Here is a 57,671-nt window from a genome sequence, read left to right as displayed (position 1 = left end):
ATGCGCCATTCATCGCGCTGAGCGTATGGGCTGAGCACGAAGGCTGGGTCGCCCTCGCCGGTCACCTGCCATCCGGTACTGAATCGTCAGGCCGACAATAGCGCACACCATGGCACTCGCGACTCAATGTCCTCACTGCCAAACGACGTTTCGCGTCGCGCATGATCAATTGAAGTTGCGCGCAGGGCTGGTGCGCTGCGGCTACTGCAAGGAAATTTTCAACGGCATCGAGAATCTGCTGCCATCAGAAGATGCCGCACCAGTCACTCCCGCCCCTGTTGCCAGTGACACTCCGGTAACCGAAGCGCCAGCACCTGCCGTCACAGAATCCGCAACAGCGCCCATACAAACATCGGATGAAACGGATGAAGTAGCTGCTGCGAGCGAAGAGGCGATCATTACCCCTCCTCCGGCCAGCAAAATAGATTTCGACATCCCCGCCGGCTTTGAGCGTGACGCCGATATCCATACGGCAATATCCACATACGAAGAAAACAAACCGGAAGATCCGTTGCAACGGATGACCTTGCTGGACTTCACGCGCGATCTACCGGATGAAATCACTGCCGAAACTGCTCAGTCTACATACGACCCGAATGCACCCGACGAGTTAGACGAAGCGATGAAGGATTTGCAGCGCAGACCATGGCGCGGCAGTAAAAAATCCGCCCGCGCAGAAGAACACGATGCACTGGATGAAGTCGATGCGGAAGATGAACCTAGCTTTCTCAAACATGGTCGCCAGCGACAACGTCTGAGCCGGAAATTACGCATTTTCCTGAGCGTAGGCTCCTTCGTTTTACTCATTGCAGCACTTGTGCAGAGTACTTACGTATTCCGCAATCAAATCGCCGGCTGGTTCCCGGAGGCAAAACCCATACTCACGCAAATGTGCAGCATGCTCAATTGCCGTATCGATCTGCCAGCCCAGATAGACCAAGTATCTATCGAGTCCAGCGAATTACAAACGCTAGCCACCAACAAAGATACGTTTGTACTCACTACGCTGCTACGCAACTACAGCAGCACGCCACAAGAGTGGCCGCATATTGAACTCACCCTTAACGATACAAATGAAAAACCGCTATTGCGCCGCGTTTTCAATCCGACCGATTACCTCAGCAGTGCCGAAGACATGCGACTCGGCTTTGCCTCCCGTAGCGAACGCAGCGTAAAACTGTCTTTTGAACTGGCGCAAATCAAGGCATCCGGTTACCGCGTGTATTTGTTCTATCCCTGATTAGCAGCGTTCATACATTCAGTAAGCACGGGACTAAATCAGACCGCTTTAGCCATCAGCAAGAAACTCCGTATCGTCAGACTCTGGCCGCAGGCGAAATACACAGTGTATGATTGCGACCAATTTCCTATTCTTTACCTAACATTTTCCATCCCTACCTATGAAATCCTTAATCTGTGGCTCCGTCGCTTTCGATACGATCATGTCCTTCGAAGGTCGCTTTTCTGAATCATTGCTGGCCGACCAACTGCACAAAATCAATGTGTCCTTCCTGGTACCGACCATGCGCCGTGAGTTTGGCGGTTGTGCCGGCAATATCGCCTACAACCTGAAATTGCTCGGTGGCGATCCGCTCATCATGGCAACCATAGGTCAGGATGACGCATCCTATCGCGAGCGTCTGGAACAATTGCAGATTTCACAGCAATGCCTCAAGACCATCGACGACGCCTACACCGGCCAGGCGCTCATCACGACAGATGCAGATGGCAACCAGATCAATGCATTCCATCCGGGTGCCATGAGCTTCTCGCATTACAACAAGGTAGCTGATGCCGGTGATGTAGCGATTGCCATCGTCGCACCAGACGGCCGTGACGGTATGTTGCAACATGCTCAGCATTGCGCTGACTTGAACATTCCCTTGATCTTCGATCCGGGCCAAGGCTTGCCTATGTTCAACGGTAACGAATTGAAGAACTTCATTGAATTGGCGACCTATGTTGCCGTCAATGATTACGAAGCGGAATTATTAACCGGGCGTACAGGTCTGTCGCTGCAGGAAATTTCCCAACGCGTTTCGGCATTGGTTGTTACTCGCGGCGAACAAGGCGCGGAAATCTTCAGCGGCAACGAACATCTGATGATTCCGTGCGTAAAGGCAGAGAAGGTTGTAGATCCAACCGGCTGTGGCGACGCATTCCGTGCCGGCATGCTGTTTGGTTTGACCAATGGTATGGATTGGGCGACAACTGGACGTCTGTCCAGCCTGATGGGTTCCATCAAGATCGCACATCAAGGTCCACAGAACCACGTATTGTCACGTACAGAGATCGACGACCGCTTCCATCAAGCGTTCGGCTATCGACTGTAAGCAAAGCGATGCAAGATGTGCTGGCGATAGACTCCTTCGCCAGCACAGTAGAAAATCTTATCTCAGAGCAATGACGCAACCAGCGTCGTCACCAACTGAATTGCTATCCTCAGCAAGATCAGCGCGACCAGCGGTGACAAATCGATCGTCCCTATCAAGGGCACAATGCGACGCAATGGCCGCATCAGCGGATCGTTCAAAGCACGCACAAATGGCGCCAGCGGCGCATGTGGATTGACCCAGCTAAAAATCACCTCGATCAGGATCAAACCGATCAAGCCATATAGTGCCCACTGAACAACGCGCAGCACTGCCAACAGCAATACCGTCTGCGGTGTAAAGCCACCACTCAACCACACATCAAAGGCCGTCGCCAGCAACGCGACCAGGAACGCGCCAATCACGCTAGCCCAATCGTAACCACCGGCACCCGGCAATACGCGACGCAAAGGACGTACCAGCCAATCAGTCAATTTATACGTAAATTGCGCAAGCTCTATCGGCGGGCGTACACGCACAGCTTGCATCCAAAATCTGAGCAATAAAGCACCGGCCAGCACTACAGCAACGGTGTCAATAATCAGCGTAAATACACTATCCAGCACGGAGGCTCCTTAAAAAAAAACCGCTGTGCGACAAAAGCCACACAGCGGGATTGTGCCTGAATTTAACCAGGCGCATCCAAGCGAACCTGGATTTACGGACGTGTGCCCGTTGGAAACGGCCATGCTGCTGCCGGATTCAACACCGTCTTGACTGCAGGCGCTGCTACTGCTGCTGGCTTGGCTGCAGGCTTTTTAGGCGCTGCTGCTTTTTTAGCGACAGGCTTTTTAGCTACTGCTTTCTTAGCCACTGCTTTTTTAGCGACAGGCTTCTTAGCTGCTGCTTTTTTAGCTACTGGCTTTTTGGCTACAGCCTTTTTAGCTGCTGGCTTTTTAGCTGCTGCTTTTTTAGCCGCTGGCTTTTTGGCTGCTGCTTTTTTAGCCGCTGGCTTTTTCTTAGCAACGACTTTTTTAGCTACAGCTTTCTTAGCTACTGGCTTTTTGGCTGCTGCTTTTTTAGCCACTGGCTTTTTCTTAGCAACGACTTTTTTAGCTACAGCTTTTTTAGCTACTGGCTTTTTGGCTGCTGCTTTTTTAGCCACTGGCTTTTTAGCTACAGCTTTCTTAGCGACAGGCTTTTTAGCTGCTGCTTTTTTAGCTACCGGTTTTTTGGCGGCTGGTTTTTTTGCTGCAACTGGTTTTTTAGCTGCTGCTTTCTTTGCAGCAGGTTTCTTAGCTGCTGGTTTTTTTGCTGCTGTTGCCATTTTGTTTCTCCTTCACGTGATGGAAAAAATCAAGCTTCTAGGTTTGAAACCCTCCCGCACCATCGCGATGGTTTGGGCGAATTATTCATCGGCACAAGCGTACTTGTTGCTTGCGCTAATGAATTCGGCTCCAGCTGAACTGCTGCATCCCCTCACTTATGCAGCACTTCAGCCTTACATGACTATGCGTACGTCGTAGCAGCGCTACCGCTATAGCCAAAAAAAACGCCAGCGTACACGCCAGCATTGGAATTCTGTTTCTGAAAGAACAAACTTTTTTTAAAGAAAAAAGCCGCCTCACCTGACTGAATCAGATGATGCGGCTTGAGCAGATGAGATCGTATCGGTCTTCTACTGTTCATTAAATTTGGTTGTTGCCTTTCCTGTTTTCTGCAGTCTTTGTAATTCCTGTTGATAGCGACTGCATGTTGGGAACTACTTTTTGGTGCTGTTCAATTCGCGTTTGCTACCACGCGATGTTCAAATTATTTATTCCCAGTTGAGCGCGCCACCTGTCTGGTATTCGATGACCCGCGTCTCAAAAAAGTTACGCTCTTTTTTCAGATCGATCATTTCGCTCATCCATGGGAATGGATTTTCTTCTTGTTCGAACATCGGTTCCAAACCGATTTGTTGTGCACGGCGATTTGCGATGAATCTCAAATAACCCTTGAACATCGGTGCGTTCAGTCCAAGCACTCCACGCGGCATTGTATCCTCTGCGTAGCGATATTCCAACTCTACTGCGCGTAAAAACAACGTTTTAATTTCTTCGCGAAATTGCGGGGTCCACAAATGCGGATTTTCGAGCTTGATCGTGTTGATCAAATCGATGCCGAAGTTGCAGTGCATCGACTCGTCACGCAGGATGTATTGATACTGCTCTGCAGCACCCATCATCTTGTTTTGACGACCGAGCGCGAGGATCTGTGCGAAGCCGACATAGAAGAACAAGCCTTCCATCAAGCACGCGAATACGATCAACGAACGCAGCAATGTCTGATCGGTTTCAACCGTACCGGTCTTGAACTCAGGATCAGTCAGCACATCAATGAATGGAATCAGGAATTGATCCTTGTCGCGGATCGATTCGACTTCATTGTAAGCATTGAAGATTTCGCCTTCGTCCAGACCGAGCGATTCAACGATGTATTGGTAAGCGTGAGTATGAATCGCCTCTTCAAATGCCTGACGCAACAGGTACTGACGGCACTCTGGCGCCGTGATGTGGCGATAGGTACCGAGCACGATGTTATTGGCAGCCAGCGAATCCGCCGTGACGAAAAAGCCGAGGTTACGCTTGACCAGACGACGCTCGTCATCGGTCAGACCGTTCGGATTTTTCCACAGTTCAATATCGCGCTGCATGTTGATTTCTTGCGGCATCCAGTGGTTTGCGCAACCAGCCAGATATTTGTCCCAGGCCCATTTGTATTTGAACGGGACCAATTGATTGACGTCAGTTTTACCGTTGATGATGCGCTTGTCGGCTGCATTCATGCGACGAGTCGGATCAACGCCATCGGCAGACTTCTCCACCACAACCGGATTCAGTGCGACATCTTGCTGCGTTTGCACACGTTGCGCAGCTGCGTCACGTACTTGCTGCAGAACCGGTTGCAATGCAGGCTGCGGTTGCGCTGGTGCTGCCGGAGTAACTTCTTCATCCCAACTTAGCATGACTTATTTCCTTATTCGTATTCTGCTGATGCTCTTGGCATCGCTACTGCAGCACAAAACCTTATAGTGCTTTGGCTACATTCTTTGACTCAAGTTCAATCTAGCATCGCGAAGCGTGTTTATTTTCACTTCGCGATGCTGCTTTTTGCTGCTTATTGGCAGGCTTCGCACTCTTCAAATCCGGCATCACCAGGACGCAACATGCAAGCTGGACCGTCCGTCTCTTGTGCTGATACACCGGAAGATGAGCCGCTACCGGAATCTACCGAGTTCAATGCGCCCGTTTTCGAGGTCGATTTCTCAGTATGCGTTGCACCCATGGTACGCAGGTAGTAAGTGGTTTTCAGGCCACGCAACCATGCCAATTTGTAGGTGTCGTCGAGTTTTTTGCCCGATGCGCCAGCCATGTAGATATTCAGCGATTGCGCTTGATCTATCCATTTTTGACGACGCGATGCGGCTTCCACCAACCACGATGGCTCAACTTCGAATGCTGTTGCGTAAATCGCACGCAGGTCTTGCGGAATGCGATCAATCTTCGCCAGGCTGCCGTCGAAGTATTTGAGATCGGAGATCATGACTTCATCCCACAAGCCACGTGCTTTCAGATCACGCACCAAGTATTCATTGATTTCGGTGAATTCGCCGGACAAGTTCGATTTGACGTACAGATTCTGGTAAGTCGGTTCGATACAAGCCGAAACACCAATAATGTTGGAAATCGTCGCTGTCGGTGCAATCGCTACGCAGTTGGAATTGCGCATGCCGAATTGCTGAATACGTGCACGCAATGGCGCCCAATCCAGCGATTCGCTCATATCTGTTTCCAGATAACCGCCGCGCTCTTCTGCCAGCAATTTAAGCGAATCCTGCGGCAGGATGCCACGATCCCACAAGGAACCTTTGTACGAACTGTAGCTACCGCGCTCTTCTGCCAGCTCGGTCGATGCGTAGTAAGCGTAATAGCAGACTGCTTCCATCGATTTATCAGCAAATTGCACTGCATCATTGGACGCATATGGAATACGCATCATATGCAAGCAATCCTGGAAACCCATAATACCGAGACCGACTGGACGATGACGCAGGTTGGAATCACGTGCTTTATCGACTGCGTAGTAATTGATATCAATCACGTTATCAAGCATGCGCATCGCGGTACGGATGGTTTTTTGCAGTTTGACGTGATCCAGCTGGCCGTCCTTCATATGCGCCGGCATGTTGACCGAACCCAAGTTACAGACTGCGATTTCCGATTCATTGGTATTGAGCGTGATCTCGGTGCACAGATTCGAGCTGTGAACGACACCGACGTGCTGCTGTGGCGAACGGATGTTGCATGGGTCTTTAAATGTGATCCATGGATGGCCGGTTTCGAACAGCATGGACAACATCTTGCGCCACAGATCCAGCGCCTGGATGGTCTTGAACAGTTTCAACTCGCCGCGCGCAGCTTTGGCTTCGTAGCCGGTGTAAGCCGCTTCAAATGCTTTGCCGACTTTGTCATGCAAGTCTGGTGTATCGGATGGCGAGAACAAGGTCCACTCGCCTTTTTCCATGACACGCTTCATGAACAGATCCGGGATCCAGTTCGCGGTATTCATATCATGCGTACGACGACGATCATCGCCAGTGTTTTTACGCAGGTCGAGGAATTCCTCGATATCCATGTGCCAGGTTTCCAGGTAGGCGCAGACCGCACCTTTGCGTTTACCGCCTTGGTTAACCGCAACAGCGGTGTCGTTGACCACTTTCAGGAATGGCACCACACCTTGCGAACGGCCATTGGTACCTTTGATATGCGCGCCGAGCGAACGAACTGGCGTCCAGTCGTTACCCAAGCCGCCAGCGTATTTCGCCAACAATGCGTTTTCCTTGATGGCATCGTAAATGCCAGCCAAGTCATCGCCCACTGTTGTCAAATAGCATGACGACAATTGCGAACGCTGTGTACCGGAATTGAACAGGGTTGGTGTCGAGCTCATGAAGTCAAAGCTCGACAACAGGTTGTAGAACTCGATTGCGCGTTCTTCGCGATTGCTTTCGCTCAGTGCCAAGCCCATTGCAACGCGCATGTAGAACGCTTGCGGCATTTCGATACGTTGATCGGCAATATGCAGGAAGTAACGGTCATACAAGGTTTGCAGACCGAGGTAGCCGAATTGCAGATCGCGCTCTGGCTTCAATGCTTCAGCCAGTCTTTTCAGATCAAATTCGCCCAATTTGGCATCGAGCAGTTCTGCTGCGATACCTTTTTGGATGAATTGCGAAAAATAGACCAGGTACTCTGCCGGCGCAGCGGCTTGCGCCACTTCTCTGCCGAATACTTCTTTACGAATTGTGTGCATCAGCAAACGTGCTGTCACGGTGCTGTATGCAGGATCTTTTTCCATCAGCGCGCGTGCTGCCAGGATTGCCGACTTGTGCAATTCTTCAACCGGTACGCCGTCATACAGATTCTTGACTGTTTCGCGCAGGATGGCTTCTGCATCAACGTGTTTTTCGAGTCCGATGCAAGCTGCATTGATCAGGTCACGGACTTGATTCATGTCCAGCGGACGACGCTGGCCATTTTCGGTGACGTGTAATTGGTTCTCGGATTCAACGGTAGGCTTAGCTGCATGCTGCTGCGCACGCTCTTCCATCCGTTTAAAACGATACAAGACATAAGCGCGCGCAACATCGTGCTCGCCCGAACGCATCAGCGCCAATTCAACTTGATCCTGGATATCTTCGATGTGGAAAGTACCGCCAGCTGGTTGGCGACGCACCAAAGCGTTCACCACACTGGAAGTCAATTGTTCAACCAATTCACGGACGCGCGCGGATGCCGCACCTTGTCCGCCATTGACAGCCAAAAAGGCCTTGGTCACAGCGATGGAAATTTTCGACGGTTCGAAACCGACGACGGCGCCATTACGGCGCAAGATGCGATAGTCGCCCAAAGCTGCACTATTAGTATCAGAGGTCGATGCTGCAACCGCGAGGGGCGCGATATTGCCAATGTCTGTCGGCGACTTGGCTAAAGTTTCTTGCGTAGAGTGCATTACGACTCCTTCGATAAGGGTTGTCGGCAATATTGCCGTACTTGTTTTAAGAGAGAAAACCGGTGCTACCGGTTTCGCGAAAATCATTCGTATGAGCCGTATATATAGTCAACGCATGCTTGCGTTGAACGCTAATACCGACACTATCTATATGACATCTGTTCAGAACTCCCTACTAATATGAATTAACAAATTACTTTGAGGCGCTAGAACTGAACAAACTGAAGGTGGGACCGATAAATTCACTACATCTAGTGCGAAAGCTACGATCTGCACTAATTCTAGTGCGCGAAACTCAAGGATGCAATCAATTTTTCAGTAGTTTTCGATATATTTTTTTATATGAATATATGGGATTGCCACGCGGTATTTTTTACATTATGCGGAACGCCAAATCTGCCGATTCAGTGCCCATATTGATCGCTGTGCGTTGCAAGGAACGATAGCGTGCTTCGTACTTCTCCCAGTCAAAAAACGGCCCTGGATCGGTCTTGCGACCTGGTGCGATATGCTCATGGCCAGTAACGTTCATTAAAGGATAACTAGCTTTTAATGCAACAGTTAATGATGCCAGCGCAGCGTATTGCGCATCTTCAAATGGTACAAAGTCCGTACCTTCCAACTCAATCCCAATCGAAAAATCGTTGCAACGCTCCTGCCCGCAAAAGGAAGAAGCGCCAGCATGCCATGCCCGATCATTCGCCGAAACGAATTGCAACACTGAACCATCCCGACGAATTAAAAAGTGTGCCGAAACACGTAAAGGTCGCAACTGATCGAAATAGGGGTCCGCATTGTAATCTAATTGATTCAAAAATAAATCAGAAATATACGAACCGCCAAACTGCCCCGGAGGCAAACTGATGTTATGCACAACGACTAATGCAATTTCTGTTCCTTCTGCCCGCACATCAAAATTAGGTGATGGCAGGCGCGTAACACCTGCGGCCCAACCGTCTGCATCGATCTGAAATGGTGATGGTCTGTTCTGCACGGTCTTATTCCGGTGCATTAATATCTAGTCGCTGCATGCGATAGCGCAATTGACGAAAGCTGATACCGAGCAGTTCGGCTGCTTGCGTACGATTGAATTGTGTTTTGCTTAAGGCACGTCGAATGATTTCGCGTTCGACATCGTCCAGATGATCCGGCAGTGATTCCGGCAAGTCACGCGCAGAAGAAGTGACGCTTGTCGCCATCTCCACTACTTTCACATCTGACGGAGCGGCGAGAAGTTCTGCTTGCGGAGCAACAGCCACGGCTTTCGCTGCATTTGGCGCCTTCAATACCAGATCAGCAACCTCTATCAATCCATCGTTGGAAAATGCCAATGCACGTTCCAGTATGTTTTCCAGCTCGCGCACGTTGCCGGGGAAGGAGTAATGCTGCAGCGCTTCCAGTACAGCTGGCGTCAATGTGGTTTGCTCAGCACCCAGTCGCGTCAAAATCGTTTTTGCCAGCAAGGCAATATCGTCCAGACGCTCACGCAGTGGTGGCAAATTCAGTTCGATCACGTTTAGGCGGTAATACAAATCCTGCCGAAACGTCCCTTTGCCGACGCAGTCGTGCAAGTTTTGATGCGTCGCACTAATAATACGGACATCAACCGGCTCTTCAACTGTAGCGCCGACCTTGCGCACGCGACGTTCCTGGATCGCGCGCAGCAATTTGACTTGCATCGCCAGCGGCAGATCAGCCACTTCATCCAGCAACAAAGTGCCGCCGTTGGCTGCCTGGAAGAAGCCATCTCTATCGTCCACCGCACCGGTAAACGCACCTTTGCGGTAGCCGAAGAATTCCGCCTCCATCAAATTTTCCGGGATCGCGCCGCAATTGACTGCGATAAAAGATTTGTCGCTACGTGCACTTTGCGCATGGATATCGCGTGCGGCCAATTCCTTGCCGCTGCCGGATTCCCCGCTGATCGCAACCGGCGCCATGCTGCGTGCCAGACGTGCGATTTGTGCACGCAAGGCTTGCATCGCATCCGATTGCCCCATCAAACGCAACGCAGTCGGTGCAACAGTTTTTTCGCTGGGCTGATCCGTGCCAGTCTGGCTGATGCGCAAAGCAGAACGCACCATCACGCGCAATTGCTCCAGTCCTACTGGCTTGGATAAATAATCGAAGGCACCTGCCTTCAATGCCACAACCGCATTGTCGGCGCTGCCAAACGCTGTAATGACGGCAACCGGTGTGTTCTTGTATTGCGCGGTAATTTCCTGCACCAACTCTATGCCCAAGCCGTCCGGCAAGCGCATATCGGTCAAGACTAGTGCGTATTCATTTTTGGCAAGATAGTCGCGCGCGACAGTCAGATTCTGGGCGCTATCGATATCCAAGCCCATTTTGACGAGTGTGATTTCCAGCAGTTCACGCAGATCTGCCTCATCATCAACAATCAGGATGCGAGGTGAAGTCATTGCGTGCAGCTTTTACGGTTGATCGACATTTAAACAGCTTCGTTAGTGGCAAAAGTAATCACAAATCGACCGGATGGCGAATTGTGCCCATCATCCGTTCTATATTCATAGTTCAGCATCGCGCCATTATTCAGGCACAGTTCGCGCGCCAGATAAAGGCCTAGGCCAGTTCCTTTATTAGAGGTCGTATAAAACGGCTCGAATAAGTGGGCCCGGACTGCCGAACTAATCTGCAATCCATTGTCTTGCACGTGCAGTTCAAGTCTATGTCCAATATTGGACACTATATAGATGCGGATACTGCCGGGCGCACCACTCGCGTAGCGTAACGCATTTGTCAGCAAGTTCAAGACGATTTCGCGCAAATGCAACGGATCGAAACGGACTTTATACGGCTTCATATCACCGACCTCTATGATGCCTTCCTGCAGTTCATGTGTTTCTCGCAACTCGGCCAAAACATCATCAAACAGCAGCCCAAGACTAAGCGGCTCGTGATACTGATGCGCCTTGCGCGACAGCTTCAAGATGTCTTCAATCATGCGATTCAAGCGCGCCACATTTTCACTGATGATGGTAAGCAGGCGGCGCTGACTTGCCTTCGGCTCGTCTTCTATCAACAGTGAGGTGGCGTGACCGATTGCAGACAAGGGATTACGTACCTCATGCGCGATACTTGCGGTCAGACGGCCCATCGATGCCAGCTTCAGTTGCTGCGCCTGATTTTCGATTTCAGTCACATCCTGCAAAAAGATCACGACGCGATCTTCCAGTACGCCGTCTGCATCCACTTTGGCAAAACGCAATTTCAAATGCGTCATCAACTCACGGCGACCACCCATGATTGTCGTACCACCTTGCAAGGTATTGTCTTCCGTATGCTTGATGAAAACAAAGGTCGGCGCCTGTGTATTCGCCTGAGTGGGCGCACGCAAACCTGAATTAGCACTCCAGGAAGAATAAGCCGCAGCTATCGGTGCCAGCCACACCATATCTGATAGTTTGCCGTATGCTTTTTCATGTGGAAATGTCAGCCCCAGCATGCGTGCAGCCGCTGGGTTACTTGTCAACACGCGCCCCTTGCGATCGACCACCAGAATGCCATCTTCCATGTCGGCGATAACCAGGCGATTGATCACCTGTTGCACATGCAAGGCTCTACCCCGTCCCAGCGCCAGCGATTCCTGCTTGATCAGACGTGCAGCCAGCCGGTTAATCGCAAAGATGACGATGAAAAATGCCGCGCCATACAAACCCACCTGCGAAGATGAGATGTCCGCATTTTCATTCAGCAACTGATAACCATTTTCTGCCAGCAGCACTAAAGTAACAGCCGAGACAAAAAACAATGCCAGCACCAGCGGCGCAAGAATTGCCCCACCCGCCAACGGGAATAAATACAGAATCGCCAAGCCGCTCTTGATACCGCCGGCCGACAAATACAGCATGGTGATTGCCGCAATATCAACCGCTATCTGTACTACTACCTGCAGCAGGAAGCGACGACGCCAGTACAAAGACAGCAACACAAAAACCAGTGCTAGCACCAGATAAACAATACAAGCGTCCCAGAAGCGCTCTTTGTGCAGCCATAACTTGCCTGCACTCATGCCGAAATAACCGAGCAAAACACCCACAATCAAAGTACGCGTCAGAGTAAACGCCTGCAAGGTACGCCAGAACGTCGCCCGCGTATCCTCTGGGACAGGTTTGATGCTGGTCATGAATCAGCGCGCAACATGTTGGCGACGATGTTCATCGCTGCAAAATGCCGTATTGGCAGAATTGAATACCGCTTCGGAGGCAGGAAAATGTATTCCGCAATGCGCACAAGTCAGCATGGCCTCGCCCTCAAGAGCGGCAGCTTGCTGTTTCCTTGGAGGAGTATCAACCTTGGCCGATGATTTCTTACTGCGGAGTATCCAGATGACCGCGAAAATGACGACGGCCCACAACAACAACTTCATGCAAGACTCCGATGCAATATGACTTCAAACACGAAGCGGCTGCCGACATAGGCCAAAAACAAGGTCGCAAAACCCGTCAGCGTAAAACTCAGTGCCGTCTTGCCGCGCCAGCCTCGCCATTTGCGACCAGCCAGCAGCACACCAAACAACACCCACGACAACATCGTGAATATCGTTTTGTGATCCCACTTGAAAGCCTTGCCGAATAACTCTTCAGAGAAGATAACGCCTGACAATACCGTTAAGGTCAGCAAGAAAAAACCAAAACCGATCAAACGAAACAGCAATTTTTCCATCGTCAGCAACGCCGGCAGACGGTCTATCGCCAACGAGAACCAGCCCGTTTTTTGCACACTCACACGTGTATGCAGCTTGGATTCTTGCAAAGCCATCAGAACGGCATGGAAAGCCGCTATCGTTAAGGTGCTGTAAGCCAGCATCGCAATCGCAATATGCCATGGAAAAAGTGCCGATTTACCCATGAGTGGAATCATGCTGCCAGGGAAAATTGTAGGCAGCAGCACACCGACTGCCGCACACGGCAGCACCAGAATACGCAAACCATCCAGACTGAAATTGCGATTTTCCAACCAGTAAGCAGCGACAGAAATCCACAAGGCACCGGACAACATGATCGCAAATCCCATACGCAGCGCATCATGTCCGATCACGTCCACCCACAACGCGCCGCCATGCAAAAGCCAACCAATCAAGGTGCCTATGGAAATCGCCATGCGATTTTTTGACGGCAAAAATGCGCAAACCGCATAGAACAAAGCCGCCAAGACAAAAAAGTATGTGTACATTATTTAAGTTTACACCATGTGATCCGAACATCCTGCGGGAGAAAAGCCCAAACACCGCCACCGCACCTTGTTTCATGTTCTAGCAATTTCCATACTCAGCCCTCTTTGACAAGGCGCCGCGCTTATCGCAAGAATTGCTCTCGCGACATTACCATCAGCCGAGAGAAAACGCTTATACAACATGAATACATTGCAAGAATCCTTGCCTATCGCCTCATCCAGCACGGCACCTTGTCATTCAGACTAGAAGCCCCATTTCTGCTGACGCACTATATATAGAAGGTCAACGGACAACTATCTCTCATGCCTAGGCGCATCCGGCACCGCATCGGTTAAAATGAGGCTTGCCGCCGCAGTGTGTATTCCCCCACAGCAGCCTGTTGCTTCACCCTCTTTGATATTCAGCCATTCATTCATGCTCGACAATCTCACCCAACGCCTAGCCAAAGCCGTCAAAACCATGCGCGGAGAAGCGCGCCTGACGGAAACCAACACTGCAGAAATGCTGCGCGAAGTTCGTCTGGCCTTACTCGAAGCCGACGTTGCCCTGCCTGCCGTCCGCGAATTCATTAGCCGCGTCAAAGAAAAGGCGATGGGCGAAGATGTCATCGGTTCGCTCTCGCCTGGTCAGGCACTGGTCGGTGTGGTTCAACGCGAACTGGCCGCCATCATGGGCGCCGATCTCGGCCCGGAAGCATCACAACTCAACTTCGCTACCCAGCCGCCCGCTGTCATTCTGATGGCCGGTTTGCAGGGTGCTGGTAAAACGACCACCGTCGGTAAGCTGGCGAAGTATCTGCGTGAGCAAAAGAAGAAAAAAGTCCTGACTGTTTCCGCCGACGTCTATCGCCCTGCCGCGATTGGTCAGTTGCAAACCGTCACGGCGCAAGTTGGCGCAGACTTCTTCCCGTCGGAACCTACTGACAAACCAGTCGATATCGCGCTGGCCGCATTGGACTACGCCAAACGTCATTACCACGACGTTCTGATCATCGATACCGCCGGTCGCCTTGGCATCGACGAAGCCATGATGCTGGAAATCAAGGCTTTGCACGCAGCAGTCAAACCTATCGAAACCTTGTTTGTGGTCGACGCCATGCTGGGGCAGGATGCGATCAATACCGCCAAAGCGTTCAGTGATGCACTGCCTTTGACCGGTATCGTCCTGACCAAACTGGACGGTGACTCACGTGGCGGCGCCGCTCTGTCGGTACGCCACATCACTGGCAAACCAATCAAATTCGCTGGCGTCGCCGAAAAACTGGACGGCCTGGAAGCCTTCGATCCAGCCCGCATGGCTGATCGTATCCTTGGCATGGGCGACATTCTCGCGCTGGTCGAGGAAGCCCGCAAAGGCGTCGATATGGACGCCGCTGCCGGACTCGCGCAAAAGATCAAGGTCGGCGGCAAATTCGATTTGAACGATTTCAAATCTCAGTTGGCACAAATGAAAAAGATGGGCGGCATGTCCAATCTGATGGACAAACTCCCGGCGCAACTGCAACAGGCTGCCAGCGGTGCCAATATGGGCATGGCTGACAAACAAGTCATTCGCATGGAAGGCATCATCAATTCGATGACGCCGCAAGAACGCTCCAAACCGGAATTGATCAAAGCTTCGCGCAAACGTCGTATCGCGACCGGCGCCGGCGTTCAGGTACAGGAAGTCAACCGCATGCTGGCGCAATTCGATCAAATGCAGTCGATGATGAAGAAACTCAAAGGCGGCAATATGATGAAAATGATGCGCGGCATGAAAGGTATGTTGCCCGGCATGCGCTGATTTTCCCGTTTTATCTGGAAGCCCGGCTCGCTAGAGACCGGGCTTTTTTATGCCCAAACACTTTATCGCTCATAGTCGCATCCAAATCGAGAGCGATAACTCGCCCTAAAAACCCGCTCAAATCACCTTCCGACATCCTCTTTTCAGCTCTAAAAAATTCAGCAATATCCTTCGCACCATCAATACAAAAACAAGTCGAACGAAGCGAATAAACCATTCGCGCTTCCCTCTATGCTCGATACGTGGCGTCCAGCCTACAAATACAGAGGGAAACGCACAAAAAACACTTGCGTGGCAAGAAAAACCACACCACTATTGACGATGCGTGAATTGGCGCAATTTCCCAACACAATGTGAAGGAGGTTTGAAGATGGCAACAGCCAAAAAACCAGCGGCCAAAAAACCGGTCGCCAAGAAAGCAGCTGCGAAAAAACCAGTAGCAGCTAAAAAAGCAGCACCAGCAAAAAAAGCAGCGCCAGCTAAGAAAGCCGCTCCTGCAAAAAAAGTCGCCGCTAAAAAACCAGCAGCGAAAAAAGTAGCAGCGAAAAAGCCAGCAACTGCACGCAAGCCTAACGCAGCATTCATGAAACCAGTAACACCGTCCGCTCTGTTGGCCGCTGTTATCGGTGCCGCGCCAGCACCTCGCACTGAAGTAACTAAAAAAGTGTGGGAATACATCAAGAAGTTCAAGCTGCAAAATGAAGCCAACAAACGCATGATCGATGCAGATGAAAAGCTGAAAGCAGTCTTTGGCGGCAAGAAACAAGTATCCATGTTTGAAATGACTAAACTCATTTCGGGTCACTTGAAATAATTTGTCCGTGTGGCAAACAAAAACGCCCGCATCGCGCGGGCGTTTTTGTTTCTACTGGCAAGACACAGGCTTACTTTCTGCCAGCACTATCTTCCACAGCTACCGTCTTCAAAGGTTCGCGCTGATGCTCCCATTTTTTCCATGCAGCCAATACGGCATTCGGATATTCAGGGCGACCCCGACTACCGTTATAGCGACCCAGTGCCAGAAACAAATCGCCCTTCTCCATATCCAGATACATACGCAGGATAGAACAGCCGAAACGTAGATTGCTCTGCATGTGGAACAGCTTGCTGCGATCACCATCGCCTATCACACGCGTCCAGAACGGCATGACTTGCATGTAACCATGCGCACCAACCGGTGACACTGCGTACTTGCGGAATGCCGACTCCACCTGTATCAAACCCAATACCAAGGCAGGATCAAGTCCGGCACGTCGCGCCTCGTACCAGGTGGTGCGCAAGAATTCGATGCGCACCTGCTGGTCTGGAATCCGTTTGTAGAGCCGATCCGACATCTCGCCCAGCCAATGCAAATAATCGAGGCGTTCGCTGATATCGACAAATTGTGGAATCGGAGGACGCGGATCGGTAATCGCACGCGATAAAGCAATACGCACCGAATCCGCCATTGCTTCTTCTTTTTGATTACCGGCAAAGACTGTCGTTGCGCTCATCAACGTGAATGCACATGCACACGCGATGAGACGAAAGCGCCTCCGATATCCAGGCAACGATGACGCCAGCACAGTCAGCGAACGATGAGCCATTTCATCGATAGTCATCTTGAAATGGCTCATAGTCGTATTCACTGTCACTTGGCGCATCGCAGGCGCTTACGCAGCCAGTTTGGCTTTAACGAAGGTCAGCATTTCATCCAGCGCAACCGGCGTGGCTGCAGCATCGCGACGACCTTGATATTCGAGCTTGCCTTCTTTCAGACCGCGATCACCGACCACGATACGATGCGGCACGCCGATCAACTCCCAATCGGCAAACATCGCGCCTGGACGCTCACCACGATCGTCCAGAATCACGTCAACGCCAACAGCTTGCAAGGCATCGTACAGCTTGTCGGTTTCTGCCTTGACGCCTTCGCTACGGTCATATCCCATAGGGCACAAGACCACTTCAAACGGTGCCAGTGCGGTCGGCCAGATGATGCCTTTATCGTCGAAGTTCTGTTCGATTGCCGCACCCAGAATGCGTGTCACACCGATGCCGTAGCAACCCATTTGTATCAATTGTGGTTTGCCGTTCTCATCCAGATACGTTGCCTTCATCGATTCGGAATACGCCGTACCCAACTGGAAGACGTGACCAACTTCGATGCCGCGTTGAATCGCCAGCACACCCTTGCCGTCCGGCGAAGGATCGCCTTCCACCACATTACGGATATCAAATACCTGTGCTTCCGGTAAATCACGTCCCCAGTTCACACCAGTGAAATGGAAATCGACTTCGTTCGCGCCACAGACAAAGTCATGCATGTTGGCAACGGTGCGATCGACCACCACGTTCACAGGCTTTTTGGTATTGAGTGGACCGAGGTAGCCAGGTGGCGTGCCGAACCATTCAACGATTTCTGCTTCATTGGCGAAGCGGTAACCGGCAATGCCCGGAATTTTCGCGGCTTTGACTTCATTCAGTTCATGATCGCCACGCAACAGCAAGAGCCAGACTTGCTTGCTGACGACACCTTTTTCTTCTTTTTCCACCGTCAGGACGATGGATTTGACGGTTTGCGCCAATGGCAAATTCAGCAAGGCAGCCACGTCTTCACATTTGGCCTTGCCCGGCGTCGCCGTCTTGGTCAAAGCCTGCGTTGCTGCGCCACGTTCGGCAGTCAAAGGCAAGGCTTCTGCCGCTTCCATATTCGCCGCGTAATCGGAATTCGGGCAGTAGACGATGGCATCTTCGCCAGTATCGGCAATGACGTGGAATTCATGCGAACCAGAACCGCCGATCGCGCCGTTATCTGCAGCCACCGCGCGGAACTGCAAGCCGAAGCGATTGAAGATTTTGACGTAGGCATCGAACATGTTCTGGTAGGAACGCTTCAAGCCATCGACATCACGATCGAAGGAGTAAGCGTCTTTCATCGTGAATTCACGACCGCGCATCAGGCCAAAGCGTGGACGGCGCTCATCGCGGAATTTGGTCTGGATATGATAAAAATTGATAGGCATCTGGCGGTAGGATTTGATTTCCGACCGCACAACATCGGTCACGACCTCTTCCGAAGTTGGCTGAATCGCGTAATCGCGGCCATGTCTATCCTTGACGCGCATCAATTCGGCGCCCATTTTGTCCCAGCGACCGGTTTCCTGCCACAGCTCGGCTGGTTGCACTAATGGCATCAACAGCTCGATCGCGTTAGCCCGATTCATTTCCTCCCGGACAATCGCTTCCACCTTGCGGATCACGCGCAAACCCATAGGCATATAGGTATAGATACCAGAGCCGATGCGCTTGATCATGCCAGCGCGCATCATCAGTTTATGACTGACGATTTCTGCGTCGGAAGGAGCTTCTTTGAGAGTGGAAATGAAAAAACGGGATGCGCGCATGACGATGAATTCTTTTTAAAAAGAGAGAGGGTTATAATCAACTCAATTTTAAAGGATTAGCAGGCTGATGCACCCACTCTTCGTACAATTGATTGCACTCTCCGTTGTTCGCGCGTCATTGCGCGAGCCGACGGTATAAGGCCGCACAGGTGACAATGTTCGATTGAGGGGCCGTTAGTCGCAGAAAGTTTTGAGGTACAACATGCTGGACCGTGAAGGCTTTCGCCCTAACGTCGGCATCATTCTGATCAATACCCGGAATGAGGTGTGGTGGGGCAAGCGGGTGCGTGAGCATTCGTGGCAATTTCCACAAGGCGGCATTAAATTTGGCGAGACCCCCGAGCAGGCGATGTATCGCGAGCTGGAAGAAGAAGTCGGCTTACGGGCGGAACACGTCAAAATCATCGGTCGCACACGCGACTGGCTACGCTATGAAGTCCCCGATCATTTCATCAAACGGGAAATTCGTGGTCATTACAAGGGCCAGAAACAAATCTGGTTTCTGCTGCGCATGGTCGGACGCGATTGCGATGTCAATCTGCGCATGACTGAGCATCCGGAATTCGATGCATGGCGTTGGCACGACTACTGGGTTCCACTCGATGTCGTCATCGAATTCAAGCGGGATGTGTATCAACGCGCATTGCAGGAATTATCACGTTTTCTGTCGCGCCCGGCACCGCACGTCCCTCCACAACACAACACGGCGCGTTACTTGCGGCAGACTCACACCTCGCACAGAAGCGACGAGCCACCTACTGAAAAGACCAAACCCGACAATGAATAAGTCTTTCTTTCTCTCGCGCAAATTGGCGCAAACAGTGCTCGGAATGCTGCTTTTAGCTACGGCACAGATTTCCATTGCGCAACAGCCGGAATACAACAAAGGCTTTGACAATGAAGAGGCCCAACCATGGGAAGAAATAGAAGCAGAGCTGCCGCCCGCTCCCAAGGCTGAAAACCTGCAACCCTTCTATGTCGGACCAACCACCACCCAAACCTTTGCGCTGGATACAAAATCACTAGTGATAGGCAAAGACGGCGTCATACGCTACACGCTGGTCGCTGTCAGCCCTGGCGGCGCTAAAAATATCAGTTACGAAGGCATACGCTGCGCAACCTTCGAGAAGAAGATTTATGCCTTCGGCCGTGACGATGGTAGCTGGGGACGAGCACGAAACAGTCAGTGGGAAGTCATCGTTCGCAGCAAAGTAAACCGCCAGCATGCGGCATTGGCACAGGACTACTTTTGCAGCAATCTGACGATAGTCGGGAATGAAAAAGATATGTTGGAACGCATGAAATACCGCAAAACACTAACGGATGATTTGTTGCGCGAATAAATAAAAAAGGGCGCAATTTAAATTGCGCCCTTTTTTATTGCAGCCGACTCATTACAGCTTAATTAGTTACAGCAAGACCAGATTGTCTCTGTGTATCAGTTCCGGCTCTTCGACAAAGCCGAGTATGGACGCAATGTCCGCTGAAGGTTTACGCATGATGCGACGCGCATCTGAACTGGCGTAATTACTGATACCACGTGCAATCGCATGGCCGGATTGATCAACGCAGGTAATAACATCACCACGACCAAAGCTACCGCTCACGTCAGTCACACCGATAGGTAATAAGGATTTGCCTTCGGCAGTCAATTTTTGTACCGCACCACTATCCAGCACCACCGCACCCGCTGTTTGCAGATGATCAGCCATCCATTGCTTGCGCGCGGTCAGTTGTGCAGTTTGTGCCGTCAATTGCGTACCGATGGCTTCACCAGAAGCCAGACGCGTCAGTACATTGTCTTCGCGGCCCCAGGCAATTACGGTATGCGCGCCGGATAAAGCAGCCCGCTTGGCAGCAAGAATTTTCGTCAACATACCACCGCGACCGAGACTGCTACCAGCGCCGCCTGCCATCGCTTCCAGCGTCACATCACCAGCCTTGGCGTCATGAATGAACACAGCATTCGGGTCTTTACGCGGATCGGCGCTGAACAAGCCGCGTTGATCGGTCAGGATAATCAAGGCATCCGCCTCGATCAGATTCGCGACCAAAGCACCCAATGTATCGTTATCACCGAATTTGATTTCGTCTGTGACGACGGTATCGTTTTCATTGATGATGGGAACTACGCCCAGACGCAACAAAGTGAATAAGGTCGAACGTGCATTCAGATAACGTTCACGATCGGCCAAATCCGCATGCGTCAACAATATCTGCGCAGTCCGGACATCGTGCTGACGGAAACTGGTCTCGTAAATCTGTGCCAAACCCATCTGGCCAACTGCAGCACAGGCCTGCAATTCATGAATGCCAACCGGACGTTTTTCAAAACCAAGGCGCTGCATGCCTTCAACAATCGCACCAGAACTCACCAGCACCACTTCTTTGCCTAGTGCCCGTAACTGAGCGATTTGCGCAGCCCATTTTTGTATGGCATTAGCGTCGAGACCTTTACCGTCATTGGTGACGAGTGAGGAACCGACTTTGATGATGACGCGTTTGGCTTGTTGAATGACGGAGTCCATGCTTTTAACCCGGCTCTGTTTTAGTTTTGATTCACCTGGAACGGTGATAATGCCGGATTACTGTTATCAGTAATCCGGTACAGCTATTAGTCGATGATCTTGAAACGCGGATCATCCGGATCGATGGAATCGATACCACGTGCTGCTTCGACCATTTGCGGTGTTTCTTCAGTACGTTGTTCAGCCTGACGTTGCAACGCGATGTAGTCGTAAATCTCGGTGACGAGTTCAGAACAACCTTCACGTGTCAGCGCAGAAATTTCGAACACAGGGCCTTTCCAGCCGAAGCGCTTGATGAAGTCTTTCACGCGTGCTTTGCGCTCTTCTTCCGGCACCATGTCGAGCTTGTTCAAGACCAACCAGCGTGGCTTGTCGAACAGTGACTCATCATACTTTTTCAGTTCTTTGACGATGGCTTTCGCTTCCTTGACCGGATCGACATTGTCGAACGGCGCCAAATCGACGATATGCAAGAGCAAACGTGTGCGTTGCAAATGGCGCAGGAACTGGATACCCAGACCAGCACCGTCGGATGCGCCTTCGATCAGACCTGGAATATCGGCAATCACGAAACTCTTTTCGTGACTGACACGCACCACACCCAGATTCGGATGCAACGTGGTGAACGGATAATCAGCAATCTTCGGACGTGCGTTAGACACAGCCGAAATAAAAGTGGATTTACCTGCATTCGGCATACCGAGCAAACCGATATCGGCGAGCACTTTCAGCTCCAGCCGCAATTCACGTCGTTCGCCTTCTTTACCCTCGGACTTCTGGCGCGGTGCGCGGTTAGTCGACGATTTGAAATGGATATTACCCCAGCCGCCTTCACCGCCTTTGGCAATCAACACTTCTTGTCCGTGTTCGGTCAGATCAGCAACGAGTTCGCCATCGTTGTTATCAATGATCAGTGTGCCAACCGGCATGCGCAGCATGATGTCGTCCGCGCCCTTGCCGTAGCAATCAGCACCGCGACCATTTTCGCCATTCTTGGCTTTATGCATTTTGGCAAAGCGGAAATCAACGAGCGTGTTGATATTGCGGTCTGCAACCGCATAGATACTGCCGCCCTTGCCGCCATCGCCGCCATCCGGACCACCGAACGGCCTGAATTTTTCACGACAAAAGGATGCGACGCCGTTGCCGCCATCGCCAGCAATGACTTCGATTTTTGCTTCGTCGATAAACTTCATAATTTTTTGCCGCCATAAAACTAAAAAGGCCCTACCTGGGGCAGAGCCTTTCGATTGAAGGCTTTCGCCTTACTTCGCTTACTTCAGTAACTTAAGCTGGCAATACTGTAACGTAATGACGTTGCAATGCGCCTTTAGTAACGAAAGCTACTTTGCCATCGGTCAATGCGAACAAGGTGTGATCCTTGCCCATGCCGACGTTTTCGCCTGGATGCATCTTGGTACCGCGCTGACGAACAATGATGCCGCCTGCATTGATAACTTGACCACCGTAGACTTTAACGCCCAGTCGTTTTGACTCTGAGTCACGACCATTTCGCGTAGTGCCGCCGCCTTTTTTATGTGCCATTTCTGACTCCTTGTATCTGGTTAGTCCGAGTCAGCGGCTTAGCCGTTGATCGAAACGATCTGCAATTCGGTGTAATTTTGGCGATGGCCTTGGTGCTTCTGGTAGTGCTTACGGCGACGCATCTTGAAAATCTTCACTTTATCGTGACGACCGTGGGAGACAACCGTAGCAAGGACCGTAGCACCTGCGACCAGCGGAGCACCAAACTTGATGGTTTCTCCAGCGCCCAATGCGAGCACCTGATCTAAGGTGATTTCGGATCCAATGTCTGCCGGTATCTGTTCTACTTTGAATTTTTCACCAGCGACAACTTTATATTGTTTGCCACCGGTTTTTATGACCGCGTACATGTGAAACCTCATCAAATGATTAAAGGACTTTTTCTCTTCTAACCGCCCAAACAACGCAGACGGAATCGGGAAAACCTCCAATTATACATGGACTTACGAACCCAGTCAAAGCCTGTATAACTATGCCAAAAAGACAGCCTTTTCAGCCAAATCCACGATTTCTTCGTGGCGGGCAGGCAACGTTTCCGGCCCTTGTCGTCGTATAATTCCATAAATTAACGCTTATTGATCAGGCTCAACTTGGTTTCCGCTTCCGCACCCTCCGCTCAAAACCTGCTTATACAACCCATCGCAGCTGATTTGAATGCAGTCGATACCGTGATTCGCCAGAAACTTCATTCGGAAGTCGCTCTGGTCAATCAAATCGCCGACTACATCATCAGCGCCGGCGGCAAACGCATACGTCCAGTACTGGTATTGCTGATGGCCAATGCCTACGGCTATCGCGGCACAGATCATCATCAACTGGCTGCCGTGGTCGAATTTATCCATACAGCAACATTGCTGCACGACGATGTGGTCGATGAATCATCGCTGCGCCGTGGCCGCAAGACCGCCAACGCCCTGTTCGGTAATGCCGCATCCGTCCTGGTCGGCGACTTCCTGTATTCGCGTGCTTTCCAGATGATGGTTGCCGTTGGCGATATCCGCATCATGCAAATCCTGGCGGATGCCACCAATGTGATTGCCGAAGGCGAAGTGCTGCAGTTGTTAAATATGCATGATCCCGACGTGTCGGAAGAACGCTACACCCAGGTCATACGCTCGAAAACAGCCAAACTGTTTGAAGCTGCCGCCCAGCTCGGCACCCTGATCGCCGGCGCCTCCGAAGAACAGATCGAAGCCGCTGCAGAATACGGCCGTTCATTAGGCACCGCCTTCCAGTTGATCGATGACGTACTCGACTATTCCGGTCAGGCCGACGATATCGGCAAGAATGTCGGCGACGACCTACGCGAAGGCAAAGCCACCCTGCCACTGATCTATTTAATGGAACACGGCACAGCGGAGCAGCGTGAGCTGGTGCGTAGCTGCATCGAAAACGGCGATGAGCAGCATTTCGAAGCAGTCTTGCAGGCAGTAACGACTTCCGGCGCGCTGGATTACACCAAACGCAAAGCGGAAGAAGCATCTGCGCGCGCCACGGCATCGATAGCTGCCCTGCCTGACACGCCATTCAAGGAAGCGTTACTCAAACTCAGCGCATTTGCAGTTCACCGCAATCACTAAAGCACAGCGGGTCAACTTCCGCCGTCGCACCAAAAAAGCAAATAAATGCGCCATTTTCGTACCTGATGGCGCATTCATCGCATGATTAAAAGACATGCGTCAAACAGGCCCGCAAGCAGCGTTGCATTTTCCACCGGAAAAGTAACATTTCCCGCAGGATATCTTTACAAAACAGATGCCTAGAGGCATTATCTAATGCACCTCTTGATGCTCCTGGCGTAAATACATGGCTGCAGTCCTCCCTAGTTCGGCGTCAAATAATGCAATGCCAGGCCTCGCCCGCGCGCTCTTGCAAGCCGGCCGCTTGACGCAACAGCAAGCCGACACTATTTCCAAACAGGCTGCGAACGAAAAAAGCCCGTTTATCGATATTTTGCTGAAAAGCGAAGTCATCGATTCCAGCAAGCTCGCCGCCTTTTGTTCCGAAACTTTTGGCTATCCACTGCTGGATTTGGCTGCTTTCAACAGCGGCCTGCTGCCGGAAAAAATCATTGATGCAAAGTTGATGCAAGGCCAGCGCGTGATTGCCCTGGCAAAGCGCGGCAACAAGGTATCGATTGCCATTTCGGACCCAACTAATTCACAGGCACTGGATCAAATCAAGTTCCAGACCGAGCTTGCGGTCGAACCCATCATCGTCGATCACCACACGCTGCTGAAGCTGATCGAAAAACTCGGGCAAAGCGCCGAGCAGGATCTGAATGAGCTTATCGGTGACGATCTCGAAAACATCGATTTCGCCGAAGAAGATCTCGCTGCCCCTGTCGATGGCGCGACCGCCGATATCGACGATGCACCTGTCGTCAAATTCCTGCAAAAAATACTGGTCGATGCAATTAATCTCGGCGCCTCCGATTTGCACTTCGAGCCGTTTGAAAAGTTTTATCGCATCCGCTTCCGCGTCGATGGCGTGCTGCGCGATATCGCACAGCCACCGCTAGCGATCAAGGAAAAGCTAGCATCACGTATCAAGGTCATTTCCAAACTCGATATCTCGGAAAAACGCGTACCGCAAGATGGTCGCATGAAGCTGGTGATGTCGAAGACGCGTTCCATCGACTTCCGCGTCAGCACCCTGCCAACATTGTTCGGCGAAAAGATCGTCATGCGTATTCTGGATGGTTCGCAGGCGCAAATGGGCATCGAAGCGCTGGGCTACGACCCGGACCAGAAAGAAACGCTGATGAATGCCATCCAGCGTCCATACGGCATGGTGCTCGTCACCGGCCCAACCGGCTCCGGCAAAACCGTTTCGCTGTACACCTGCCTGAACATTCTGAACAAACCCGGCATCAACATCTCCACAGCGGAAGATCCGGCGGAGATCAATTTACCCGGTGTCAATCAAGTCAACGTCAATGACCGCGCTGGTCTGACCTTCCCGGTCGCGCTGAAAGCCTTCTTGCGGCAGGATCCAGACATCATCATGGTGGGTGAGATCCGTGATCTGGAAACTGCAGATATCGCGATCAAGGCCGCACAAACCGGTCACATGGTGTTCTCCACGCTGCATACCAACGATGCACCTGCCACATTGACCCGTCTGATGAATATGGGCGTGGCACCGTTCAACATCGCGTCATCCGTGATCCTGATCACTGCGCAACGACTGACACGCCGCTTGTGTTCGTGCAAGCAAACCACCGTAATTCCAGATGACGTATTGCTCGAAGCCGGCTTTACCGAAGACGATCTGGACGGCACCTGGTTGCCATACAAACCAGTAGGTTGCGAACGTTGCAGCGGCAGCGGTTATAAAGGCCGTCTGGGCATTTACCAAATCATGCCTATCAGTGAAGAAATTGAAAACATCATCTTGAGCCACGGCACTTCCCTGGAAATAGAAGCGCAGGCCAAAAAAGATGGTGTGCGTACCTTGCGCGAATCAGGCTTGGTGAAAGTCAAACAGGGATTGACCAGTCTGGAAGAAATTCTAGGCTGTACAAACGTATAACAAAGAGGTCTATGGATGGCAACATCAGCACGTAAGGTCGGAAGCACGACACTCGCCAAAGAATCTGTTTTTACCTGGGAAGGCAAAGACAAGTCGGGCAAAATCGTGCGCGGTGAATTACGTGCCGGTGGTGAATCGGTCGTCAATGCGACGTTGCGCCGCCAAGGCGTGCTGGTCACCAAGGTTAAAAAGAAAAGCTATCGCAGCGGCAAAAAAGTCTCTGAAAAAGACATCACCTTATTCACCCGCCAGCTCGCCACCATGATGAAGGCTGGCGTACCGCTGCTGCAATCTTTCGATATCGTTGCCAAGGGCAATGACAATCCGTCAGTCTCCAAACTGATTCAGGATATACGCGCCGATGTCGAAACCGGTACCAGCTTGAATCAGGCATTTCGCAAATTTCCGCTCTACTTTGACCCGCTCTTTTGCAATCTGGTCGGTGCCGGTGAACAAGCAGGTATTTTGGAAGACTTGCTGACGCGACTGGCAATCTACAAGGAAAAAACCCTCGCGATTAAAGCAAAGATCAAATCCGCGATGTTCTATCCGGTATCGATTCTGGCCGTCGCCTTCATCGTTACCGCTGTCATCATGATCTGGGTAGTACCTGCGTTCAAGGATGTATTTAAAAGTTTCGGCGCGGACTTGCCAGCACCGACTCTGATGGTGATGGCGATTTCAGACTTTTTCGTTGCCAACTGGTACATCATCTTCGGCGTGCTGTTTGCCGGTCTTTATCTATTCTTTCAATCGTGGAGACGCTCACTGAAGATGCAGCGCTACATGGATAAGCTGCTGCTGAAAACACCGATCTTCGGCGCCGTCATACGCAAGGCCACGATAGCGCGCTGGACCCGCACACTGGCCACCATGTTTGCTGCTGGTGTTCCCTTGGTCGAATCGCTGGACTCCGTTGGAGGAGCCGCCGGCAATGCCGTCTATCTCGATGCCACGAAGAAAATTCAAACGGAAGTCAGCACCGGTACCAGCTTGACTGTCGCGATGCAAAATTCCGATGTATTCCCGAATATGGTGACGCAGATGGTCGCAATCGGCGAAGAATCCGGCTCACTCGATAATATGCTGGGCAAGGTCGCCGACTTCTACGAAGAAGAAGTCGATGAAGCCGTTGCTTCACTCTCGAGTCTGATGGAACCATTGATCATGGTTATTCTTGGCGTACTGATCGGCGGTCTGGTGATTGCAATGTATCTGCCTATTTTCAAATTGGGTTCTGTGGTCTGATGATGGATTTACTCTGGTCTGCCCCTGCGGGCAGCATATTGCCTGCAGTGATTGCCGGCGTATTCGGTTTATTGATAGGCAGCTTTCTCAACGTCGTGATACACCGCATCCCGAAAATGATGCAGCGCGAATCAAACAACTACGTCGCCAATGAAAACGGCAAGCCCCTGCCACATGAAGATCGCTACAACCTGGTCGTGCCGCGTTCGGCCTGCCCAAAATGCGGGCATCAGATTACTGCGCTGGAAAACATTCCCGTCATCAGCTACGCCGTCATAGGCGGCAAATGCACGGCCTGCAAGACACCCATTTCCATCCGCTACCCGATCATCGAATTGCTGACCGGCGTGCTGTCCGCCTTCCTGATCTGGCATTTCGGTAGCGGCTTGCTTGGACTTAGCACCTTGGTCTTTGCCTATCTGCTGATTGCGATGACCCTCATCGATGCCGATACGCAATTGCTGCCGGATGACCTGACCTTGCCGCTGTTATGGCTGGGCTTGCTGATCAATCTGAATGGCACCTTCGTCCCGCTCACGGAAGCCGTCATAGGCGCAGCCGCCGGCTATCTCAGCCTATGGTCGATCTACTGGCTATTCAAACTGCTGACCGGCAAAGAAGGCATGGGCTATGGCGACTTCAAACTATTGGCTGCGCTCGGTGCCTGGCTGGGCTGGAAGATGCTCCCCATCATCATTTTGCTATCGTCGCTGGTCGGCGCCATTGTTGGCATCGCGCTGATCATTCTTGCCAAGCGCGGACGCGATATCCCTATTCCATTCGGTCCTTACCTCGCTGCTGCAGGCCTGTTGACTTTGCTGTACGGTAAACCGCTGGCGCAGACATATCTCGGCTTCTACTGAGTGCAATGAACGAACTGGCTCGATTTGACAGATTTTCCGTTGGTTTGACCGGTGGCATAGGCAGCGGCAAAAGCACCGTGGCCGACCTGTTTGCAGCGCAAGGTGCAGCCGTCATTGATACCGATTTGATCGCCCATCAATTGACCGCCGTTGGTGGCCCTGCCATAGCACCTATCAAGCAAGCTTTTGGAGCCAGTGTCATCTTATCCAGCGGCGCGATGGATCGCACAGCAATGAGAGAAAGAGTCTTTGTTGACCCTGACGCAAAAAAACAGCTGGAGGCCATACTGCATCCACTGATACGCAGTACAACCCAAAAAGCTGCGGAGCAAGCGCAGGGCGACTATCTGCTCTTCGTTATCCCGCTATTGATTGAATCCGGTTTTTGGAAACAGCGCCTTGCTCGCATACTGACTGTCGACTGCTCGGAAGAAGTACAGATACGCCGCGTAATGCAACGCAATATGCTGACCGAACAGCAAGTTCGCGCCATTATGGCGACGCAGGCAACCCGCACCGCCAGACTGGAAGCTGCCGATGACGTCATCAGCAACGAGAGCAATGCCAGCGCGCTATTGCCTCAAGTGCTACGCCTGCACGAACTATATTCATCTATGGCAAAAGCCAAGTGAACGTTGCGCCAGACACACTGTCTATAGCTGCAATCCTTCGCTGAAATCAGAATAAAATCGAAGTCCGTCTTGCCGAATGTAAAACAAAATCGTTGCATCATTTGTATTTTGTCTCCGCTTCGTTCAGAATCACATCATTACCTCGTATTGCCCGGTTTTAACTTTTAAGGGATGCCACTTTGATTGTCTACGAATACCCTTTCAACGAGCGTATTCGCACGTTGTTGCGGCTAGAAGACCTGTACGAGAAATTCGCTTTCTTTATCGGTCAAGACCATCCGCAGCATCACCACGTTGCTCTTGCCACCATGTTCGAAATGCTGGAAGTGGCAGGCCGCGCCGACCTCAAATCGGATCTGCTGCAAGAACTGGAACGTCAAAAGCAAACCCTACTCGGCTTCAAATCCAATCCGAATGTCGAAGCAGAAATGCTCGATGCCATCCTGTTCGATCTGGATCGTATTAGTACCGCACTGATCGCATCACAAGGCAAGACCGGCCAGCACATTCGTGAAAACGAATGGTTGATGAGCATACGTGGACGCACCATCATCCCAGGCGGCGCCTGCGAATTCGATCTGCCTTCGTATTACGCATGGCAACACGATTCGGCAGAGCAACGCCTGGCAGATATTCACAAATGGTTTACGCCACTGGCACCTTTGTTCGATGCGATCGGCATGGTCTTGCGCCTGCTGCGCGAATCCGGCCGCCCAGTCAAAATGATCGCGCAAGCTGGCAGCTATCAGCAGATGCTGCAAGGCAAGGCTTACCAGATGCTGCGTTTGAATATTGATGAAACACTGGGTGCGATTCCGGAAATATCCGCCAACAAATACATGCTGTGGATACGTTTTACGTCACAGGATGGCGATATGAAGCCCAAAGCATTCGAAGGTGACGTACCTTTCGAGTTGAGCTTGTGCAGCTTCTGAACTAGATTGAGTTTATGGTTACGACAGTTAATTGCCCAACATGCGGCACCAAGGTGGAATGGACGGAGTTAAGCAAATTCCGCCCTTTTTGTTCCAACCGTTGCAAACAAATTGATCTTGGCGCTTGGGCCGAGGAAAAATACGTGATTCCAGTCGTTAATCCACTGGACGATCTGGACGAAGACATCCCGCCACCGCCGCAACCCTGATTAGGTTCGACGCAATAAGCCCGACTAAATCGAGGCTGCTGGGTAACGCAATTTATCCAGCCATTCAATCAGTGGAATCGTGGCCGGCAACAAAGGTTCGACGCCCACACTACCCTGCCATGCAAAGGCCTGATTCTCCAGACTTTGCGGCTCACCCAGCCAGTCCTGACTAATGTAAAAATGCAGACGTACATGTGCATGTGGATAAACATGCTCAACACCACACCACGGCTCTGCTGACACAACCTCCACGCCCAGCTCTTCGACAAACTCGCGCTTCAGCGCATCGAGGATGGCTTCACCTGCTTCAACCTTGCCGCCTGGGAACTCCCAGTAACCGGCATACGGCTTGCCATCCGGCCGCTGGCCGAGCAAGACATCGCCGTTCGGTTTCATCAAGATACCGACTGCGACATCAATAGGCGTGGATTTGACTTCAGACATGAGGACGACCTAAACGGATGAGGGTATTCAAGAGGATCGGATAAAACTAAAACGGCGCACATACAGGATGCGCGCCGTTACATCACTTCGGCATTTTGCCGGCATGATCCTTGGCAAATTGCCATGCGACACGACCCGAGCGCGAACCACGCTGCAAAGCCCACTGCAAAGCCTCAGTTCTGGCTGCTTCGATCTGCTTTGCATTGCAGCCGAAATGCCCCAACCAATGCGCGACGATATCCAGATAGTCGTCTTGACGGAACGGATAAAAAGTCACCCACAGACCAAAGCGCTCGGACAGCGAGATTTTTTCTTCTACCGTTTCGCCCGGATGCAAATCGCCGTTGTCGTCAGTCTTGTAACTCGCATTGTCAGACATACGCTCCGGCAGCAGATGGCGGCGATTCGATGTCGCATAGATCAGCACATTATCGGATTGTGCGGAAATACTGCCATCCAGCGCGACCTTCAAAGCCTTGTAGCCGCCCTCACCCTCTTCAAACGACAGATCATCGCAAAAGATGATGAAGCGCTCAGGTCGACCGGAAACGATATCGACGATATCGGCCAGATCACCCAGATCGTCCTTATCGACTTCAATCAGGCGCAAACCTTGGTCCGCAAACTGATTCAAACAAGCCTTGATCAAAGACGACTTGCCGGTACCACGCGCGCCAGTCAGGAGCACATTGTTCGCAGGTACACCTTCAACGAATTGCTTGGTGTTCTGTTCTATCTGCTGTTTTTGCGGTCCGATGTTATGCAGGTCGGTCAATGCGATAGGCGACAGATGTGCGACCGGTTGCAGATAGCCGCGACCATCCTTGCCACTGGATTTGCGCCAGCGGAAGGCAATACCTGAAGTCCAGTCCGGCGTAGCAACCGCAGGTGGCAAGATAGATTCGAGTCGCCCAAGCAAGGCTTCAGCACGCGTTAAAAATTGTTCGAGTTGTGTCATCGTTATTCAGCGTAATTAAATGTATAGGCAGCGCAAGCACTGCGCATATCAAGAACGGTAATCGGCATTGATCGTCACATACTCATGCGACAAATCGCAGGTCCAGATCGTTGCATCTGCATTACCGCGGCCCAGTTTGACGCGTACCGTGATTTCGCTTTGTTTCATCACACGCTGACCATCTGCTTCCTGATAATCAGGATTGCGTCCGCCGTTTTTGGCGACCCAGACATCATCCAGATACAGGTTCAACTTCGTCACGTCGAGATCGTCGACGCCGGCATAACCGATGGCAGCCAGAATACGGCCAAGATTTGGATCAGATGCGAAGAAAGCGGTTTTCACGAGTGGTGAATGTGCAATCGAGTACGCGATCTTGCGGCACTCTTCTACGTTCTTGCCTTCTTCTACCGTAACTGTAATGAACTTGGTCGCGCCTTCGCCGTCACGCACGATCATTTGCGCCAGCTCTTGCGACAAGCCCAATACAGCAGCAGCCAGCGCTGCATATTCAGGTGACTCAATGGAGTTCACTTCGACTGCAGCAGCACCGGTTGCAATCACGATAAAAGAATCGTTGGTCGAGGTATCGCCATCTATCGTGATGCAATTGAAAGAGCGATTCGCCACTTCCTTGGTCAAATGATCGAGCACAGGTTGTGCGACTTTGGCATCCATCGCCATGAAGCCCAGCATGGTCGCCATATTCGGCTTGATCATGCCAGCACCCTTGCTGATGCCAGTCAGCGTAATGGTCTGACCGTTAATTTGTACCTGACGCGATGCAGCCTTGGGCTGCGTATCCGTCGTCATGATGGACAAGGCTGCGTTATGCCAGTTGTCGGACTTCAAATTCGATATGGCTTGTGGCAGGCCAGCCTTGAGGCGATCAATTGGCAAAGGCTCCAGAATCACGCCGGTCGAGAATGGCAGAATTTGTGCAGCATCGCAATTAAGCAAGCTCGCCAATGCGGCGCAAGTCGCGTTGGCATCGGCCAAACCGGTTTCGCCTGTGCCTGCATTTGCATTACCTGTATTGATGACCAAGGCACGTATCGGTGCGCTGGCTTTCAGCTTGGCCAGATGTTCTTTACATACTTGCACCGGCGCTGCGCAAAAACGATTTTGCGTGAATACGCCTGCGACCGTTGCCGTCGGCGCCAGTTTCATCACCAGCACATCCTTGCGATTGGCTTTGCGTATGCCTGCTTCGGCATGACCGAGTTCGATACCGGCAACTGCGGTCAGATTTTCAGGAATAGGGAGAGGAAGATTAACGGCCATCGCAAGTTTTCTATATCAGAGAGTTAATAAATCAGATCAATATTGTAATCGTTAGCGGACGATTACATCCGAACACGCAACAAACGGGGATAAACCCGGACTACCAAAGCAAAAGGGCGGGATAGCCCGCCCTTCATTTTTCAGTACATCTAGTTCGCTTTATGCCAAGCGACCATGACACTGCTTGTATTTCTTGCCACTACCGCAAGGACAAGGATCGTTACGACCAACCTTAGGCACGGCATTAACATATGGCTCATCTGCGTCGCTGCTGGCTGCCGCTGTCGGTGCCAACAATTCTTCCGGTGCCGCATCAGCGTCGAAATCAGCATGTTGATAATGCACATTTTCCACATGCGATTGCGACAGCTTTTCTTCTGCTGCATCGATTTCTTCACGCGACTGGATGCGCACTGTCATCACGATCTTGACGACTTCATCCTTGATCAAGTTCAGCATCTGGCCAAACAGTTCAAACGCTTCACGCTTGTATTCCTGCTTAGGATTTTTCTGTGCGTAACCGCGCAGATGAATACCTTGGCGCAAATGATCAAGTGCCGCCAGATGTTCACGCCAGTGTGAATCGACAGCCTGCAACATCACGCTGCGTTCGAAACCAGCAAATGCATCCTTGCCGACGATGTCGATTTTTTCCGCGTAGAGATCGTCGGTGAATTTCAACAGACGTTCCAGCATTTCTTCGTCAGTGATATTCGGCTCGGCTTTCAGCAAATCCGCCAGCGAGAAGTCGACCTTCCACTCATCGCGCAATACCGCGTCGAGCGCCGGCAAATCCCACTGCTCTTCCATCGATTGTTCCGGCACATAAGTACGGAACAAATCGGTGAACACGCCTTGACGCAATGAAGTAATCAGCTCGGAAACATCGGTGGTTTCGAGCAATTCATTACGCTGTTGATAAATGACTTTGCGCTGATCGTTAGCGACGTCATCGTATTCGAGCAATTGCTTACGAATATCGAAGTTACGTGCTTCTACCTTGCGCTGAGCCGATTCAATCGAACGCGACACGATGCCGGCTTCGATAGGCTCGCCTTCCGGCATTTTCAAACGGTCCATGATGGCGCGTACGCGATCACCGGCAAAAATACGCAGCAATGCATCGTCCAGCGACAGATAGAAACGCGATGAACCTGGATCGCCCTGACGACCGGAACGACCACGCAACTGGTTATCGACGCGACGCGATTCATGACGCTCGGTACCGATGATATGCAAGCCACCTGCGTTCACAACGTGATCGTGCAGCGATTGCCATTCGTCACGCAATTTTTGCGCTTGTGCGGCTTTGTCTGCATCGCTCAAGGCATCGTTGGCTTCGATGATCTGTACCTGTTTGGCGACGTTACCACCGAGGACGATATCGGTACCGCGACCAGCCATATTGGTCGCGATGGTGATCGCTTTCGGACGGCCAGCTTGTGCAATGATTTCCGCTTCACGAGCATGCTGTTTCGCATTCAGCACGTTATGCGGCAATTTCGCTTTGGTCAGGATGCCGGACAACAATTCGGAATTCTCAATAGAAGTCGTACCAACCAAAACTGGCTGACCACGCTCGTAACAATCCTGAATATCCTTCAGCATCGCGCCGTATTTTTCTTCCGACGATTTGTAGACCTGATCCTGACGGTCTTTACGCTGGTTAGGACGGTTTTGCGGGATGACGACGGTTTCCAGTTTGTAGATTTCCTGGAATTCGTAGGCTTCAGTATCCGCGGTACCCGTCATGCCGGACAGCTTGGTGTACATGCGGAAATAGTTCTGGAAGGTGATCGAAGCCAGAGTCTGATTTTCGTTCTGGATCTTGACGCCTTCTTTGGCTTCTACCGCTTGATGCAAGCCTTCGGACCAGCGACGACCGGTCATCAAACGACCGGTAAATTCATCGACGATCACGACTTCATTGTTCTGCACAACGTAGTGCTGATCCTTGTGATACAGCGTATGTGCGCGCAATGCTGCGTACAAATGATGGATCAGACTGATGTTGGCAGCGTCGTACAACGATGCGCCTTCTGGCAGCAAGCCCATGCGTGTCAGGATTTGTTCGGCTTTTTCGTGACCAGCTTCGGTCAGCAACACCTGATGGGATTTCTCATCTTTGGTGTAGTCGCCCGGCACTTCAACCTTGCCTTTGCCATCCGGCGTTTCTTCGCCGATTTGCAAGGTCAACAGCGGTGGCACTGCATTGATTTTGTGATACAGGTCGGTGTGGTTCTCAGCCTGACCTGAAATGATCAGCGGCGTACGCGCTTCATCGATCAGGATCGAATCGACCTCATCGACGACGGCATAATGCAAACCGCGTTGCACGCGATCGCCAGTGTCGTAGACCATGTTATCGCGCAGATAATCAAAGCCGAATTCGTTGTTTGTACCGTAGGTGATATCGGAGTTGTAAGCCGCCTGTTTGGCGTCATGATCGATTTGCGACAGGTTGATACCAGTCGTCAGGCCGAGCCAGCCGTACAAGGTGCCCATCCACTCGGCATCGCGTTGTGCCAGGTAATCATTGACGGTCACCACGTGTACGCCTTTGCCAGCCAGCGCATTCAGGTAGGACGGCAAGGTTGCCATCAGGGTTTTACCTTCACCCGTGCCCATTTCAGCGATTTTGCCGTAATGCAGTGCCATACCGCCGATCAACTGCACATCGAAGTGACGCATCTTCAAGATACGCTTGCTGGCCTCGCGGCAAACAGCAAATGCTTCCGGCAGGAGCTTGTCGATGTCTTCGCCCTTGGCGAGACGGTCCTTGAATTCCGGGGTCTTGGCCTTCAAGGCCTCATCGGATAGTTGTTCAAGCGCCGGTTCAAGAGCATTGATTTCGCGAACGGTCTTCTGGTATTGCTTGAGTAAGCGCTGATTGCGGCTACCGAAAATCTGAGTCAGTAATGACATGCTTGGATTCTAAAAAAAGGCGCCTTGAAACAACCAGACACAGCACGTTATCGCTTGCGCTGCATCGAATTGGGCTTGGGCTAAATTGTGGATTTTATCATGTCGTTTCCAGCATATTGGGCTTATCAGTCCGGAAACAATAGCTACTTGCAAAAAGCTGGGCCTGATCTGACCTGTCTAATGGAAATTTGTTCGTGAACGGGTGTGAATAACAGCGCCCCTTTGCATGAAAAATGCTGACGCTCCATCATTTGGCGGCCAATCTGGCTTGATTCGCACCAGCCAGCAGGAATTTATGCGGATCCTGCGCCACGCCTTTGACACGCACCTCGAAATGTAAATGAGGACCAGTCGAACGACCCGTAGTACCAATATCGGCAATATGCTGACCGCGTCGCACGATATCGCCGACATGCATCAGCAAGCGCGAGGTATGCGCGTAACGGGTAATCATGTCGTTACCGTGATCGATCTCCATCATGTTGCCGTATTGCGGGTGGAATTCTGCCACTGTCACAACGCCGCCAGCCGCCGCCACTATCGGTGTACCTATAGGCGCAGCGAAATCGATACCTTCATGCATGGCCGTGCGGCCAGAGAATGGATCCAGCCTGCGGCCAAAAGTCGATGCGTTGTAACTGACGTTGACCGGCTGGATCGTCGGCAACAATTTGGATTTAATCTTGTCGCTCATCAGAGTCGACTCAACGACATTCATATAGTCGGCACGACGCTCGACATCATTCGCCATCGCATCAAGCAAGGCCTTGAATTCGGACATGGTGAGATCACGGCTACCCGTACTATCCATAGGCTCTACGCCACCACGACCCGGCATTTCGCGGAAATTGAATTCGGTCGGCTTCACGCCAGCCAAGCCCTGCACGCGTTCGCCCAATGCATCCAGACGCATCAATTGCGCCTGCATCTCGCCGAGACGACGCGCCATCAGTGCCAGATTTTCTTTCAGGAATTTGTCTTTATTGGTTTCGTCACTGCTTGAAGATGTCGTTACCAGCTCGCGGACAGGGGAAGGCATACTCGCCGCGTTACTGAATACTAGATAAGACAAGAGCGACGCGCCCAGCACGACCGCGAGGAAAAGACCGAACAGAGCAAGTACCAGATGCCGACGCGTCAGCGTGACTGACTTGGCATGGGTAAAACGAGGGTGCAACAAAATAATCTGCATCGCGACTCCCTAGACTCGCCGCTTTAAGACGAGGTGTGATAAGGTTTCATGACGATGCGACCATCCTCATTTATCCCGTTCAAGCAAAGCACCTTTCCACAAAAATCAGCGAAAGGCGCTGCGGAATTCTTGCGTTCGCACGACAAGCTTGCTGCACTCTTGCCGGCGGTTACGCGCATGGCATCTTTACAGAAAGATTGTGCAACGGCGCTTCCTGCCATGTTTGCACACTGCGCTGTACTGCAGTTTGAGGCGAATCAACTGGTTCTGTCTACGCCGAATGCCGCACTGGCCGCGAGACTGAAACAACAGTTACCAAAACTGCAAGATGAACTACTACAGCGGGGATGGCAGGTTAACGCAATCCGCCTCAAAGTGCAAGTTGCCAAAACCCTTATAAAATCAACAGCTTCCAAACAATTGGTGCTGCCGACACAGGCACTTTCAGCCTTCGCCGAACTTAGCGAATCGCTGGACGATGCACCACGGAACAAGACATTGAAGGCTGCACTCACCTTGATGATGCAACGTCATCTGAATGCAAAATGAATGCCAGATATGATTATTGATGCCTCGCGACATCAATAATCAGAACAGCAGGCTTAACTCAGCGCCCACTCCAAACTGGCTTGACGAGCGTAGTCCTTGGGAGCGAACTCGACTTTTTCGAAAGTAACGATTTCATACGCATCCGGCTGTTCGAGCAAGGCACGCACCAACAGATTGTTCAGCATGTGGCCGGATTTATGCGCGTTATAGCTGGCGATCAATGGATGACCGACCAAATATAAGTCGCCGATTGCATCCAGTATCTTGTGTCGTACAAACTCATTGTCGTAGCGTAAACCGTCGGTATTCAGGATGCGATATTCATCCATCACGATCGCATTTTCCAGTGAGCCACCACGGATCAAGCCCATACCGCGCAAGGTTTCCATATCCTGCATGAAGCCGAAGGTACGCGCGCGCGCGACATCCTTCACATAGGATTCAAAGCTGAAATCGATTTCAGCAGTCTGGCCAGTGCCATCCACCGCAGGGTGATTAAACTGGATGAAGAACTTGAGCTTGAAGCCTTCATACGGTTCCAGACGCGCCCAGATTTCACGGTCGCCACTGCCTTGGCGTACTTCCACTGTCTTCTTGATGCGAATGAATTTCTTTGGAGCGTCCTGCTCTTCCAAACCGGCTTGCTGCAACAGGAAAACAAAGGACGATGCGGAACCGTCCATAATCGGCACTTCTTCTGCTGTCAGATCGACATACAGATTATCGATACCCAGCCCAGCGCAAGCCGACATTAAATGCTCAACGGTAGAAACCTTGGCATCGCCGATTTGCAGAGTCGATGCCATGCGCGTGTCGCCGACCATCGTTGCCTGAGCTGGCAATTCAACTACAGGGTTCAGGTCGACACGACGGAATACGATACCCGCATCAGCAGGTGCAGGATGGAGAGTCAGTTCGACCTTGGTACCGGAATGAAGACCGACGCCAACGGACTTGACTAATTGTTTAATGGTGCGTTGTTTTAACATGCTGCAATTATAGCAACCAAAGCCGAAAACCACCTGTCGCTTTACATCTGATGACATCTAAAACAACAAGGCGAAAAAACCGAGATCCGGCTTGTCGGCTGCTTCTGCTGTTCATTCAGGCATAAAAAAACGGCGCACTCGGCGCCGTTTTTTGTCATTCCTGCAAAAGCAGAAACTTAGATTTGTTCCAGCAGTTTTTCTGCTGTCGATACTTCCAGATGGCCGCTGTCTTCAACGTTCAATTGTTTGACGACACCGTCTTCAACCAGCATCGAGTAACGTTGCGAACGCACGCCCAAGCCGCCTTTGGTCAGATCGAATTCCAGACCCAAAGCCTTGGTGAATGCACCGCTGCCGTCAGCGATAAAGCGTACTTTACCGTTTGCTTTTTGATCACGGCCCCATGCACCCATAACGAATGCATCGTTAACCGAGATGCACCAGATTTCATCAACGCCTTTGGCTTTGAATTGGTCAGCTGCCTTGATGTAGCCTGGCGCGTGTGTTTCGGAGCAGGTTGGCGTGAATGCGCCTGGCACTGCGAAAATTGCGATTTTTTTGCCTTTGGTTGCTTCGTGCACCATGACTTTGCTTGGGCCAACGGAGCAAGCTTCTGTTGCTACGTCTACGTATTCTGCGAGCCGCGCTTCTGGCAGCTGATCACCAACTTTGATTGTCATTGCGAATTCCTTTGATTAGTTTTAACGGCAGTGCCGACTAGAAAACGCCGCGCACGTGGCGCGGCGTAGAAACCGAAGTATGCCTTGTTCCGTTCATTTTTGCAGGTAGTTTGACAATTTCTGTCGCTCTACCCACGCGGAACAAAGGGAAATCAGTCGGCTTGTTTGCGCAAGAACGCTGGAATATCGTAAGTTTCCATGCCGTTTTTCTCCAGAGCACGTACCGTATCGGACGCCGATTCACGACGCCATACTGCCGGCGCTTTCAAACCGTCGAACGAAGCTGCTGGCTGTGCGGAACCTTGCATCATGCCGGTGTTAGCCATCATCGGTTCGTTATGTGTGCCGGTACGCAACATTGGTGTTTGCACCAGTTGTACACCTTTACGCGAACGACCCAAGCCAGTCGCGACCACGGTAACGCGAATGTCGTCACCCATCGTGTCGTCGTACGCAATACCTTGCGCGATCGATGCGTCTGGAGCGGCGAAAGCGCGCACAGTTGCCATGACTTCCTTGATTTCCTTGCCTTTGAGGCCACGGCTGGCAGTGACGTTGACCAACACGCCACGCGCGCCGGACAAATCGATGCCGTCGAGCAATGGCGATGCAACTGCTTGTTCCGCAGCGATACGTGCACGGTCGATACCTTGTGCAGTTGCGGTACCCATCATTGCCTTGCCTTGTTCGCCCATGATCGTTTTCACGTCATTGAAATCGACGTTGATATGGCCAGGTACGTTGATGATTTCTGCAATACCGGCAACGGCATTGTTCAGTACGTCATCAGCGTGTTGCAGCCATTCGATCATGCTGTCGTCTTCGTAGATCTCTTCCAGTTTTTCATTCAGGATGATGATCAGCGAATCAACGTGCTGGCCCAACGCTTCCAGACCTTCGTCGGCGATGTCCATGCACTTCTTGCCTTCGTACGAGAATGGCTTGGAAACCACTGCCACTGTCAACGCGCCCTGCTCTTTTGCGATTTGCGCAATGATAGGTGCAGCGCCAGTACCGGTACCGCCGCCCATGCCGGCTGCGATAAAGACCATGTGCGCGCCGCGCAATGCATCTTCGATACGTGGACGTGTTTCTTCTGCCAATTGGCGACCTACCGCCGGCTTCATACCAGCACCCAGACCGGTTTCACCGATTTGAATGATGTTATGTGCCTTCGATAATTGCAATGCTTGCGCATCGGTGTTGGCGACGATGAATTCCACGCCGTTCACGCCTTTATTGATCATGTGTTGTACAGCGTTGCCACCAGCACCACCAACGCCCACCACTTTGATCACGGTTCCCTGTGCCACATTTTCGAGCATGTCGATTTCCATGATAGTTCCTTAAAGATTATGCAGTTTCCAGTTGATAGTTCTCACGCGGTGTGACAACTAGCAACTGCTAACTGCGAGTTAAGACAAAATAAAATACCAAACCAAATACAAAATTAAATACAGACTAAAACTTAAAAATTACCTAAAAACCATTCCTTCATGCGACGGAAAATTGCGACCGTCGAGCCATCTTGTCGCGTGACGATGTGTCCACGCAGGTACTGCTTTTTCGCTTCCAACAACAAACCCAAGACTGTTGCATACCGCGGACTACGGACTACATCTGCCAACTGACCGTTGTATTCAGGCGTACCCAAACGCGCAGGCTTCAAGAAAATATCTTCTGCCAACTCCACCATGCCCGGCATCATCGCGGTGCCACCGGTCAATACGATGCCGGACGACAGCACTTCTTCGTAACCGGATTCGCGTACCACTTGATGCACCAGCGAAAACAATTCTTCGATACGTGGTTCGATCACTGCAGCCAAGGCTTGACGCGACAAAGAGCGTGTACCGCGATCACCCAGGCCAGGCACTTCCAGCGTTTCACCCGGATCGGCCAATACCTGTTTCGCCATGCCGTAACGCAGCTTGATTTCTTCCGCCTCTGCAGTCGGTGTGCGTACTGCCATCGCGATATCGTTGGTGATCTGATCGCCGGCAATCGGAATCACTGCGGTATGACGGATCGCACCTTCGGTGAAGATCGCAACATCTGTTGTGCCGCCACCGATATCGATCAGAACCACGCCTAATTCTTTTTCATCCGCCGTCAACACAGCATCAGCAGACGCCATCGGTTGCAAGATCAAATCGGATACTTCAAGACCACAACGACGGATGCACTTCACGATGTTTTGTACTGCAGAAACAGCGCCGGTCACGATGTGAACTTTCACCTCGAGTCGGATGCCGCTCATGCCAATTGGTTCACGCACATCTTCCTGATTATCGACAATGAATTCCTGCGGCACGGTGTGCAGCAATTGCTGATCTGTCGGGATGTTGACGGCTTTCGCGGTTTCGATCACGCGCGCAACATCGGTTGCCGTGACTTCTTTATCCTTGATCGCCACCATGCCGCTGGAATTGAAGCTGCGTATGTGACTACCTGCGATGCCGGTATACACATTGCGTATCTTGCAGTCCGCCATCAACTCGGCTTCTTCCAGCGCGCGCTGGATAGACTCGACAGTTGCCTCAATATTGACGACAACCCCTTTTTTCAATCCTTTGGATTCATGCTGTCCCAAACCGATCACTTCGTGACGACCGTTGGGCATTACTTCCGCCACTACAGCCACCACTTTCGAGGTGCCGATGTCGAGACCGACGATCAGATTTTTTGCGTCTTTTGTCATGTTTTTCCGCTTACTTTTTTTTACTGTCCGATCCGACTTTCAAGCCCTGTGCCTTCAGAGCCAGTCCGTTCGGATAACGCATATCAATACTTTCAATTCTGTCCTGCAAGCGTGCGAGCAATTGCGGATAAATCCCTACCAATCGATCTACACGTTCCTTCAAAGTGGTGCTGCTTTTCTCCCTACCCAACTCCACTGTCACACCATTGCTCAACTTCACGGTCCACGCGTAACGTCCGGACAAAGACACGCCTTCAGCCGTTACATTCATCGGAGCAAACCATGTATTCAAATCATTCAATCTGGCGACAACTTCTTTTTCACTACCCAGCGGTCCATTGAACGCCAGCAGATCCGCATCTTCTTCCGCTTCAGCCAGATTGGCAGTGAACACATCGCCCTTGGTTGACAGCAAACGACCGTCTTCACCCCAGGTGCCGAGTGGTGTGTGCTCTTCCAGCGTGACCGTCAACTGATTCGGCCAATCGCGACGCACTGTTGCTTTACGTACCCACGGTACTGACTCAAACGCTTGACGCACCGTATCCAGATTCGCGGTGAAAAAATTACCCTTGATGCGCGACAAGGCTGCACTACGTATCGTCAATGGATTGATGTGACGCAACTGCGCCTGCTCTGCACCTTCGACCCGTATCACTTTCAACGTGAAGTACGGACGTTGCGCAATCCACCATAAGCAAGCAGAAATCAGGGCGACCGCAACCAGGCCGAATAAGGCATTGGCAGCTGCGTTCAAGGTTCTGATGTCTTGCCACATAATTTTTTCTATCGTTCCGTTTTACTTGTGTTGCGCTGGTTTCAGGCCCAGCTTGGCCAAACGCAAAATCTCTACACACAAATCTTCATAATCGGTACCGGCTACCTTGGCCGACATCGGCACCAGCGAATGACTGGTCATGCCTGGCGAAGTATTAATTTCCAGCAAAAATGGTTCGTTATCCGATGCACGCACCATGAAATCCACGCGCGACCAACCGGTGCAACCCACTGCGTTAAACGCACTGACTGCCAAGGCTTGAACACGCTTGGTAAACGCCTCATCCAAAGGCGCTGGACACAAATACTCGGTGTCGTTGCTAAAGTACTTGTGCTCGTAATCGTAGTTTCCTTGCGGCGCGCGTATCTCGACGATAGGCAAAGCACGCGCGCTGCGACCATTACCGATGACCGGTACCGTCAACTCACGTCCTCTGATGAACTGCTCAGCGAGCACCACATCGTCATACTTCGCACACAAATCAAAACCGGCTTGCATGCCATCGGCTGCTTCCACCTTGACGATACCAATGGTCGAACCTTCATGCGGCGCCTTCAGCATCAAGGGCAAACCAAATTCCTGCGCCACTGCCTGCAACTGCGCAGCATCTGTCGTCTCGGTATCCAGTACCGCAAACCTTGGCGTCGGCACACCGTGACTCAGACAAACACGTTTAGTCATGACCTTGTCCATCGCAATCGCCGATGCCATTACGCCAGGACCGGTGTACGGAATACCCAGTTGTTCCAATGCGCCTTGCAAAGTGCCGTCTTCGCCATAGGCACCGTGCAAGGCAATGAAGACGCGATCGAACTTCTCTGCGGCCAGTTCCGCCAGACTGCGCTCAGCCGGATCAAACGGATGCGCATCAACGCCTTTGCTTTGCAATGCAGCCAACACTCCTTTGCCCGACATCAGCGATACTTCGCGCTCAGCCGAGCGACCGCCGAACAGCACGCCGACCTTGCCAAATTCTTTTTTCATTTCCTGCGTTGTCGTATTCATCGTCATCTCAATCAGACCTGAGCCAACTTGGCCGGTACACCGCTAATCGATCCTGCACCCATCGTGATCACTACATCGCCATCCTTGATGATGTTCATGATCGTCGCCGGCATATCTGCAATTTGTTCTACGAACACCGGATCAACTTTTCCAGCTACGCGTAGCGCATGCGCCAATGTGCGTCCATCTGCAGCAACGATAGGTTGCTCGCCAGCGGCATATACCTCTGCCAGCACCAGCATGTCTGTCGTCGACAACACCTTGACGAAATCCTCGAACAGATCGCGGGTACGCGTATAACGATGCGGTTGAAATGCCAGTACCAGACGACGTCCCGGATACGCACCGCGCGCGGCAGAAATCGTCGCAGCAGTTTCCACCGGGTGATGACCGTAATCGTCCACCAGAGCAAACGAGCCAGCAGGCTTGCCGTTGACAGCAGGAATGTTTATTTCGCCATAACGTGTGAAGCGACGTCCAACGCCATTGAATTCGGTCAGCGCTTTTTGCGTCGCTTTATCGTCGACACTCAATTCGCGTGCAATTGCAATCGCGGCGCAAGCGTTCTGTACGTTATGCATGCCGGGCTGATTCAGACTCACACTCATAGGTGCATAGCCATCTTGAATCACGGTGAATTGCATGTGACCGTCAACTGCTTTAGCGTCAATGGCACGCACTTGTGCATCTTCATGGAAGCCATACGTCGTGATTGGCTTGGAAATGCGCGGCATGATTTCGCGTATGTTTGCGTCATCCATGCACAGCACCGCGACGCCATAGAATGGCAAACGCTGAGTGAATTCGACGAAAGCCTGCTTCAGTTTTTCGAAATCATGGTCATAGGTTTCCATGTGATCGGCATCGATATTCGTGATGACTTCAATCACTGGCGACAGATTCAGGAAGGATGCATCCGACTCGTCGGCTTCTGCCACGATGAATTCACCAGTGCCGAGCTTGGCATTTGCGCCTGCGCTATTGAGCAAACCGCCAATGACGAAAGTCGGATCCAGACCGCCTTCAGCCAACACGCTGGCAACCAGACTAGTCGTCGTGGTCTTGCCATGCGTACCGGCAATCGCGATACCGCGACGCAAGCGCATCAACTCGGCCAGCATGACTGCACGCGGCACGATAGGAATGTGTTTTTCTCTAGCGGCGATGACTTCCGGATTGTCTTCCTTGACCGCAGTCGACGTCACGATGGCATCAGCCTTGTCGATATTCTCTGCCGCATGACCCAAGGTCACTTTTGCGCCCAATTCGATCAAGCGTCGAGTCGCAGCATTGCTGCCCAGATCCGAGCCGGACACCGTATAGCCAAGGTTCAGCAACACTTCGGCAATGCCGCTCATGCCGCTGCCGCCTATGCCTACGAAATGAATATTTTTAACTTTGTGCTTCATGTGTTCTTCACTAACTTTTCAAGTACATCGGCGATGGCTGCATTCGCATCGCGACGGCCGTTGGCATATGCTGCTTCGGCCATTTGTTTGCATTTTTCGCGCGTCATGTTTTTCAGTAGTTCTGCCAAACCCTGCGCGCTTAACTCACTTTGCGGCAGATGTATCGCCGCATTTTGTTGTTCCATCCACAGCGCGTTATCGCGCTGATGTGTCGTCGTCGATACCAGCAATGGCACTAGGACGCTGGCAACACCTGCTGCCGTCAATTCAGAAACCGTAATCGCACCAGCACGACAAATCACCAAATCGGCTTCTGCATAACGACGCGGCATGTCATCGATGAAATCGACCACTTCTGCATCTACATTCGCTTGTGCGTAATTAGCGCGCAAGGCATCAATATTCTTTTTGCCCGATTGATGCGTGATCACCGGACGCTCTTCCATAGGAAGCAAAGTCAACGCCGCAGGCAAGGCATCGTTCAATGCTTTCGCGCCAAGACTGCCGCCAACAACCAGCACTTTCAATGCACCTGTGTGTTGCGCATAACGTTCTGCCGGCGGCGTCAGCGCCGTGATTTCCTTACGTACTGGATTGCCGGTCACCAGCGCCTTATCGGCAGCGCTGCCGAAATCAGCAGGGAAACCAAACAACACGCGCTGCGCAATCGGCGCCAACGTTTTATTCGACAACAGCAAGGCAGCATCGGCATTCAACAACGCCAGCGGTACGCTACGTAATTTCGCCATCCAGCCGCCAGGCACCGTCACATAACCGCCCATACCCAATACGACATCAGGATTGCGACGTCCCAGTATCGAGAAGCAAGTGCCGAAGCTGGCGATTAAACGGAATACACCTTTCACCGTATGAAGCAAACCCCTGCCACGCAAACCGGCAAAGGCAATCGTATCCATCTCGATACCGCTCTTAGGTACCAGATCACGTTCCATGCCGTGCTCGGTTCCCAGCCACGTGACTTGCCAGCCGCGCGCTTTCATCGTTTCAGCAATGGCGAGGCCAGGGAAAATATGGCCGCCTGTTCCTGCCGCCATGATCAACAGCTTTTTCATATCCGGCCTCCGCGCATGAGAACTCTGTTCTCGTAATCAATACGCAGCAAAATCGCCAGACCGATACAGTTAATCAACACGCCCGAACCGCCATAACTCATCAAAGGCAAAGTCAAACCCTTGGTCGGTAACAAACCGAGGTTCACACCCATATTGATGAACGCCTGCACGCCTATCCAGATACCGATACCTTTGGCCGTCAAACCGGCAAAGGTCAAATCAATCGCAATCGCCTGACGGCCGATTTCAAATGCACGCTTGATGATCCAGTAGAACGCCATGACGACAACCAATACACCTACGAATCCAAGTTCCTCACCAATGACCGCCAGCAAGAAGTCGGTATGCGCTTCCGGCAAGTAATGCAGCTTTTCAACACTGCCACCTAAGCCGACACCAAACAATTCGCCGCGCCCAAATGCAATCAATGAGTGTGACAACTGATATGCCTTGCCCAATGCATTCTCTTCTTGCCACGGATTCAAATAAGCAAAAATCCGCTCACGCCGCCATGGTGACAACAAAATCACCATACTGAAAATGCCAACCAGCGTCGCGCCGATGCCGCCGAACCAGATACCGTTGATGCCACCCAAAAACAGTATGCCCATTGCGATACAGACGATGACGCCGAATGCGCCAAGATCAGGTTCCAGCAACAGCAGCAAACCGACAAAACCAATCGCCAGCGTCATCGGCATAAAGCCTTTGGTCAATTTGTGCATCACTTGTTGTTTGCGCACGGTGTAATCCGCTGCGTACAAGACAACAAACAACTTCATCAACTCGGATGGCTGCAAGTTAAAGACTTTGAACGACAACCAGCGACGCGCACCGTTCACACCTTTACCAACACCAGGAACCAAAACCAGCACCAGCAGAATCAGCGTCGCGACGAACAGATAAGGCGCGAGTTTTTGCCAGGTTTCTATCCGCACGCGGAATGTCAACAAACCAGCGATCAACGACACACTGATGAACATCGCCTGACGCGTCAGGAAGTGCGCATTGTCGTAACGCGCATACTTCGGCGAATCAGGTAAAGAAATCGATGCCGAATACACCATCACCATGCCGAACAACATCAGCAACAATACGACCCATACCAAAGGCTGGTCGTACGCCATCATCTTCGAACGCTGGTCGAGACTACTCACGGCTTTTTTAGCCGATGCGCCGGAGAATGATGGGAAGGCGAATTTCATGCAGCTACCTCGCCACGCGACAAACCGATTTCACGTACGGTATCGACAAACACTTGTGCGCGATGCGTATAGTTCTTGAACATATCCAGGCTGGCACATGCTGGCGACAGCAAGACTGCGTCACCCGACTTCGCCAGTTCTGCAGCTTTTTGCGTCGCTTCTTCCAGCGTTGCGCAATCGATCAAATCAACGCCTGTCGCTTCTACCGCTGCACGTATGCTGTCGGCGTCTTTGCCAATCAACAATACTGCGCGCGCATACTTGGCAATCGGATCAGACAGTGGTGAGAAATCCTGACCTTTGCCATCGCCACCAGCAATCAAGACCAGATGCTTGGAAGCACCGTCCTGACTTACGCCCAAACCATTCAACGCAGCAACCGTGGCACCGACATTGGTACCTTTGCTGTCGTCGTAATAATCCACACCACTGATCGTCATCACGTGTTCAACGCGATGCGGCTCGCCATGATAATCACGCAAGCCATGCAGCAACTGCGCAAATGGCAAACCGATAGCACGGCACAAGGCCAACGCCGACAAGGCATTAATCGCATTGTGCTGACCGCGTATCTTGAGCGCATCAACCGGCATCAACTTGTTGGTCGAAATGGCCAGTTCAACGTTATCTTTCTTGCGACGTTTCTTCTGCGGCTCTTCTTCCTCTACCGCGACGGACAACCAGCGCATACCGTTTTCATCGACCAAACCAAAGCAATCTGCCTGTTCCGCTTCATCGGCACCGAAGGTGATGACACGCGCCAACGGTGTTGCCATCTGCATCACCAATGCATCGTCGCGATTCAAAACGCGTATCGTGTTGCTGCCAAAGATGCGTTCCTTGTCATCTGCGTAGGAAGTCATGTCGCCATGCCAATCGAGATGATCTTGCGTCAGGTTCAACACGGCCGCGACATCAGCCTGCAAGCTGTAAGTCGTATGCAACTGGAAGCTGGACAATTCCAACACCCACACCTGCGGTAATTGATCATCGGCGACAACTTGATGCAGACGGTCCAGCGCTGCCGGGCTGATGTTGCCAGCCACTTGCACCGTCAAGCCTGCACGCTGGCATAACAAACCGACCAAGCTGGTAACTGTGGTTTTGCCATTGGTGCCGGTGATCGCAATGACTTTCGGCGTGTAATCTTTTTCTTCTTTCAACGCAGCCAATGCCTGCGCGAACAATTCAATTTCGCCCCAGAGCGGGATTTCTTTTTCCTGTGCAGCAGGAATAATTGCAGCCAATTCACGCGACGGCATCAAGCCTGGGCTAACAGCAACGAAGTCGATACCATTCAACAATTCAGCATTAAATGCACCGCCAATGAATTCGGCATCCGCTGCGATCTCACGCAATTGCGGCAAACGATCCGGTTGTTCACGCGTATCGGCAACACGCAACGATGCGCCACAGCGGACCAGCCACTGTGCCATCGCCAGCCCGGATTCCCCGAGCCCTAAAACCAGAACGTGTTTTCCTGCGTAATTCATTAGCGTAATTTCAAAGTAGATAAACCAAACAACACCAGAATCATCGTGATGATCCAGAAACGCACAACAACTTGCGTTTCTTTCCAGCCTTTTTGTTCAAAGTGATGGTGCAAAGGCGCCATCAACAAGACTCGCTTACCGATCCCGGTGCGCATCTTGGTGTATTTAAAGTAAGCAACCTGCAGCATGACGGACAAGGTTTCGACCACGAAGATGCCACCCATGATGAAGAGCACGACTTCCTGGCGCACGATGACTGCGATGGTGCCGAGCGCGCCGCCCAATGCCAGCGCACCAACGTCGCCCATGAACACTTGTGCCGGATGCGCGTTAAACCAAAGGAAAGCCAGGCCTGCACCCGCCATCGCGCCGCAGAAAATAATCAACTCGCCAGCACCCGGAATATGCGGGATGAATAAATATTTAGCGTAGTTCGCGCTACCGGTCAGATAAGCAAACAGACCGAGCGCGGTACCCACCATCACCGTCGGCATGATCGCCAAACCATCCAGACCATCGGTCAAATTGACGGCATTGCTGGTGCCGACGATGACGAAGTAAGTCAGCGCGATAAAACCCCAGACACCCAGCGGATAACTGATGGTTTTGAAAAACGGTACGATCAAATCGGCCTTAGGTGGCAGATCCATGCTGAAACCGGATTGCACCCACGCTATAAACAAATCAAGAAATTGCGAATTGCTAGGTGCAGAAACCGAGAAAGCCAGATAGATCGCAGCGAACAAGCCGATCACCGATTGCCAGAAATATTTTTCCTTGGAAGCCATGCCTTTAGGATCTTTGTAGACCACCTTGCGGTAATCATCGACCCAACCAACCGCGCCAAAACCCAAGGTCACGATCAGCACAACCCAGATAAAACGATTGCTGAGGTCAGTCCACAACAAGGTCGAGATACCTATCGCCAGCAAGATTAATACGCCACCCATCGTTGGCGTGCCGCTTTTGATCAAATGTGTTTGCGGACCATCGGTACGCACTGCTTGTCCAACCTTCAGACGTGTCAACATGCGGATCACAGCCGGGCCGAAGAACAAGCCGATGGCGAGCGCCGTCAATGTCGCGAACACCGCGCGGAAGGTAATGAAATTGAAGACACGCAATGGTCCGATTTCATCTTGAAAATGTTGTGCTAGCCAGAGCAGCATATTAGTGAGCTTCCTGAGTTTGTTGTCCGAGTAGATGCTGAACCACACGTTCCATCTTCATGAAGCGAGATCCTTTTACCAGCACCGTCGCATCTGCAGCAAAGATCTCTGCAAGTGCATCGTTTAATTTTTCTACGCTGTCGTAATGACTTGCGTGCGTACCAAAGGCGCTAGCCGTGTGACGAGCCAAATCGCCCAGCGTGAGTACGTGTTCAATTCCATTTGCGCGTGCATAAGCGCCGATTTCTTCGTGATATTGGCGACCGTCATTACCGACTTCGCCCATATCACCCAGCACCAGAATGCGCGGCGCAGCCATTTGCGCCAGCACATCTATCGCTGCACGTACCGAATCCGGATTAGCGTTGTAAGTGTCATCGATCACCAATGCGCCATTGGCAGCGATCTTGCGTTGCAAACGACCGCTGACTGGCGCAAAAGCTTGCAAGCCACGCACGATTGCATCCGGCACAATACCGATTGCCAAGGTGCAGGCAATCGCAGCCAAGGCATTGCGCACGTTATGCACACCAGCCGCCGACAAGGCGATAGAAAATTGCTGTTTGCCTGCCGTTACCAACATATCGTTGCCGAAAACGTTGGCGGTATAAGTGCAACGCACATCGGCATCGTCTGAAAAACCGAAGGTCAATGTCTTGCGCTGCGCTGCATATTCACGCCACAGCGGCGTAAATTCATCATCTGCTGGAAACACGGCTGTGCCATCTGCTGGCAAGTTGGCGAGCACCGCGCCATTTTCCTTGGCGACGGCTTCCACACTTTCCATGAATTCCTGATGTTCGCGTTGTGCGTTATTCACCAGTCCGACTGTTGGTTGCGCAATCGCAGATAACACAGCGATTTCGCCTGGATGATTCATGCCCAGTTCAATCACTGCTGCTTTGCAGACTGCATTCAAACGCATCAAGGTCAGTGGTACACCAATGTCGTTATTGAAGTTGCCGCGCGTTGCCAGATAGTTGTCTGCACCCAAGGCCGCATCCAGAATCGCTGCGATCATTTCCTTAACAGTGGTCTTGCCATTGCTGCCGGTAACGCCTATCAGCGGCAAGCTGAATTGTTGACGCCAGTAATGTGCGATTTCACCGAGCGCGAGACGCGTATTCGGCACTATCAATGCAGGCACGTTCAATCCGGCTGGAATTTCTTCCGCCACCACTGCTGCCACCTTGCGCTCTGCGACCTGCGACAAAAATTCATGTGCATCAAAACGTTCACCGCGCAAAGCAACGAACAGATTGCCAGCAGCAACGCCACGGCTATCAGTCGACACGCCGTCGAACGCCGCATCAACCGTCATGCGTGCGCCTTGGACTGCGGATTGGAGTTTGGCCAATGAAGATTTCATCAGTGCGCTCCCTGCATGACGCGTGTAGATAAAGCCAGCGCAGCGTGATCGGCATCGAGGAAAGGTAATTTTCTACCCTTCACTTCTTGATACGCTTCATGTCCTTTACCAGCCAGCAAAATCACGTCTTGTTTCGCTGCATGTCGACCTGCCCACAAGATTGCGGTCGCGCGATCTTCAATGATGTGCGGCGCTTGTTTTGCACCATCCATGCCAGCAACAATGCTGGCGATGATATCGGCAGGTTCTTCATGGCGCGGATTGTCTGTTGTGACGATCACGTGATCGGCAGCCAGTGCCGCTTTACCCATTTGTGGACGTTTTCCCGGATCGCGATCACCACCGCAACCAAAGACGCACCACAATTCACCGCCTCTATCGTTGGCAACATTGCGCAAGGTCGCCAGAGTTTTTTCCAGAGCGTCCGGTGTGTGTGCGTAATCGATCACAACCAATGGTGCTTCGCCGCCGCCCAGTTGTTGCATGCGACCTGGCACCGCTGTCAGTGCCTCGATGGCCGCAATCGCATTTTGCAAGGTAGTGCCTTTTGCCAGCAGGATGCCGATAATGCCCAGCACATTGCTGACATTGAATTGACCAACCAACTGTGTTTTAACTTGTGCGTTGCCGAACTCGGATTCCAGTTGGAATACGGTGCCGTTTTGGTTGCTGCGTACATCGGTGGCACGCAGCAATGCGATGCCATCTATTTTTTGATTCGACAAGGTGTAACCGGTGATGCCGGTATTTGCCTGTTTGCGTTTCAAACGTTCGACCAGACGCACACCCATCGCATCGTCCAGATTGATCACCGCATGACGCAAACCCGGCCAGTCGAACAACATCGCCTTGGCTTCTTCATAAGCAGCCATGTCGCCGTGATAATCCAGATGATCGCGAGTGAAATTGGTGAACAAGGCCATATCGAAATGCATGCCGGACAAGCGTCCTTGATGCAAACCGATGGAAGACGCTTCGATTGCCAATGCAGTTGCGCCCAGATTGCGTACATTCACCAGCGAACGTTGCAGCAAAACTGCATCCGGCGTGGTGTAACCTGTTGCATCAAATGCACCATGTCCACCGTTCGTGAAAATACCGACGCCGAGCGTGCCAATCACGGCAGTCGGTTGTCCCAGGCGCGACAAGGCATTGCCCAACCATTGCGCGCAGGATGTTTTGCCATTGGTGCCAGTGATGGCAACAGTAAACATGCCCTGATCAGGATGCGCGTAATACGCAGCGGCGATTTCGCCTGCATGTTCTTTCAAATTCTCTACAGCCAGATGCGGCACATTCCATTCCGCCTGCCATACGCAATCAGCAGCTTCATACAAGATCGCTTGTGCGCCGCGCTCGATTGCATTCGGGATATAAGTACGACCATCCGCCTCATCGCCCGGATAGGCAACGAATACATCACCCACGGCTATGCTGCGCGAATCGGATGCCAGCTCGGCTTTCGGCGCATTGGTTTTCAACCAGTCGAGTATGGTCGTGAGTGCGGTCATGGTCAGGGCCGACATTACATATTCTCCTGCTCGGACCCGGCCGGAATAATGATGTTGGTGACGCTGGAGTCAGGCGCAACGTTCAATGCACGCAATGCATTCGCAGTGACGGTCGCAAACACTGGCGCAGCGACCTGACCACCGTAATGCTTGCCGGCCGATGGCTCATCGATCATCACAGCAATGATGATGCGCGGATCAGAAACCGGCGCAAAACCAACGAAGGACGATACGTATTTTTTAACGTACTGACCTTTTTCAATTTTGTATGCAGTACCTGTTTTGCCAGCAACGCGATAACCAGGCACTTGTGATCTAGGCGCGGAACCAGTTGGACCTGCTGCCATTTCCAGCATGCTGCGCATCTCGCGCGCTGTTTTTGGGCTGATGATGCGTTCGCTGATAGGTTGATCCGTTGTGCGTTGGAAGGTGATTGGAATCAAATCGCCATCGCGCGCGAAGATCGTATACGCGTGCACCAATTGCAACAAAGACACGGATATACCGTGCCCGTAACTCATTGTTGCCTGCTCAATCGGCCGCCAGGATTTATATGGCCTTACACGTCCGGCAACAGCACCGGGGAAATTGATCTTGGGCTGCTGACCGAAACCGACGCTGGTGAACATGTCCCACATTTCATGCGGTTCCATTTGCAGCGCGATTTTTGCGGTGCCGATATTGGAGGATTTTTCAATCACCTGCGCCACTGACAACAAACCGGATGCATGCGCATCACCGATGGTGGCGGTACCGATGGTCATTTTTCCCGGCGCGGTCTGGATCATCGTGTTCGGTGTCACACGCTTGGTTTCCAGTGCCAGGGAAACTGCGAACGGCTTGAGTGTGGAACCAGGTTCAAAGGTGTCGGTAATCACGCGATTACGTAACTGCGCACCAGTCAGCACCGAGCGATTGTTCGGGTTGTAGGTCGGCAGATTTGCCAATGCCAGCACTTCACCGGTTTTGGCATCGAGTACAACGATCCCGCCAGCTTTTGCCTTATTAACTTCTACCGCTTCCTTCAAAGCTGAAAAAGCGATGTACTGAATCTTGCTGTCTATCGACAAGGTCAAATCTTTGCCGTCATGCGGCTCGCGCACCGATTCGATATCCTCGACGATGCGGCCGAGTCTATCTTTGATCACGCGACGATTACCGGTAACGCCGACCAAGGTCTTCTGGTACGCCAACTCCATACCATCCTGTCCCTTGTCTTCCACATTGGTGAAGCCGACGATGTGCGCCATCACATCGCCTTCAGGGTAGTAGCGTTTGTATTCTTTACGGGTATCGATGCCGGCAATGCCGAGCTTGAGTATCTTGTCGACAATATCAAGCTCGACTTGACGCTTCAGATAAACAAAACTGCGGTCTGAATCCAGTTTGCGGCGTAAGTCGCGCTCAGGCATCTCCAGCAACTTGGCCAGCGCTTGCAATTTTTCTGGCGGTGACTCCAACACGTCTTCCGGAATCGCCCACACTGCACGCACAGGAATCGACGATGCCAATACCTGACCATTGCGATCAGTAATCTTGCCGCGTGTAGCCGGCAATTCGAGCGTACGCGCGTAACGCGAAGCGCCCTGCTTTTGCAAAAATTCGGTAGACATTCCTTGCAGCCAGAGCGCACGACCAGCCAAGGCCAGGAAGGCTGCAAAAATCAGGAACAATACGACACGCGAACGCCACGCCGGCAACTTGGTCGCCAAGACCGGGTTGGAAGAGAAAGGCACGCCCTTCGATGCGGCGGTGCGTGACGTGTTACGCGTCATTTAGCCCCCGTCGTTAAGTACTGCGTACTGGCTGGCGATACTGGCACCATGCGCAAATCGCGGCGCGCATTGAATTCGATACGGGAATGTTTGCCCAATGTGGATTGATCGAGCTGCAATTGCGCCCAGTCGATATCGAGTTGTCGTGCTTGCGCTTGTGCGCGTTCGAGTTCGATGAAGAGACGACGGAATTGGTAATGGGCGTTCACGACCGACAAGGCGCAGACCACGAGGATAAAACTGAGAACAAAACTAATGCGGCCGCTCATAGCGCCGCCTTGCTAGTTGGTTGCAGACGCTCGGCCACGCGCATGACGGCAGAACGCGCGCGCGGGTTGCCACTAATTTCAGTGGCCGAGGGTTTAATTCTGGACAACAGCTTCATTTCAGGTTGCGGCAAATCGATGGCACGAATCGGGAGGCGACGGTCTGGCTGCGGCACATTGGCTTTACTAGCCATGAACTGTTTGACGATGCGATCTTCCAAAGAATGAAAGCTGATCACAACTAATCTCCCATGCGGGGCCAGATGCCGATATGCCTCGTTCAGTACTACTTCGAGTTCTTCAAGCTCCTGATTGATGAAAATCCGGATAGCCTGAAAGGTACGAGTGGCCGGGTCTTTGCCTTTCTCGCGGGTTTTAACGACGCGTGCCACGATCTCGGCAAGCTGTCGTGTGCTTGAAATTGGCTCGACTGCCCTGCGAGCAACAATCGCCTTTGCAATCTGAAAAGCAAACCGTTCTTCCCCATATTCTCGTATCACTTTCTCGATTTTTTGTTCAGTTTCCGTCGCCAGCCATTCTGCTGCCGACAAGCCGCGCGTTGTATCCATACGCATATCGAGCGGCCCGTCTGCGCGAAAACTGAAACCTCGCGTCGCATCGTCAACTTGCGGTGACGAAATCCCAAGATCCAGCAACACTCCATCCACCTGCTTGATACCGCGTACTGCTAAAGCTTCACCCAACGTTGCAAAACTGTCGTGCGCAATATCGAAGCGCTTATCGTCTATCGTTGCGGCATTCGCTATCGCCTGCGTATCCTTGTCGAATGCAAGCAGACGACCGCCTGTACCCAATTGCTGCAAAATCTTGCGGCTATGACCACCGCGTCCGAACGTGCCGTCAACGTATATGCCGTTTGCACGTTCACCATCCAGCGCCAGCGCATCGACCGCTTCATCCAGCAACACCGTACGGTGCTGGTATTGCGGCACCGATTCTTCACTCATCACGGCGTCAGAAAGAAAAATTATTTAATACATCGGGCATGCCGGAAGCGACCGCTTCCGATTCGCTTTCGGCCAATTTCGCTGCATCCCAGATTTCGAAATGGCTACCCATCCCGAGCAACATCACGTCACGTGTCATGCCAACTGCCGAGCGCAACTCCGGTGCAATCAGGATGCGACCAGCGCCATCCATCTCCACATCGGAAGCATTACCAAGGAAAATACGTTGCCACGCGCGCGCGGACATAGGCCACGCAGCGATTTGCTCGCGGTGACTTTCCCAGACTGGGCGCGGGAAGAACAGAAGACAGCCGTGCGGATGTTTAGTCAGGGTCACGCGGCCTTCACATTGCAAAAGCAATGCGTCACGATGCCGAGCTGGAATAGTCATCCGGCCTTTAGCATCGAGATTGAGAGAAGACGCGCCTTGAAACACCCTGAAATCCTTTTTTGTAGGTTTTACATGCTGAATTGAGTGAAATTTGCGGTTAAAAATCCCCACAAATAAACACTTTTTCACACTGTTGCCCACTTTAGAGGATGCACCATTGCCGGTCAAGCGATATTCAGGGGTAAAAACAAGGTTTTTTTCAATGAAGTCAATGACTTAGCGCATTACGCTAACGCAACACATTTGTTAAATATCTCTAAGAATTAAGCACTTATGATTGATAGTGAAAGTGGCACATCAGATAAACACATGTGTTTATCCAGTAATACGCGTTTCACAAAGGGAGAAATAGCTGTGGGGATTTTGGTGTGACTTGTCGTCAATATCGCTGAAAGCTCTGCTTTATGACGATTTCTGGGCGGAAGTCGGAAATTCCACATCAACGAAACGCAGGCAATGACACGAAAATGTAAAACGCTGCGAAATTGATCCGTTTTTAACAATTACCTTCATACGAAATCACGGAAAAAAGCGCAATTAAGGCGTGTACCGAAAATGAGCGAAAAAAAACAGTCGGAACAGAGAAGCGCCGAGCGCAAAGTGCATGCCCTGCGTCAGGATAGAACCCTTACTGCCCGATATATTGCGGTGGCGCCCCACACTGCAATGACGGATCGGGAACCGACTTACAGTACAGGAAGGCCTCTTCCCGCACAGCACCAGGGCGACGTTTGCCATTCCGCCCGCGTATGACATAAGGAGCAAAACACTCCTGACTTTCCCGATACTCCCTCATCAAGCGCTCACAATCAAACTGCCTCTTGGTGACGCTGCTTGGCTCACCCATAATTGCGCCACTTGGTCTTGCAGGAGCACCGCGCTCGTCCTCGGCGCGCTCTACGATTGCCTTCTCACGCGCAGCACGCTCAGCAGCATCCTGGCGCTGACTCGCGGTCACCTCAGAATCACTCGTATCAACCTTGGTTGCTACGCCCTTGTAGCGCTCAGGCACTGTGTCAGAAAAATAGACGCGGCCATTCCCATCAACCCAGCGGTAGATATCTGCGGCATACGCGACCGAAGTCAATAAGATGCAACTGATGAGGACGGCTATCTTGTTTTTCATGATGTGCCTTGGTCTCGGGAGGCTGATTTGTTCTGTTATAGCATGCCCTACTCAGACGTGTCGGCTCGGTGCTTTACCTCAGAAACGAGCCACTTCCAAACAAACCTATCAAGCCGATCACGATCAGATACAAGGCGACAATAAAATTCAGCAGGCGTGGCATTAACAAAATCAGGATGCCGGCAA

The 57,671-nt window shown here is 51.8% G+C and carries 55 protein-coding genes (2 of these 55 cut by a window edge); 15 read left to right on the top strand and 40 right to left on the bottom strand.

The window, feature by feature from the left end; genetic code table 11:
• The 3 genes from prmA to AC07N2_RS07695 all read left to right on the top strand — a co-directional run.
• A protein-coding gene (gene prmA, locus AC07N2_RS07705) for a 50S ribosomal protein L11 methyltransferase (protein WP_494777710.1) crosses the window boundary here: on the top strand, positions 1-101 show its end. Its footprint begins 835 nt before the window's first position; 101 of the gene's 936 nt are visible here — the last part of the coding sequence; its start codon lies off the left edge, out of view; it ends in the stop codon at positions 99-101.
• 8 nt (positions 102-109) lie between these two features.
• A complete protein-coding gene (locus AC07N2_RS07700) occupies positions 110-1,240 on the top strand; it encodes a DUF3426 domain-containing protein (protein WP_494777709.1) in 1,131 nt (376 codons plus the stop codon).
• 160 nt (positions 1,241-1,400) lie between these two features.
• Entirely contained in the window at positions 1,401-2,333 is a 933-nt protein-coding gene (locus AC07N2_RS07695; protein ID WP_494777708.1) for a carbohydrate kinase family protein, read from the top strand.
• Positions 2,334-2,395: 62 nt separating this feature from the next.
• Here AC07N2_RS07695 and AC07N2_RS07690 read toward each other — a convergent pair whose 3' ends face one another.
• From AC07N2_RS07690 to AC07N2_RS07650, 9 genes are all read right to left on the bottom strand, one after another.
• On the bottom strand, positions 2,396-2,938 hold the full coding sequence (locus tag AC07N2_RS07690; protein WP_494777707.1) for a YggT family protein: 543 nt from the start codon (positions 2,936-2,938) through the stop codon (positions 2,396-2,398).
• A gap of 92 nt (positions 2,939-3,030) precedes the next feature.
• On the bottom strand, positions 3,031-3,639 hold the full coding sequence (locus AC07N2_RS07685; RefSeq protein ID WP_494777706.1) for a histone H1-like DNA-binding protein: 609 nt from the start codon (positions 3,637-3,639) through the stop codon (positions 3,031-3,033).
• A 489-nt stretch (positions 3,640-4,128) separates the two neighbouring features.
• Positions 4,129-5,319 (bottom strand): ribonucleotide-diphosphate reductase subunit beta, encoded by a 1,191-nt coding sequence (locus tag AC07N2_RS07680; RefSeq protein ID WP_494777705.1) that lies wholly within the window; start codon positions 5,317-5,319, stop codon positions 4,129-4,131.
• Between the two features lie 152 nt (positions 5,320-5,471).
• Positions 5,472-8,366, bottom strand: coding sequence for a ribonucleoside-diphosphate reductase subunit alpha (locus AC07N2_RS07675; RefSeq protein ID WP_494777704.1), 2,895 nt, complete (start codon positions 8,364-8,366; stop codon positions 5,472-5,474).
• A 373-nt stretch (positions 8,367-8,739) separates the two neighbouring features.
• Positions 8,740-9,378: a 1,6-anhydro-N-acetylmuramyl-L-alanine amidase AmpD gene (ampD, locus tag AC07N2_RS07670; RefSeq protein ID WP_494777703.1), complete on the bottom strand. Its 639-nt coding sequence runs from the start codon at positions 9,376-9,378 to the stop codon at positions 8,740-8,742.
• Positions 9,365-10,789 (bottom strand): sigma-54-dependent transcriptional regulator, encoded by a 1,425-nt coding sequence (locus AC07N2_RS07665; protein ID WP_494777702.1) that lies wholly within the window; start codon positions 10,787-10,789, stop codon positions 9,365-9,367. Before AC07N2_RS07665 ends, ampD begins: the two co-directional genes overlap by 14 nt.
• A 29-nt stretch (positions 10,790-10,818) precedes the next feature.
• Complete coding sequence (locus AC07N2_RS07660) at positions 10,819-12,513, bottom strand: sensor histidine kinase (RefSeq protein ID WP_494777701.1); 1,695 nt, start codon at positions 12,511-12,513, stop codon at positions 10,819-10,821.
• Positions 12,514-12,516: 3 nt separating this feature from the next.
• The gene (locus tag AC07N2_RS07655; RefSeq protein WP_494777700.1) at positions 12,517-12,756 is read right to left on the bottom strand and encodes a PP0621 family protein; all 240 of its coding nucleotides are present in this window, start codon (positions 12,754-12,756) and stop codon (positions 12,517-12,519) included.
• Positions 12,753-13,562, bottom strand: coding sequence for a cytochrome C assembly family protein (locus tag AC07N2_RS07650; RefSeq protein WP_494777699.1), 810 nt, complete (start codon positions 13,560-13,562; stop codon positions 12,753-12,755). The genes AC07N2_RS07655 and AC07N2_RS07650 overlap by 4 nt, the downstream gene beginning before the upstream one ends.
• 415 nt (positions 13,563-13,977) lie before the next feature.
• On the opposite strand from AC07N2_RS07650, the gene ffh reads away from it, so the two are divergent.
• Positions 13,978-15,345 carry a signal recognition particle protein gene (gene ffh / locus AC07N2_RS07645; protein WP_494777698.1) on the top strand — a complete coding sequence of 456 codons (1,368 nt, stop codon included), beginning with the start codon at positions 13,978-13,980 and terminating at the stop codon, positions 15,343-15,345.
• Between the two features lie 10 nt (positions 15,346-15,355).
• Here the strand turns inward: ffh and AC07N2_RS07640 are convergent, their stop codons facing one another.
• Positions 15,356-15,562, bottom strand: a complete 207-nt coding sequence (locus AC07N2_RS07640) for a hypothetical protein (protein WP_494777697.1) — start codon at positions 15,560-15,562, stop codon at positions 15,356-15,358.
• A gap of 153 nt (positions 15,563-15,715) precedes the next feature.
• Between AC07N2_RS07640 and AC07N2_RS07635 the strand changes: the two genes are divergently transcribed.
• On the top strand, positions 15,716-16,159 hold the full coding sequence (locus AC07N2_RS07635; protein ID WP_076593367.1) for an SWIB/MDM2 domain-containing protein: 444 nt from the start codon (positions 15,716-15,718) through the stop codon (positions 16,157-16,159).
• 70 nt (positions 16,160-16,229) lie between these two features.
• Here AC07N2_RS07635 and AC07N2_RS07630 read toward each other — a convergent pair whose 3' ends face one another.
• On the bottom strand, positions 16,230-16,838 hold the full coding sequence (locus AC07N2_RS07630) for a lytic transglycosylase domain-containing protein (RefSeq protein WP_494778131.1): 609 nt from the start codon (positions 16,836-16,838) through the stop codon (positions 16,230-16,232).
• 159 nt (positions 16,839-16,997) lie between these two features.
• On the bottom strand, positions 16,998-18,731 hold the full coding sequence (locus AC07N2_RS07625) for a proline--tRNA ligase (protein WP_494777696.1): 1,734 nt from the start codon (positions 18,729-18,731) through the stop codon (positions 16,998-17,000).
• A 202-nt stretch (positions 18,732-18,933) separates the two neighbouring features.
• On the opposite strand from AC07N2_RS07625, the gene AC07N2_RS07620 reads away from it, so the two are divergent.
• Together AC07N2_RS07620 and AC07N2_RS07615 are read left to right on the top strand one after the other, a co-directional pair.
• Complete coding sequence (locus AC07N2_RS07620; protein WP_494777695.1) at positions 18,934-19,518, top strand: RNA pyrophosphohydrolase; 585 nt, start codon at positions 18,934-18,936, stop codon at positions 19,516-19,518.
• Positions 19,511-20,074 (top strand): CNP1-like family protein, encoded by a 564-nt coding sequence (locus tag AC07N2_RS07615; RefSeq protein ID WP_494777694.1) that lies wholly within the window; start codon positions 19,511-19,513, stop codon positions 20,072-20,074. The genes AC07N2_RS07620 and AC07N2_RS07615 overlap by 8 nt, the downstream gene beginning before the upstream one ends.
• A gap of 66 nt (positions 20,075-20,140) precedes the next feature.
• Here AC07N2_RS07615 and proB read toward each other — a convergent pair whose 3' ends face one another.
• From proB to rplU, 4 genes are all read right to left on the bottom strand, one after another.
• Complete coding sequence (gene proB / locus AC07N2_RS07610; RefSeq protein ID WP_494777693.1) at positions 20,141-21,259, bottom strand: glutamate 5-kinase; 1,119 nt, start codon at positions 21,257-21,259, stop codon at positions 20,141-20,143.
• A gap of 86 nt (positions 21,260-21,345) precedes the next feature.
• Positions 21,346-22,455 carry an Obg family GTPase CgtA gene (gene cgtA, locus AC07N2_RS07605; RefSeq protein WP_494777692.1) on the bottom strand — a complete coding sequence of 370 codons (1,110 nt, stop codon included), beginning with the start codon at positions 22,453-22,455 and terminating at the stop codon, positions 21,346-21,348.
• A gap of 91 nt (positions 22,456-22,546) precedes the next feature.
• Positions 22,547-22,804 (bottom strand): 50S ribosomal protein L27, encoded by a 258-nt coding sequence (gene rpmA, locus AC07N2_RS07600; RefSeq protein ID WP_076593361.1) that lies wholly within the window; start codon positions 22,802-22,804, stop codon positions 22,547-22,549.
• Between the two features lie 38 nt (positions 22,805-22,842).
• Entirely contained in the window at positions 22,843-23,154 is a 312-nt protein-coding gene (gene rplU / locus AC07N2_RS07595; RefSeq protein ID WP_012080843.1) for a 50S ribosomal protein L21, read from the bottom strand.
• A 240-nt stretch (positions 23,155-23,394) separates the two neighbouring features.
• Between rplU and ispB the strand changes: the two genes are divergently transcribed.
• From ispB to yacG, 7 genes are all read left to right on the top strand, one after another.
• Positions 23,395-24,384 carry an octaprenyl diphosphate synthase gene (ispB, locus tag AC07N2_RS07590; RefSeq protein WP_494777691.1) on the top strand — a complete coding sequence of 330 codons (990 nt, stop codon included), beginning with the start codon at positions 23,395-23,397 and terminating at the stop codon, positions 24,382-24,384.
• A gap of 226 nt (positions 24,385-24,610) precedes the next feature.
• Positions 24,611-26,338, top strand: a complete 1,728-nt coding sequence (gene pilB / locus AC07N2_RS07585; protein ID WP_494777690.1) for a type IV-A pilus assembly ATPase PilB — start codon at positions 24,611-24,613, stop codon at positions 26,336-26,338.
• Positions 26,339-26,353: 15 nt separating this feature from the next.
• Positions 26,354-27,586 (top strand): type II secretion system F family protein, encoded by a 1,233-nt coding sequence (locus AC07N2_RS07580; RefSeq protein ID WP_076593358.1) that lies wholly within the window; start codon positions 26,354-26,356, stop codon positions 27,584-27,586.
• 2 nt (positions 27,587-27,588) lie between these two features.
• Positions 27,589-28,449 carry a prepilin peptidase gene (locus AC07N2_RS07575; protein ID WP_494778130.1) on the top strand — a complete coding sequence of 287 codons (861 nt, stop codon included), beginning with the start codon at positions 27,589-27,591 and terminating at the stop codon, positions 28,447-28,449.
• 5 nt (positions 28,450-28,454) lie between these two features.
• Positions 28,455-29,081, top strand: coding sequence for a dephospho-CoA kinase (gene coaE / locus AC07N2_RS07570; RefSeq protein ID WP_494777689.1), 627 nt, complete (start codon positions 28,455-28,457; stop codon positions 29,079-29,081).
• A gap of 179 nt (positions 29,082-29,260) precedes the next feature.
• Entirely contained in the window at positions 29,261-30,016 is a 756-nt protein-coding gene (gene zapD, locus AC07N2_RS07565; RefSeq protein WP_076593355.1) for a cell division protein ZapD, read from the top strand.
• A gap of 14 nt (positions 30,017-30,030) precedes the next feature.
• Positions 30,031-30,225, top strand: coding sequence for a DNA gyrase inhibitor YacG (yacG, locus tag AC07N2_RS07560; protein ID WP_076593354.1), 195 nt, complete (start codon positions 30,031-30,033; stop codon positions 30,223-30,225).
• 24 nt (positions 30,226-30,249) lie between these two features.
• Here yacG and AC07N2_RS07555 read toward each other — a convergent pair whose 3' ends face one another.
• The 5 genes from AC07N2_RS07555 to AC07N2_RS07535 form a co-directional block, all read right to left on the bottom strand.
• A complete protein-coding gene (locus tag AC07N2_RS07555) occupies positions 30,250-30,669 on the bottom strand; it encodes an NUDIX domain-containing protein (RefSeq protein WP_494777688.1) in 420 nt (139 codons plus the stop codon).
• A gap of 82 nt (positions 30,670-30,751) precedes the next feature.
• Positions 30,752-31,627, bottom strand: coding sequence for an ATP-binding protein (locus tag AC07N2_RS07550; protein WP_494777687.1), 876 nt, complete (start codon positions 31,625-31,627; stop codon positions 30,752-30,754).
• Positions 31,628-31,675: 48 nt separating this feature from the next.
• Positions 31,676-32,911, bottom strand: a complete 1,236-nt coding sequence (argJ, locus tag AC07N2_RS07545) for a bifunctional glutamate N-acetyltransferase/amino-acid acetyltransferase ArgJ (protein WP_494777686.1) — start codon at positions 32,909-32,911, stop codon at positions 31,676-31,678.
• Positions 32,912-33,070: 159 nt separating this feature from the next.
• Entirely contained in the window at positions 33,071-35,836 is a 2,766-nt protein-coding gene (secA, locus tag AC07N2_RS07540; RefSeq protein ID WP_494777685.1) for a preprotein translocase subunit SecA, read from the bottom strand.
• 247 nt (positions 35,837-36,083) lie between these two features.
• Positions 36,084-37,028 (bottom strand): M23 family metallopeptidase, encoded by a 945-nt coding sequence (locus tag AC07N2_RS07535; RefSeq protein ID WP_494777684.1) that lies wholly within the window; start codon positions 37,026-37,028, stop codon positions 36,084-36,086.
• A 48-nt stretch (positions 37,029-37,076) separates the two neighbouring features.
• Here AC07N2_RS07535 and AC07N2_RS07530 point away from each other — a divergent pair, with 48 nt between their 5' ends.
• Positions 37,077-37,577 (top strand): DciA family protein, encoded by a 501-nt coding sequence (locus tag AC07N2_RS07530; protein WP_494777683.1) that lies wholly within the window; start codon positions 37,077-37,079, stop codon positions 37,575-37,577.
• A 53-nt stretch (positions 37,578-37,630) separates the two neighbouring features.
• On the opposite strand, the gene lpxC is transcribed toward AC07N2_RS07530, so the two are convergent.
• From lpxC to AC07N2_RS07435, 19 genes are all read right to left on the bottom strand, one after another.
• Positions 37,631-38,566: a UDP-3-O-acyl-N-acetylglucosamine deacetylase gene (lpxC, locus tag AC07N2_RS07525; protein ID WP_494777682.1), complete on the bottom strand. Its 936-nt coding sequence runs from the start codon at positions 38,564-38,566 to the stop codon at positions 37,631-37,633.
• Between the two features lie 176 nt (positions 38,567-38,742).
• Positions 38,743-39,246, bottom strand: coding sequence for a peroxiredoxin (locus AC07N2_RS07520; RefSeq protein ID WP_494777681.1), 504 nt, complete (start codon positions 39,244-39,246; stop codon positions 38,743-38,745).
• Between the two features lie 152 nt (positions 39,247-39,398).
• Positions 39,399-40,583: a cell division protein FtsZ gene (gene ftsZ, locus AC07N2_RS07515; RefSeq protein WP_076593345.1), complete on the bottom strand. Its 1,185-nt coding sequence runs from the start codon at positions 40,581-40,583 to the stop codon at positions 39,399-39,401.
• A 131-nt stretch (positions 40,584-40,714) separates the two neighbouring features.
• Positions 40,715-41,947 carry a cell division protein FtsA gene (gene ftsA / locus AC07N2_RS07510; protein ID WP_076593344.1) on the bottom strand — a complete coding sequence of 411 codons (1,233 nt, stop codon included), beginning with the start codon at positions 41,945-41,947 and terminating at the stop codon, positions 40,715-40,717.
• 10 nt (positions 41,948-41,957) lie between these two features.
• Complete coding sequence (locus AC07N2_RS07505; RefSeq protein ID WP_494777680.1) at positions 41,958-42,725, bottom strand: cell division protein FtsQ/DivIB; 768 nt, start codon at positions 42,723-42,725, stop codon at positions 41,958-41,960.
• A 21-nt stretch (positions 42,726-42,746) separates the two neighbouring features.
• Positions 42,747-43,730 (bottom strand): D-alanine--D-alanine ligase, encoded by a 984-nt coding sequence (locus tag AC07N2_RS07500; protein ID WP_494777679.1) that lies wholly within the window; start codon positions 43,728-43,730, stop codon positions 42,747-42,749.
• Positions 43,731-43,741: 11 nt separating this feature from the next.
• Entirely contained in the window at positions 43,742-45,139 is a 1,398-nt protein-coding gene (gene murC / locus AC07N2_RS07495) for a UDP-N-acetylmuramate--L-alanine ligase (RefSeq protein ID WP_494777678.1), read from the bottom strand.
• Positions 45,136-46,212 (bottom strand): undecaprenyldiphospho-muramoylpentapeptide beta-N-acetylglucosaminyltransferase, encoded by a 1,077-nt coding sequence (gene murG / locus AC07N2_RS07490; RefSeq protein ID WP_494777677.1) that lies wholly within the window; start codon positions 46,210-46,212, stop codon positions 45,136-45,138. Before murG ends, murC begins: the two co-directional genes overlap by 4 nt.
• Positions 46,209-47,417 (bottom strand): putative lipid II flippase FtsW, encoded by a 1,209-nt coding sequence (gene ftsW, locus AC07N2_RS07485; protein WP_494777676.1) that lies wholly within the window; start codon positions 47,415-47,417, stop codon positions 46,209-46,211. Before ftsW ends, murG begins: the two co-directional genes overlap by 4 nt.
• Complete coding sequence (gene murD / locus AC07N2_RS07480; protein WP_494777675.1) at positions 47,414-48,910, bottom strand: UDP-N-acetylmuramoyl-L-alanine--D-glutamate ligase; 1,497 nt, start codon at positions 48,908-48,910, stop codon at positions 47,414-47,416. Before murD ends, ftsW begins: the two co-directional genes overlap by 4 nt.
• Positions 48,910-50,079, bottom strand: coding sequence for a phospho-N-acetylmuramoyl-pentapeptide-transferase (gene mraY, locus AC07N2_RS07475; protein WP_076593337.1), 1,170 nt, complete (start codon positions 50,077-50,079; stop codon positions 48,910-48,912). Before mraY ends, murD begins: the two co-directional genes overlap by 1 nt.
• A 1-nt stretch (position 50,080) precedes the next feature.
• Positions 50,081-51,448: a UDP-N-acetylmuramoyl-tripeptide--D-alanyl-D-alanine ligase gene (locus AC07N2_RS07470; protein WP_494777674.1), complete on the bottom strand. Its 1,368-nt coding sequence runs from the start codon at positions 51,446-51,448 to the stop codon at positions 50,081-50,083.
• Positions 51,448-52,974, bottom strand: a complete 1,527-nt coding sequence (locus tag AC07N2_RS07465; RefSeq protein ID WP_494777673.1) for a UDP-N-acetylmuramoyl-L-alanyl-D-glutamate--2,6-diaminopimelate ligase — start codon at positions 52,972-52,974, stop codon at positions 51,448-51,450. The genes AC07N2_RS07470 and AC07N2_RS07465 overlap by 1 nt, the downstream gene beginning before the upstream one ends.
• Positions 52,974-54,734: a peptidoglycan D,D-transpeptidase FtsI family protein gene (locus AC07N2_RS07460; protein WP_494777672.1), complete on the bottom strand. Its 1,761-nt coding sequence runs from the start codon at positions 54,732-54,734 to the stop codon at positions 52,974-52,976. Before AC07N2_RS07460 ends, AC07N2_RS07465 begins: the two co-directional genes overlap by 1 nt.
• On the bottom strand, positions 54,731-55,003 hold the full coding sequence (ftsL, locus tag AC07N2_RS07455) for a cell division protein FtsL (RefSeq protein ID WP_494777671.1): 273 nt from the start codon (positions 55,001-55,003) through the stop codon (positions 54,731-54,733). The genes AC07N2_RS07460 and ftsL overlap by 4 nt, the downstream gene beginning before the upstream one ends.
• Entirely contained in the window at positions 55,000-55,968 is a 969-nt protein-coding gene (gene rsmH, locus AC07N2_RS07450; protein ID WP_494777670.1) for a 16S rRNA (cytosine(1402)-N(4))-methyltransferase RsmH, read from the bottom strand. Before rsmH ends, ftsL begins: the two co-directional genes overlap by 4 nt.
• Positions 55,969-55,975: 7 nt before the next feature.
• Positions 55,976-56,404, bottom strand: a complete 429-nt coding sequence (gene mraZ, locus AC07N2_RS07445) for a division/cell wall cluster transcriptional repressor MraZ (RefSeq protein WP_076593331.1) — start codon at positions 56,402-56,404, stop codon at positions 55,976-55,978.
• 583 nt (positions 56,405-56,987) lie between these two features.
• On the bottom strand, positions 56,988-57,485 hold the full coding sequence (locus AC07N2_RS07440) for a DUF4124 domain-containing protein (RefSeq protein WP_494777669.1): 498 nt from the start codon (positions 57,483-57,485) through the stop codon (positions 56,988-56,990).
• A gap of 73 nt (positions 57,486-57,558) precedes the next feature.
• On the bottom strand, positions 57,559-57,671 hold the 3' portion of the coding sequence (locus AC07N2_RS07435) for a DUF3096 domain-containing protein (RefSeq protein WP_494777668.1). The gene runs 40 nt beyond the window's last position; 113 of the gene's 153 nt are visible here — the last part of the coding sequence; its start codon lies beyond the right edge, outside the window; it ends in the stop codon at positions 57,559-57,561.

The sequence above is a fragment of the Herminiimonas sp. GW821-FHT09C12 genome (assembly GCF_059416385.1).
The sequence above is the reverse complement of the archived record's forward strand: the minus strand, read 5'-3'. Positions and strand labels throughout refer to the sequence as shown.

Excerpts from the sequence above, each read along its gene's own strand:
- rsmH (WP_494777670.1), bottom strand. The coding sequence starts at position 55,968 with ATGAGTGAAGAATCGGTGCCGCAATACCAGCACCGTACGGTGTTGCTG.
- secA (WP_494777685.1), bottom strand. The coding sequence starts at position 35,836 with ATGTCATTACTGACTCAGATTTTCGGTAGCCGCAATCAGCGCTTACTC.
- cgtA (WP_494777692.1), bottom strand. The coding sequence starts at position 22,455 with ATGAAGTTTATCGACGAAGCAAAAATCGAAGTCATTGCTGGCGATGGC.
- AC07N2_RS07535 (WP_494777684.1), bottom strand. The coding sequence starts at position 37,028 with ATGCAGATTATTTTGTTGCACCCTCGTTTTACCCATGCCAAGTCAGTC.
- AC07N2_RS07580 (WP_076593358.1), top strand. The coding sequence starts at position 26,354 with ATGGCAACATCAGCACGTAAGGTCGGAAGCACGACACTCGCCAAAGAA.
- AC07N2_RS07665 (WP_494777702.1), bottom strand. The coding sequence starts at position 10,789 with ATGACTTCACCTCGCATCCTGATTGTTGATGATGAGGCAGATCTGCGT.
- ftsA (WP_076593344.1), bottom strand. The coding sequence starts at position 41,947 with ATGACAAAAGACGCAAAAAATCTGATCGTCGGTCTCGACATCGGCACC.
- argJ (WP_494777686.1), bottom strand. The coding sequence starts at position 32,911 with ATGGCCGTTAATCTTCCTCTCCCTATTCCTGAAAATCTGACCGCAGTT.
- AC07N2_RS07460 (WP_494777672.1), bottom strand. The coding sequence starts at position 54,734 with ATGACGCGTAACACGTCACGCACCGCCGCATCGAAGGGCGTGCCTTTC.
- rpmA (WP_076593361.1), bottom strand. The coding sequence starts at position 22,804 with ATGGCACATAAAAAAGGCGGCGGCACTACGCGAAATGGTCGTGACTCA.
- proB (WP_494777693.1), bottom strand. The coding sequence starts at position 21,259 with ATGGACTCCGTCATTCAACAAGCCAAACGCGTCATCATCAAAGTCGGT.
- AC07N2_RS07630 (WP_494778131.1), bottom strand. The coding sequence starts at position 16,838 with ATGAGCGCAACGACAGTCTTTGCCGGTAATCAAAAAGAAGAAGCAATG.
- AC07N2_RS07550 (WP_494777687.1), bottom strand. The coding sequence starts at position 31,627 with ATGACACAACTCGAACAATTTTTAACGCGTGCTGAAGCCTTGCTTGGG.
- AC07N2_RS07680 (WP_494777705.1), bottom strand. The coding sequence starts at position 5,319 with ATGCTAAGTTGGGATGAAGAAGTTACTCCGGCAGCACCAGCGCAACCG.
- murG (WP_494777677.1), bottom strand. The coding sequence starts at position 46,212 with ATGAAAAAGCTGTTGATCATGGCGGCAGGAACAGGCGGCCATATTTTC.
- AC07N2_RS07520 (WP_494777681.1), bottom strand. The coding sequence starts at position 39,246 with ATGACAATCAAAGTTGGTGATCAGCTGCCAGAAGCGCGGCTCGCAGAA.
- ampD (WP_494777703.1), bottom strand. The coding sequence starts at position 9,378 with ATGCACCGGAATAAGACCGTGCAGAACAGACCATCACCATTTCAGATC.
- AC07N2_RS07440 (WP_494777669.1), bottom strand. The coding sequence starts at position 57,485 with ATGAAAAACAAGATAGCCGTCCTCATCAGTTGCATCTTATTGACTTCG.
- AC07N2_RS07500 (WP_494777679.1), bottom strand. The coding sequence starts at position 43,730 with ATGAATACGACAACGCAGGAAATGAAAAAAGAATTTGGCAAGGTCGGC.
- ffh (WP_494777698.1), top strand. The coding sequence starts at position 13,978 with ATGCTCGACAATCTCACCCAACGCCTAGCCAAAGCCGTCAAAACCATG.
- AC07N2_RS07650 (WP_494777699.1), bottom strand. The coding sequence starts at position 13,562 with ATGTACACATACTTTTTTGTCTTGGCGGCTTTGTTCTATGCGGTTTGC.
- lpxC (WP_494777682.1), bottom strand. The coding sequence starts at position 38,566 with ATGTTAAAACAACGCACCATTAAACAATTAGTCAAGTCCGTTGGCGTC.
- mraY (WP_076593337.1), bottom strand. The coding sequence starts at position 50,079 with ATGCTGCTCTGGCTAGCACAACATTTTCAAGATGAAATCGGACCATTG.
- AC07N2_RS07575 (WP_494778130.1), top strand. The coding sequence starts at position 27,589 with ATGGATTTACTCTGGTCTGCCCCTGCGGGCAGCATATTGCCTGCAGTG.
- AC07N2_RS07615 (WP_494777694.1), top strand. The coding sequence starts at position 19,511 with ATGAATAAGTCTTTCTTTCTCTCGCGCAAATTGGCGCAAACAGTGCTC.
- AC07N2_RS07685 (WP_494777706.1), bottom strand. The coding sequence starts at position 3,639 with ATGGCAACAGCAGCAAAAAAACCAGCAGCTAAGAAACCTGCTGCAAAG.
- yacG (WP_076593354.1), top strand. The coding sequence starts at position 30,031 with ATGGTTACGACAGTTAATTGCCCAACATGCGGCACCAAGGTGGAATGG.
- ftsW (WP_494777676.1), bottom strand. The coding sequence starts at position 47,417 with ATGAAATTCGCCTTCCCATCATTCTCCGGCGCATCGGCTAAAAAAGCC.
- AC07N2_RS07700 (WP_494777709.1), top strand. The coding sequence starts at position 110 with ATGGCACTCGCGACTCAATGTCCTCACTGCCAAACGACGTTTCGCGTC.
- AC07N2_RS07620 (WP_494777695.1), top strand. The coding sequence starts at position 18,934 with ATGCTGGACCGTGAAGGCTTTCGCCCTAACGTCGGCATCATTCTGATC.
- pilB (WP_494777690.1), top strand. The coding sequence starts at position 24,611 with ATGGCTGCAGTCCTCCCTAGTTCGGCGTCAAATAATGCAATGCCAGGC.
- AC07N2_RS07655 (WP_494777700.1), bottom strand. The coding sequence starts at position 12,756 with ATGAAGTTGTTGTTGTGGGCCGTCGTCATTTTCGCGGTCATCTGGATA.
- AC07N2_RS07465 (WP_494777673.1), bottom strand. The coding sequence starts at position 52,974 with ATGTCGGCCCTGACCATGACCGCACTCACGACCATACTCGACTGGTTG.
- murD (WP_494777675.1), bottom strand. The coding sequence starts at position 48,910 with ATGAATTACGCAGGAAAACACGTTCTGGTTTTAGGGCTCGGGGAATCC.
- coaE (WP_494777689.1), top strand. The coding sequence starts at position 28,455 with ATGAACGAACTGGCTCGATTTGACAGATTTTCCGTTGGTTTGACCGGT.
- AC07N2_RS07625 (WP_494777696.1), bottom strand. The coding sequence starts at position 18,731 with ATGCGCGCATCCCGTTTTTTCATTTCCACTCTCAAAGAAGCTCCTTCC.
- AC07N2_RS07695 (WP_494777708.1), top strand. The coding sequence starts at position 1,401 with ATGAAATCCTTAATCTGTGGCTCCGTCGCTTTCGATACGATCATGTCC.
- AC07N2_RS07640 (WP_494777697.1), bottom strand. The coding sequence starts at position 15,562 with ATGGTTTATTCGCTTCGTTCGACTTGTTTTTGTATTGATGGTGCGAAG.
- AC07N2_RS07675 (WP_494777704.1), bottom strand. The coding sequence starts at position 8,366 with ATGCACTCTACGCAAGAAACTTTAGCCAAGTCGCCGACAGACATTGGC.
- AC07N2_RS07530 (WP_494777683.1), top strand. The coding sequence starts at position 37,077 with ATGACGATGCGACCATCCTCATTTATCCCGTTCAAGCAAAGCACCTTT.
- murC (WP_494777678.1), bottom strand. The coding sequence starts at position 45,139 with ATGAAGCACAAAGTTAAAAATATTCATTTCGTAGGCATAGGCGGCAGC.
- ftsZ (WP_076593345.1), bottom strand. The coding sequence starts at position 40,583 with ATGGAAATCGACATGCTCGAAAATGTGGCACAGGGAACCGTGATCAAA.
- AC07N2_RS07660 (WP_494777701.1), bottom strand. The coding sequence starts at position 12,513 with ATGACCAGCATCAAACCTGTCCCAGAGGATACGCGGGCGACGTTCTGG.
- AC07N2_RS07505 (WP_494777680.1), bottom strand. The coding sequence starts at position 42,725 with ATGTGGCAAGACATCAGAACCTTGAACGCAGCTGCCAATGCCTTATTC.
- rplU (WP_012080843.1), bottom strand. The coding sequence starts at position 23,154 with ATGTACGCGGTCATAAAAACCGGTGGCAAACAATATAAAGTTGTCGCT.
- ftsL (WP_494777671.1), bottom strand. The coding sequence starts at position 55,003 with ATGAGCGGCCGCATTAGTTTTGTTCTCAGTTTTATCCTCGTGGTCTGC.
- AC07N2_RS07635 (WP_076593367.1), top strand. The coding sequence starts at position 15,716 with ATGGCAACAGCCAAAAAACCAGCGGCCAAAAAACCGGTCGCCAAGAAA.
- AC07N2_RS07470 (WP_494777674.1), bottom strand. The coding sequence starts at position 51,448 with ATGAAATCTTCATTGGCCAAACTCCAATCCGCAGTCCAAGGCGCACGC.
- AC07N2_RS07555 (WP_494777688.1), bottom strand. The coding sequence starts at position 30,669 with ATGTCTGAAGTCAAATCCACGCCTATTGATGTCGCAGTCGGTATCTTG.